We start from the raw sequence: 56,330 nt of genomic DNA, 5'->3' as shown, positions 1-56,330 counted from the left end.
TGACCTTGACCACCGGAGCCAGGCAGTTGGTAGTGCAGGAGGCCGCCGTCACGATGTGATGCTCGGCCGGGTCATAGGTGTCTTCGTTCACACCCATAACGATATTTGCGGTAGGGCCGTCCTTGACCGGGGCCGAGACAACAACCTTTTTAACACCCGCTGCGAAATAGGGGGCCAGATTGGCCTCGGTCTTGAAAACACCAGTACAGTCGATCACCACGTCCACCCCGTCCAGAGGCAGGTCGTCTACGTTCCTGGTGCCGATAAAGGGCAGGCGGGTGCCGTTGATGGTAACGCTGTCGGCATTGTGCGAAAACTTGGCATCCCAACGACCGTGCACCGTGTCGAACTCCAGCAGATGCGCGTGCATCCCGGGGTCACCGACCCCGTCATTGATCCAGGCGATCTTTGCGCCTTTTTCCAACAACGGCTTCAGGGCCAGCTTTCCCATCCGGCCCAGGCCGTTTACAGCGTAAGTCGTCATTTTGTGTCCTCAAGTGACGTTCTGCCAATGTCATCGACAGCAGTTTGCAATGCGATCCGGTCCAGGCTTTCGATCGGCAGAGAAGTAAAGGCCTCGATCCGTCGTTTCAGCGCGCCATAGGCGCTCTGGAAGGCAAGGCTTTTTTCCGCATCGGTGCCGGTGGCCTTGACCGGATCTACCATGCCCCAATGGCCACTGATCGGCTGACCTTCCCAAGCGGGGCATTCCTCGTTGGCGGCCTGGTTGCAGACGGTAAAGACAAAATCCATCTCCGCCGCGTCCGGCGCGGCAAACTCGGACATGTGTTTGGAGCGCAGCACGGATGTGTCATGCCCCTTGTCCTTCAGCACCTGCATGGCAAAAGGATTGAGCTCCGAGGTCGGCTGGGTTCCGGCGGAAAAGGCATTGAACCGGTCGCCCCCCAGTTCGCGCAGCAGGGATTCGGCAAAGATCGAGCGGGCGGAGTTGCCCACGCACAGAAACAGTACATTGAACTTGCGGTTCGTCATGGCGTCATTTCCCGGGCTGAAAGGCATACAGATATCAGGGCGGCCACGGCAGCAATCGAGGACGAGAAAATTCAGCATGTGCTGCACGTTCTTCATATCGACCGAATAGAGCAGAGAGGTTCCCGACCGCTCCTGCGTTACCAGCCCCGAGCGTTGCAGCGCGTTCAGGTAGTTCGAAAGGGTGCTGGCCTTGATATCCAGCTCTGCCGCCAGCTCTCCGGCGGGCACAGTGTCAGGAAAACGTCGCATCAACATGCGAAACACCGAGATGCGCTGCGGGTGCCCGAGGATGGCAAGTTGGTCAGTTACTTGTTCTATCATATTTCATGAATTATAGAAATAATGATTGTGCGACAATCCGGGAAATGCGCCGTCACAGAAATTTCACAGTCAGAACATGCAGGCGTCGTGGCTCGGGTCAAAAGATCTGGTTGCGTTGGGGGTGTGAAACTGAGAATCGCCGCAATCGCCGCGGGAAAAATCACAAAGATCAAGACTTGCACGCGCTACTTCGACCGTTTAAACGGTCCATCGCTTGCCTCAATAGCTCAGCTGGTAGAGCAGGTCCTTCGTAAGGACAAGGTCGGGGGTTCGAGTCCCTCTTGAGGCACCAAATATCCATAAATAGTGAAATATAATCAGATAGTTGGCCTAATTTGACCCCATTCTATCCACCAGATTAGCCAGCCAACTTAGTTTGAGTGACCAATTTTTTTTTCGCTCGCATTGAGCGATGTATGGCCGCCGGTTCGAAACCTGCACGGATCACCACTTTTTCCTTAATAATATTAGAGTACTAGACGCGCTCACATAAAGCCATCACGCGCAAGACCGGACATTCCATCGTCTTTGGAGGACAAATGGGGGACAGGCTAGCGAGTTAGATTTCAATAATGAGAGGTTTGAGAAAACCTCATATTCAGTCCATCAACAATTGCTTGAGCGCTTAGAACACCTTTCAATTCGTTGATATCGATTGACCCCCGCGTTCCTGCCTCGATAAAGCTGCCCTTCAAACAATCGATTGTATGCTGTCTACGTGACCCACGTCACTGACCTCCTTAACCGAACCGTGTAATCTGAGAGAAGTTAACGAGTTGGCGCTCATGGTGTTTTGAGAGCGCAGGTTTTCATTTTCATCCCTGAATCTGGGGTGCGCTTGTGGTGAGCGCACCCTAATTCTTGTATCCATGCGCCCTATCAAAATCGGAATTCCCCTGAGAGGGGAAACGAGTAATTGGCGTCTCTGGCTTCCTGTGTGACACCCTCAGCGCGGGATACAGCGCGATAAACAGTTGACCGATTCACACCCGTTTTTTCGGCTGTGTCGGTATCAAAGCCTTTCGGTCTGCCGGGGTTTGTGTTGCGACTTGCAACACTATCCCCCCTTGCCACCCAAAGCGCTTTCCGCTTCACCAGATGCTCGGCCATCTGCGTCGGCGTCAGTTCCGACCGCATCAGATTTTAGTCACGCGCTTTCAGAAATCCAAATTCTCCCTCAGGAATTCAAGCACGTCCTGTTGAGCTCGTTCAAATTCTAGTAATCCGTGCTCGCCAGCTAAATCCTCATCCCTGTACACAATGGATTTGCTGCCATTTTGGGAACTCAAAAACTCCGAACAGTCGCCTTCATTCCATTGATTCTGATACCAGGGGTCTCGCTCGCCAACGAGGGTTAGAACGGGTTCACTTTCCGGGGCATTAACCCCTCGGGCTTCCGGAAGAGGCGTATGACATGTCCAGCCCTCCGAAACCCTGGCCTTCACGCGCTGTTGTTCATTTTGGGCTTCAAAGCTTACAGCGGCTACGGCACCTTCGCTGAACCCCATCAGGACAATGTTGCTGCCGTCGACAATGGAAAGTTGCCGCGCCATTTCGATTGCATACCCCGCATCGTTTCGGCGTAACACCAGGGTACCTCGGAACAAGCTGCCTTCACGTGTTTCTATATTGCAGGACCGGGGATATGTTTCTCTTGCTAGACTGGCCGGTGCAATCACCAGATATCCGTTGTCGGACAAGAACTTTATTCGTCTGTGAGTGCCAGGCCAAATTCCGCTACAGCCGTGCAAGTAAATGATTGTTGGTAGCCTTCGTTGGATGCCGGTATTCTGCCCCCGCAGGTCATCAGTTGTCACCTGTTTGGATTGTCCGTCTCCGACAGGAACTCGAACGATGGCGGCGCGCCATGTTCGTTCCAACTCGTCCGGATCATCCCAATCCATCCAAGAGAGATCTGCAGGGGCTGAGAACACTTTCGAGCTATTGTGTAAGCCGTGATCCTGTGAATAAGCAGGGGCTGACAGAACCACTGTCACAAAAACCGCAATCAATCCCCCAATGATTGTGGCTCTATTGCCCTGACTTGATGGCAATTGCGCGTCCTCCGTTAGATATTCGCAGGCTTTTATAGCAAACCGGGGCCGTGCGCCCAGTTTTCCCTGCCACCTATATTATCAGGGCCGGAGAGGGGATGTAGCAGGGGTGTCCGGCTTTAAGCTGGAAAAGGGTTCATCCCCGAACTTTGCGCTTGTCCTTCTACGATTCAATGAAGGTCACATTTCCAATAGAAAAATATGGCCTCGCTTCAATCTATTTCGCTAATCGCTCGGGCTAAACAATCGTCATCGACTGGGTTACGACCACCTGCAAGCATGGCAGTTTTTGCGTCCCTCTCGGACGTTGCCAATGTCATAGGTCTCCGTCCAAAGGGAGTAAGTTTCTCAATCATGCAATCCGCCAAAACTTCGTTTTGTTGTTCCTTCAAGCCCTCAAGGGAGAGGTGTTTGACGTAGTTTTCCTTAGCGAGCTGCGTAATCTGGGCAGCTTCGTTTGCCTCGCGTTTCGCTTCATCTGACTTAAAATCACTGCGTACAATAATGGCGGTGAGTACGGCGACAACGAACAAGGCAGCGACTGTCGGGGCTTTCTTCAATGCTGAAACTTCCCAAACTATAAGGTTAGGGTTACCTATCGCGCGCGGCTCTGTAAACCATGAAGCCCACAAACCTTCTATGCACATAGAAAAACGAAATCAGCGCCCAGGGCCTGCTGCATTTGCTACACTCGGTATGCATATCAGCCGTACAAATACAGGCTGATGAGCAGTTACAACCGCCTATCAGAACCGCGTATTTTCAGGTATGCACTCAGAATTGATTTCTTCTTAGAGGCATTGCCATGACCATTGTCCGCACTCCGACCGAGTACCGCGCCGCACTTCGCGAAATTTAATACCTGTGGGGATCTGAACCGGATACGGATGAGGGTCGGAAGTTGGACGAATATCTTGCGGCTGTGGATCAATACGAGCAGCTATTCAACGTGGCACATGACAATCAGGCCGTGGCTTAAATCCGTGATAACCTTTCGCCGTGGGTATTGCCCGCCATTCAGGGAGAATGGATATGAACAGAAACTACATGATAATTGCTGCCGTGATTGTCGTTGTCTTGGCTATCTTCATGGTGAGGTCAGGTGGCGAGGATGGAGCTACCGAAGAAACCGCACCAGCTGCTGATACGGAAACCGCACCCGCCGCTACGGAATAAGCGCCCCACAGGGCAGTGATAGCGTATGGCGGCTGCAGATTCGTCCGAATGGCTTTAATGTGCCTGACAGGACTTGGCTTGGTCGCGCGCAGGCGTCTGAACAGCTAGGCTCTTAGAGCCCTCTACTTCACTCTACTTTGGACGTCGTTTCCATGCCGCCATCTTACGACAGCCTTCCTTGCAAAACTTGGCGTCTACCCATTTCCATTCGGGCATTTCTGCGCTCCCTTGCAGCGCGCTTTCTGCACCCCTCAGAGCAATACTGAGCATCAGTTCTGCGATAGTCCGACAATTCATCACCACACCACCGGCACACCCATGTTCCAAGCTTTACACGGCGCAGCATCGCGTGCGCCCGCTTAATCCGGTTCCCTAGGTTGCCGGTCCAGAAATAGCACTCTGCCATTGCAACAAAGCCGCCATGCCAGCCCCCTGTCGATCCCCAGTCGTTGCGTAGCCAGCGCCACCGCCAACACCGGACCCCAACGGGCAACTTGTGCGTCAGAGATACGCTTGCGGCCTTCTGCCGTCTTTGGGCCGGTGGATGCGCCACCGTGAAGGCGGCAGCGGCCAGTACCGTTGATTGGCAACCGCTGACACGGGCCATCGGCCGTGTTTGCACCGCAGCACTGGACCTTCGCGTTGCTTTCCATACTCTTGCCTGCCCTCGCTGTTCCTGCCTCCATCATTCTCAATGAAAAAGGTGTCATATTACCCCATACAAAGCAAAAACAGACACGGTACAATTGCAAAAAAAGGGGGGGTGAGGTGTTCTCTGAATTGGCAACTTCGCCTGTGGGATTCTTGGCGGCGACGATTATTTCGGTTAGGCTTTCTGCATTCGCTTCATGCCAATTTGTAATTGGAGCCACCCCAATGAAATTCGATTCAGTATTTGCTTTTTTGCTTGGGTCTGTTTTCAGTCTGTCCGCCTGCAGCGATGTTTTCCATGCAAATTTCGAGAATGGAACGCCCGGCCAGTCGCCGCTGTCAAACCCGCCCGGGCCCCCTCCAGGCGACAGCATCAGCGTAGGGTCAGATGAGTTCTTCTTTGTCGGGACAGCCGACGCAATTGAAGGCGACCTCTCCCTCAATTTTCGCGAGCGACCCCCTGCTACAGACATTTCCGGGGACCACATCATTTTCAGAACGTCGCCCATAAACGACGACACTGCGCCAATCTACATCAGGTGGCAGGGGCAGTTCCTCGATGCCGGGGGAATGATAATAGATAGCGGCGTAGTGGGGGGATACTTTGGCAGAGTAGTGTTCGACAACGGCCAAGTGTTGATGTTCGACACTCCAGTCGGCAGCTACAGCATTGGTGACAGTCACACTGTCTTAATTTCCCTGTTTCCAGAAAACATGGTGTACCGCCTCGCAATGTTTGGCGACACATCGTTGGATTCAGGATTTGCAGAAGCAGACCTGAGAGAACTCGACGGGACACTGCAAAACGAGGGTTTCGTAGATATCTCTGTGACCGCCTCTTCGGACCCAAACCGTTTCTACGTTATGGACGAACTGACGGTTTCGCGACGTGACCTTGGAGGGTAATCCCAGATTTGCCGTCCGTTAACCAACATGGCGTCATTTGTTGCTGACACAGTCTTGAGACGGGAACCCCGGAGTTCAGGTAATGGGCTTAGGGAACACACCGATAACCCTAAATGGTGCGGTTCTAACCCTCTACAGGACGCGCTTTCTGCGAGCGACAAACCCAATCCCGGCCAGCCCGACCAACATGAGGGGCAGGGACGCTGGGAGTGGAACCGGTGACGGATTCAATGTCACATCCAGGTTGTCCATTTGGTATTCCGCGCACCAGAAGAAGCACCACGCTGTGTTCGGTTGAAGGATATCACTCGGTTCTATGCCAATTACAAAGGTTTGGGGAACACTAAGACTGACCAGCAGGCGGTCAATGTTAGAGAACGCGCTGGAAAATGCCATGTTGCTCGTCCCCAATATATCCCAAACTTGGCTTGCAACCTCGTGACCGTCTCTTAAGCCGGTAAAAGTCAGATACGGGATTGGCGGGACTCCTGACTTCGCCCACTGATTGACTTCTGGCGATCCGTCAAATTCTCTGGCCGCGCCATCTCCGGTCATTTCAATGCGCGAGTATCCCGTTAAGTCAATATCGTGCGGAGTGAAATGCGCCCCATTCTGGGCGTAAATGGCAGTCTCCAAAATCCCGCTATCATCGTGCAGGGCGACATGTCTCCCACTCAGGTAGTCTAAATCATAGAGATAGTGAAACCCCTGGCTTTCACCCACAATGGTGTCACCTCCGGCTGTTTCACCGGTCGGGTTGTGATCGAAAGTGACCGTTAGAGCCCCCGCATTGGTCGCGAGTAAACAGGCTATCGCCGCAAGAAAAATGCGCATCGTTACCCCCAAAAGAATCAACTAATAGACGTAGGGTAGCACTGTTCCTAAATTCGACAAAACGAGCCCAGCCTGATGTGGACGGGCGTTCGTTATTGCGTTCGAGCGCGAAGTGTTGACGTTGAGTTCCTATATTACCCACATGGTAAGATTTCTGACTGTTTTAGTAATTACCGCCACCAGCGCACATGCTGGCCCTCTACGTCAGAGACGCCGATACAGTCGTTGTCGACGGCACCCCTGTGCGGTTGAACGCGGTAGATGCCCCTGAACTCGACACAAGATTCGGGCAAGATGCTAAGCGCTGGATGGTGAGTTATCCGCGCGACAAGTCAATCTCATGCGAACTGAATGGCGAACGCACTCATGACCGCTGGGTGGGGGTTTGCTATGCCGATGAACAGAACGTGGGGGCGGCTGTAATCGCCGCAGGACACGCTTTAGACTGCCGTAGGTACTCTGGGGGTCGATACAGGTTTTTGGAGGCGTCAGTGGCTAAATCATGGCTCAAAAGGGCGAGTTATTGTAATGCATGAAGGACAGGTCGTTGGAGGTCACGCACTTCAAATCAACAGTACTAAAAGCTTTGGAGGTGTTAGCTCCATCGTACACAGTGGCCTATTTTAGCGACAAAATGGTATGAACGCGTTAGGCGTGGCCACTTCAATATACACCAAGGCCCACTAACGCCTTAAGGAGTTGGTTACTTAATCTGGGACCGGGCCGTACTTGTTTTCCTGTTCTTGCGTTGGACGGCTGAGCCACCAAATCATCAGGATTGCCAACGCCAACTGTACAAGTACCGCGACTGCCACACCACCAAGGCCAATTACGGCCACTGAGGCACCAAGTTCTTCAGGATTGCTGGTTGTTGGGTCTGTTGCCGAAAACGCCAAGATGCCCAGCACCATCCCTAGTGTAATGACTAGAGAAACAGCTATCGGGAGTAACAAATACCAGCCCGGTCGACCCGTATCGTGTAAACGCCGCCATCCAGCCGCCAGCATCGGTAAGAAAATCACTAGCGAGAAGAATGTCGACAGAGGCTGAATCGAGACCTCTGTTCCGACTTCACGTCCAAAAAAGATACTATCAAGTATCGAAAAAATGATGCTTCCTAGAACTGCAAATAGGACAAACCACCAGTACTCTGGGCGTTTTGCGCGACCACTAAAAGTCACATATTTCGAAAAGCATGTTGAGACTGAGTCAGTAAACGCACTCATTGAATATCCTTAAGTTTCAATATGTCAGTTTAAACTAAGATGCGCGGTTGGCACCGCCGGTCAAGACAAAGGTAGCGACTTCTGGAAGACTAGCCAGTCTGCACTGCGACGAGAACGACGTCCAGTTCATCTTCCAGCGCTAGTAATTTCTTCAATTGGTTTTGCGGCAACGCGACTGAATCTGCTTCAAACGTTGCAAGTGGACAGAGCATGGCAATCTCCCATTTGAAAAGCTCAAGAATAGCCGCTTTCCACGGTTTTGGGGCGTATCTATTTTTTTTAGGCCTCCCCAAAAATAGCGAGTGTACCTGAATTGGTTAACAGGTTGCATTTAGACCAAGCTGCCGCCGACAACCGGAGCTGCCTGTCATATCAGGAATGATGTGATGGGTGGAACGAGGGGCTGGACGAGGGGGTAAAGCCAGCCCCTCAAGCTCTGGGGGTCTCGGAGTTGTGTGTGGTTGCTCCGTTGACCCAAAATTAACGAACTGTGCGTGTTCGCGGTATTGGGGGATTCCCGTATGTGTTGGAATTAATCTTTCAGACACATTTCGAACAGAGCCAGCGGGTACCAAGAAAACGCGGCGCGCCTGATGGGGATTAGCGATTTCAACAAGTAAAAAAGTGCCGATTAACTACCCCACTTTTGTACCTCGTTTTGACCTATTGCCTCTTCCGGACTTAGCTGGCTTACACGTTCAAGCCTCGCTTCGAACTCAGCAATGCTCTCGGAATTCCTCGGTCGCATCCCTGCGTCCTTTCATCGCCTCTGCCGGAATGGTCCAAACATGGCCGTCAATCTGGTCCAAGTGAAGGTTTCGCAACGGGTAAGACCGAACCGCTGTGAGTATCAAAAGGCGTAAAGAAAGTTCGGTCGTCGTACCGCCATCCAAGCTTTGATAGAAGGCTGGAACCTCACTCCACGGCATCGCAGGGATGTTCTGCGGCTTGTGGCGCGGCTTTCCAAAAAGGGCTTTTGCCTTGTCTGTGGCTTGTAGATCCACATACAAGCCTAGAGCGGCAGCGTGGCGCACCACAATTGACAGCCGGTTCATGGCTTTTCGCGCCGTGTCCGCTTTGTCGTGCCAAAGGGGAGCCAGCGTGTCTCTGATGTCTTTCTGATCCAGTTCGACAACAGGCACTTTGCCAAGCTAGGGGAGAACGTGCAGTTCCAGAGGCGAATACCAGCGACCTGCCCTGCCATCGCCCTTTAACTCGGCCTTGCGGCTTTCGAATGCGTCTTCAGCTACGTCTTTCAACAGATGCAGCTAGCTCACTTCTTCGCGCTTGAGGCGTTCCCGCTCTTTGATCGGGTCAATGCCCTTGCGGGCGACAGACCGCCAGCTCTCGGCCTCCTGGCGGACCTCCTTAAGCGATACCTCAGGAAATGAGCCCAGACCCATTTCACGACTGCGACCGTGCACAGTGACACGGAGGAACCATTGCGCCCCGCCGTCCTCACGTCGATGAAACCACAGCCCACCGCCGTCAGAGTATTTCCCCGGCGACGCCGACCTTAGAGTTGCAGCGCTGAGCTTGTGTAAAGGGAGTGACACTTATCCACCTCTCTATCCACCCTCTACATATAGTATATGGTGGGGCACAGTGGAACACAGTGACATAGAAAAATCACTGAAAATCAATTATTTCGTGAATTTTTGGGATACGGTGAAACACCCTGAAACAAGGATTAGATGCCCTCTTGAAGCACCACGTTTATCCCGATTGGTGAAATTGCCAACGCTCAGGCGCGTTTTTCACCGATGGTTGTCACGCCCAGAACCGACAGCACCTTGGCTTCGATCTGTTCGGCGTTCATACCCGCGACAGCGTACATATCCGCCGGGCTGGCTTGGTCGATGAAGATATCCGGCAACACCATCGAACGGTATTTCAGCCCGTGATCAAACACGCCCTCATCCGCCAGCAGTTGCGCCACATGGCTAGCGAAACCGCCAATCGCGCCTTCTTCGATGGTAATCAGGGCCTCGTGGTTCGTCGCCAGATCAAGGATCAATTCGCGGTCCAGCGGTTTGGCAAAGCGGGCATCTGCGATGGTCGGGGTTATCCCGCGGGCTGACAGCGCCTCGGCTGCCTTTTGCACTTCGGCCAGACGGGTGCCAAAGGACAGCAACGCTACCCGCGCGCCTTTCTGGATCATGCGGCCTTTGCCGATTTCAAGCACCTCACCGCGTTCGGGCAAGTCGACGCCCACGCCCTCACCGCGTGGATAGCGGAAAGCTATGGGGCCTTCATTATGGGCAGCGGCAGTGGCCACCATGTGCACCAGCTCCGCCTCATCCGCTGCAGCCATCACGACCATGCCGGGCAGGTTGGCCAGATAGGCGATGTCGAAAGACCCCGCATGGGTCGCCCCATCGGCACCCACAAGCCCTGCGCGGTCGATGGCAAAACGCACCGGCAGGCGCTGGATCGCCACGTCATGAACCACCTGATCGTAACCGCGCTGCAGGAAAGTGGAATACATCGCGCAGAACGGCTTCATCCCCCCGGCCGCCAGCGCCGCGGCGAAGGTTACGCCGTGCTGTTCGGCAATCGCCACGTCAAAACAGCGCGAGGGGTACCGCTCTGCGAACAGGTTGAGCCCGGTGCCGTCGGGCATCGCAGCGGTCACGGCCAAGATCTTGTCATCGCGCCCGGCTTCTTCGACAAGCGTATTGCCGAAGACAGAGGTATAAGATGGTGCGTTGGAAGGGGCTTTTTGCTGCTTGCCCGTCACCACGTCGAACTTGGCTGTCGCATGGCCTTTGTCCCGGGCCTGCTCGGCAGGGGCGTAGCCTTTTCCTTTCTTGGTCAGCACATGGATCAGGATCGGACCGGTCGCTCGCGCCTTGACCGTACGCAGTACCGGTAGCAACTGGTCCATGTCGTGGCCGTCGAGGGGGCCGATATAAGAAAAGCCGAGCTCTTCGAACAGCGTGCCGCCCACGGCCATGCCTTTCAGCATTTCCTTGGCACGTTTCGCCCCTTCGCGGAAAGGTTCGGGCAGCAGCGACACGGCCCCCTTGGCGGCGGCTTTCAGGTCGTGAAACGGGGCCTCGGTGTAAATCCGCGACAGATAGCTGGACAGCGCGCCGACCGGGGGGGCGATGCTCATCTCATTGTCGTTCAGGATGACGATAAGGCGTTTCCTCAGATGGCCCGCGTTGTTCATCGCCTCAAAGGCCATGCCGGCTGACATCGAACCATCGCCGATCACCGCAATCGCATCGCCCAGACCTTCGGGCGTGACGCCGCCCAAATCGCGAGCGACTGCAAAGCCCAAAGCGGCGCTGATCGAGGTCGAGCTGTGCGCCGCGCCAAACGGGTCATATGGGCTCTCGCTGCGTTTAGTGAAGCCGCTCAGGCCGTCTTTCATACGCAGGGTGCGAATACGATCACGCCGCTCGGTCAGGATTTTATGCGGATAGCACTGGTGGCCGACGTCCCAGATGATCTTGTCGCGTGGTGTGTCAAACACGGCATGCAGCGCAGTGGTCAGTTCGACCACGCCCAGACCTGCCCCCAAATGCCCGCCGGTGACCGACACGGCCGAAATCGTCTCGGCCCGCAATTCCTGCGCCACCTGATGCAGCTGTGCGTCCGAGAACTGCTTGAGATCCGCAGGGCGGTTCACAAGATCCAGCAGGGGCGTGTTCGGGCGGTCAGACATGTGGCGCGTTCCTGGCTTAGCTGTCCCGGGCAATAACGAAGCGGGCAGCGTCCTTCAAGGTTTCAGCCGAGGGTCCGTACCCATCCAGTGCGGTGCAGGCCTGATCAATCAGCTCTACGGCACGGACCTTTGCCGCGTCCAGCCCCAGCAAAGAAACAAACGTGGCCTTACCGGCCTCGGCGTCCTTTTGCAGGCGTTTCCCGGCCTTTTCGGCATCACCTTCCACATCAAGGATGTCATCCGCGATCTGAAAAGCAAGACCTAGAGCTTGGGCATATTGGCGCAACGGGGCCGGATCAGCCTGCGCCAGCCGAGCCCCCGCACAGGCGGACCATTCGATCAGGGCACCGGTTTTACCGGCCTGAAGGCGGGTGATTTCTGCCAGCGTCAGCGGAGTGGCAGCCGATTCCGCCGCAATATCCAACGCCTGCCCCAGCACCATGCCTTGCGCCCCGCTGGCCTTGGCCAGTGTCAGGGCCAGGTCCGCGCGGACCTCGGCATTGCCGACCTCGGGGCGGGTACACAGTTCAAAGGCCAGAGTCTGCAGCGCATCCCCGGCCAGAACGGCGGTGCCTTCGTCCCATTTCACATGCACGGTCGGGCGTCCGCGACGCAGCTCATCGTCATCCATACAGGGCAGATCGTCATGCACCAGCGAGTAGGCGTGCAGTGCCTCAATCGCCACGGCGGGCCAGATCGCACGGTCTGCGTCGACACCATGCAGGCGCGCGCTTTCCAGCACCAAGAACCCGCGCAACCGCTTGCCGCCTTCGGTGGCGTAGGCCATAGCCTGGGTCACATCCGCATCAACCAGCGCGCCCAGAACCAGATTGAACTTATCCTGAATCCGCGCTGCATCCTGCGCTAGCATTTCGCGAAACATTTACTGACCTTCGACAGGCGTCGTCCCGGTCGGCTGACCATTGGCGTCCAGAGTAATGGCGGCCACCTTTTCCTCGGCCCGCTTCAGCTCATCTTCACAGCGCTTTTTCAACGCCGCCCCGCGTTCATATAGCGCAATGGATTGGTCCAGCGCCACGTCACCGCGTTCCAGCTGGCCGACCACGGCCTCCAGCTCTTTCATCGCCTGTTCGAATGTCATCTGATCAACGGGGGTATCGGTCATCGGGCTGCCTTCATCAATTCTTCCACATGGGCGCGTGTGGCCTCGGCCAGTGCGTTCAGATCATACCCGCCTTCCAGAGTCGAGACGATACGTCCCTCACAAACTTCATCGGCAATCTTGCACAGTTCGGCCGTGACCCAGGCGAAATCACTGGTGGACCAGTTCAGGTTGGCCAGCGGATCGTCCTGATGGGCGTCAAACCCGGCCGAGAGGATGATCAGTTCCGGCTTGAATGCGCGCAGGCGCGGGAAAGCCAGCGTTTCATAGGCCGCGCGCATCTCGGCCCCGCCCGTACCTGGGGCCAGGGGGATGTTCAGAATAGTCTCATACGCGCCGGTCTCGTCCGGACGCCCCGATCCGGGCCACAACGGCATCTGTTGGCTGGTTATCACCAGCGCGCGTTTCTCCTCCCACAGCAAGTCTTGCGTGCCATTGCCGTGATGCACGTCGAAATCCACCACGGCGACCCGATTCAACCCGTGATGATCCAGCGCATGTTTCGCCGCCAGTGCCGCATTGCCGAACAGGCAGAACCCCATAGCGGTGTCGGTTTCGGCATGATGCCCCGGAGGCCGGATCGCACAAAACGCATTCGGAGCCTCTCCGCCCAGCACCATATCCACCGCCCGCACCACAGCCCCGGCGGCGCGATAGGCCGCATCCACCGAGCCCGGAGACATGAACGTATCCCCATCAATCTGGGCGAACCCATCGACTGGACGCGCGCTACAAATGTCCCGGATGTAGCTTTCCGGATGTACCCGCAACAGATCATCATCTGCTGCCAGAGGCGCCGTCACCCGGTTCAGGTCCAGCCCCTCAAGCGAATGCAGGATATGCTCCAGCCGTGCCACTCGCTCTGGATGGCCATTGGGCGTAACGTGACCCAAACAATCTGCATGAGTCATAAGGGCAGTTTTCATCACGATCCCCTGTTCATCTGGCTAAGATCAATCCGGCGCCAGCATATATCCGGCGCCGCGCACTGTCTGCAGATACCGTGGCTGCTTGGGGTCCTGTTCGATCTTTCGGCGCAGGCGGGTGATTTGCACATCCACCGCGCGCTCCTGTGCCTGTCCCTTGTCGCGGCCCAAATCCTCAACCAGCTTGGCGCGGCTGATCGGCTCGCCCGGCTGGGCCGAGAAGATCTTCATCAGCTGGCTCTCGGTGGCGGTCAGCCGCACGGGTTCTTCGCCCTGCCACATCTCGCCGCGTTCCACGTCATAGCGGATCGGGCCGAGGTTCAATATCTTGGTCGCGGTGTCCTGCGCCGGTGTTTCCGGCATCCGCCGCAGGATCGCGTTAATCCGCAGCAGCAGCTCTTTCGGTTCGAACGGCTTGGCCAGATAGTCGTCCGCCCCGGCCTCAAGCCCGGCAATGCGGTGTTCGGTCTCGCCCCGTGCGGTCAGCAGCAGGATCGGTGTGGTATGGGTTTCGCGCAGCGTCCGCGTCAGGCTTACGCCATCTTCGCCAGGCATCATCACGTCCAGAACGATCATGTCAAAGTCCAGCCCCGACAATACCCGGCGCGCATGGGCCGCATCGCGGGCGGCGGTCACCAGAAAGCCGCTCCGCATCAGGAATTTCTTGAGCAGATCACGAATACGCTCATCGTCGTCAACGATCAGCAGATGGGCGTCCATATCGCTCATGAGGTGGTATCCCGCAGTTTTGTGTAAGCATGACGCATATCAGCATCCATCATCGCTTCAAGCACTTTACGAAATCCTGACACGGCCTCGGGACCTGCATCTTTATACGCCGCGCGCATTCGCACGCGCTGGGCTTCGGACAGTTTGGCCTCAAGCGTCTTGCCTTTTTCGGTCAGAAACAGATGGCGTTCGCGCTTGTCCACCGTGCCTACGCGACTTTCAACCAGGCCATCCTCGATCAAGGTCCGCAGCACCCGGTTCAGCGATTGCTTCGTCACTCCCAGTATAGCCAGCAGGTTGTTTACCGTAGTCCCCGGCGCGCGGTTGATGAAATGTACGGCCCGGTGATGCGCGCGGCCATAAGCCATCTGCGCCAGAATGCGATCGGGGTCTGCGGTGAATCCGCGATAGGCAAAAAACATCGCCTCGATGCCTTGCCGCAGTTGTTCGTCGGTCAGAAACAAAAGGCTTTCACCGCCAAAGACTTGTGCGGGGCGCGTATCCGACATGGTTTGCCTCGTTCGTTACTCGGGACCGACTTTATGTCAGCGTTGTTGACATTCCAAGAGTGGACAGGTATCGAATCGCAGTTTCTGCGCAACTTTATGTCCGCATCGGACTTAATTGGCGCAATAATCGGAAAATTCAACCCGAGGCTGGAGGTTTCGCATGGCGGGGTATGATGATCGTGATGGCACCATCTGGTTGGATGGAAAACTGGTCCCTTGGCGCGACGCCAATGTGCACATCCTGACGCATGCGATGCACTACGCCTCATCCGTGTTCGAGGGTGAGCGCGCCTATAACGGCAAGATCTTCAAAAGCCGCGAGCATTCCGAACGTCTGATTGCCTCGGCCGAGGCGCTGGACATGCCGATGCCCTATTCTGTCGATGAGATCGAAGCGGCCAAGGAAGAGGCGTTGAAAGCCAGCGGTCTGCAAGATGCCTATGTTCGCGCGCTGGTATGGCGCGGCTCGGGCGAGGATATGGGTGTGGCTTCGGCCCGGAACCCGGTGCGGATGGCTGTCGCAGTCTGGCCCTGGGGTGCCTATTACGGCGACGCCAAGATGCAGGGCGCTAAGCTGGACATCGCAGAATGGAAGCGCCCCAGCCCGGAAACCATCCCGGTCCACGCCAAGGCGGCGGGTCTTTACATGATCTGCACTATCTCGAAGCACAAGGCCGAGGCCAAAGGCTGCTCGGACGCGTTGTTCATGGACTGGCGTGGTTACGTGGCCGAGGCGACCGGAGCCAACGTGTTTTTCGTCAAGGATGGTGAGGTGCACACGCCGCTGGCCGATTGCTTCCTGAACGGCATCACCCGCCAGACCGTGATCCAGATGCTGAAAGACAAGGGCATCACCGTGCACGAACGCCGCATCAAGCCCGAGGAGATGGCTGATTTTGAACAGTGTTGGCTGACCGGTACAGCCGCCGAGGTTACCCCGGTTGGGCAGATCGGCGACTATACCTTCGAAGTCGGAGACCTGACCCGCGAGATCGCCGCCGAGTACGAGGCGCTCGTGCGCGCCTGATCCGCGCAGCCACAGCTTCTTAAACCTCCGCCAAAAGCGGGGGTTTTTCTTTGCCTGTCGTTCAAACTTTTGTGCAGATCGTTCAGCTGGCTGGACGAACGCACAACTGAGGATAGGTTAATCCCATGTTGGACCTACTCAGCGATATCCTCACCCGCCTGTCCTTGCGGGGCACGTTCTATTTCCGCACCTCTTTCACGCCACCATTTGGGATCCAGGTCCCTGCCTTTGAAAATGTGGCCCGGTTTCACTTCGTTCAGCGCGGAGAATTGAAGATTTTCGTCTCTAACACTGGGGAAACAATGCGTTTAAGGCAGGGCGACCTGATCCTGATCCCGCATGGTTCGGCCCATGCGCTGCTGTGCAATGAGGTCAAACCGCTGGACGCCTTGCCGTTGGAGCAGGTGTTGGATGACGCCGGGTATCAGGGTGATGGCGTGCTGATCTATGGTGGAGAGGACAAGAGCCGAGATACGCAGCTCATCTGCGGTCATTTCTCCTTCACTGGCCCGCCCGGGCGGCAGGGCACGGGGCATATGCTTATTGACCGTCTGCCGCCCTACATTCTAATCGAGAACTACGGTGAAGAGGCCGGAGCCTGGATCGAGGCTACACTGCGCATGATCGGGTCCGAGATCAGCGGTGCCCGGATCGGTGGCGACCTGATCGCCCTGAAACTGTCCGAGGTGCTGTTCGCACAGGCCATCCGCGCCCATCTTGAACATCAAAGCCCCAGCGAAACCGCCCTGGCCGGGTTCGCTGATCCGCGGATATCCCGCGCGCTGACCGCGTTCCATCAGGCCCCGGCTCAGGAATGGAGTGTTGAATTGCTGGCCCGGGAAGCCGGTATGTCGCGCACCGCCTTTGCTCAGCTTTTTGCCGAGAAGATGGCCACCACCCCCATGCAATATCTGACCGACTGGCGGATGCAGATCGCCTGCCACGGCTTGACCGAAAGCCGCTGGAATGTGGCCGACGCTGCGGCCGAGGTCGGCTATGCGTCAGAGGCTGCTTTTTCCCGCGTGTTCAAGAAACAAATCGGCCTGTCCCCTGCGGCGTATCGGGCCATGCACTGATCCGACCCAATTCTGAACGATCTGCATAATTTCACGAACGATCCGGGATTAAGCGTTCGAATGCTCTTTCCTAGTTTGGGGTCATGCCAAGCAAGGAAAGGAAATTTCAATGTCCGTTCGTTTCGTTAACCGCACCATACACGCCTATCTGGATTACCCGGTCGCCCTTGCCCTGATGGGGCTGCCCTTTGTTCTGGGGTTGGGTCAATCCAATCCCATGGCCTTGTGGCTTTCCGTAGTCACCGGCGTCGCGGCCCTTGTGCTGACCGTGCTGACCGATCACCATCTCGGCGTCTGGCGGGTGCTGCCCTACAAGTTCCATCTTGCCGTTGATCTGCTGGTCGGTGTCGTGTTTCTGGCCGCGCCGAGCCTGTTTGGGTTCTCGGGCCTGGATGCGATATACTACTGGTTGAACGGCGCGGCGGTGGTCGCTGTCATATCGCTCAGCACGCCGGAACAGGGTGTGGTTGCCTGAGCATATTGTCCACAGGTGTCACAAAATCATCGTGATACTTTCAAGAATCTGAGCCGCTTGTTTTACAAACAGGCGGCTCACTGCCGCTCACCAATCGCGTGGCCCACAATGGTCACCAGACAGGAGAGCCCCCAATGACCCCAATCCTTCGCCCCAACCGCCGCGCCTTTCTGGCAGGCAGCACCGCCTTTGCCGCATCACTGTCGATGCCTGCGATCAGCCGTGCCTCATCCCGCCCCGCGTTTACACACGGCGTGCAGTCGGGCGATGTCGACATGAGTTCGGGCATGATCTGGACCCGCACGGACCGTCCGGCCCGGGTGATGATGGAGGTGTCGACTACCGAGGGCTTTGCGGACGCTCGCAAGCTGCCTCCGATGGACGCCATCCCGAACAACGATTTCGCAGTGAAGCGGTTGATCGAAGGACTGCCCTCGGATCAGGATATCTTCTACCGTTTCGTGGCCGCCGATCTGAGCGACATCAACGTCGTATCAGAGCCTATTATTGGCCAATTCCGAACCGCACCATCCGAGCGTCGCAATATCCGTTTTGCCTGGTCGGGTGATACGGCGGGGCAGGGCTGGGGCATCGATGACGAAGGGATGCGCACCTATGCGACCATGTCACATCATCGACCAGATTTCTTTATCCACTCGGGCGACACGGTCTATGCCGACGGCCCGATGCAGGACGAGGTCGAGAAAGACGGTCAACTGATCTGGAAGAACTCCACCCTGATTGACGAGAAACGCAAGGTGGCCGAAACTCTGAACGAGTTCCGTGCCCAGTGGAAGTACAACATGATGGACGAGCATGTGCGTGCGATGAATGCCGTCTGTCCGACCTTCTTCCAGTGGGACGACCACGAGGTCGTCAACAACTGGTCGGACGCCAAGGACCTGATCTCGGACGACCGCTATACCGAGAAATCGGTGCATGTCCTGCAATCGCGCGCGGGTCGTGCGTTCCACGAGATGACGCCGCTGCGGATCACGCCAGCCGAGCCGGGGCGCGTGTATCGCAAGATTTCCTACGGGCCGATGCTGGACGTGTTCTTTCTGGACTTGCGCAGCTATCGCGGGCCAAACGGGCCGTCGATGGAGGGTGAAATCACCGATCAGTCCCGCATTCTGGGGGCCGAGCAGCTGGCTTGGCTCAAGCGCGAGCTAGCTGCGTCTCCGGCCACGTGGAAGGTGATCGCTTCCGACATGCCGGTTGGTCTGATCGTTTGGGACCGGTGGAAGGAACAGAAGGGGGCCGAGGCAATCTCGAACGGGGATAATGGCCCGGCAAAGGGCCGCGAGTTGGAGATTGCTGATCTGCTGCGCTTCATCAAGACTGAAGACATCACCAACACAGTCTGGTTCACGGCAGACGTGCACTATACTGCGGCGCACTATTATGACCCCAACAAGGCTCAATTCCAGGAATTTAACCCGTTCTGGGAGTTCGTCTCCGGCCCGCTGCACGCAGGAACATTCGGCCCGAATGCGTTGGACGGCACTTTCGGGCCGCAGGTGAAATTCGTCAAAGCACCAACCAAAGAGCAAGGCGCCAACCTGCCGCCCAGTGCGGGCCTGCAATTCTTTGGTCTGGCTGATATTGATGGGGCGACCCAGCAGATGACCGTGCGCCTGATGGATCGCGCAGATACCGAGTTGTGGTCGGTAACACTGGACCCGCAACCGCAAGGAATCTGATCTCCTGGCACGCTGTGCCCCAGAGAGTGCTTTTGGGGCATTTTATCCTTGAAATTCCCGACTAAAATAGTCAGATAATGCATAAAGCCGGATGCGCTAGTATCCGGCACAGGGTTTCGAGGCGGTTTGCGGGCTTAGCGCATGAAATGGTGAGAGCCCGCCGCCGCCTCGAAAACGAATGATCGAGGTAAGACATGGGTGATCCGCTGGACGAAATCATGGCACGGCACGAGGCAGCCACCGCTTGTGGTTGCTGCTGCGACGATGATTTTTGTGCCTATGTCGACAAGACCCCCAAATCAGAGAACCAGCTACCGGAAATTCTGCCAGCCAGCGCCGCAAGCCGTCGCGGATCGGTTCGGTATCTCAATGAAACTCCGGCGGGGTAACAGCCCCGAAATGGGGCTGTTCAGACTCAAAACTTCAGAAATCCACACCGCGCTGGGCTTTGATGCCGGCTTGAAACGGGTGTTTTTCTTCGGTCATTTCGGTGACCAGATCGGCATAGTCCCGCAGCGCCTGCGGGGCATCCCGTCCCGTCAGGAACACGCTGGTCTTGTTGGATCGTTCATTCAGTCCGTCGATCACCTGATCCACCGACAGGTATTCATAGCGCAGGGCGATGTTGATCTCGTCCAGAACCACCAGATCATACTCGCCACTGGCCATCAGGGCGCGGGCCTTGTCAAAGGCGGCATTGGCTGCGGCGATATCACGTTCTTTGTCCTGCGTGTCCCAGGTGAAGCCTTCTCCCATCGTGTGCCAGGTCACCAAATCGCGTTCTTCGAAAAAGCGCCGCTCGCCGGTTTTCCATTTGCCCTTGATGAACTGCACCACGGCAACTTTCTGGCCCCAGCCCAGCGCCCGGATCACCACGCCAAACGCGGCCGAGGACTTGCCTTTGCCCTTGCCGGTGTTGATCAGAACCAGCCCGCGGTCCGGATCGACAGCATCGGAGACCCTTTTGCGGTGCTGGGCCTGCACCTTCTGCATCTTTTCCTTGTGATCTTGTGCGTCGCTCATGCGCGGAACCTTTCCTGATTTGCGCCCAACCTAAGCGAAGTTTGCCAAAGGTAAAGATCAGGTTTTCGGGTCCGGGGCCGACTTGTCCTTGCCCCGATCCACGCCTAACTGCCGTTCGCGCAGAATGACCAGCACGTTGCCTGCAATGACCAGCGCCGCACCGCCCAACATTACAAGGGTCGGCAATTCATCGAACCACATATAGCCAATGACAATGGCGAACAGCATGGTCGTGTAATCGTAAGGCGCCAGCATTGACGCCTGCCCAAAACGATAGGATGAGGTCACCAGGATTTGCGCCACGCCGCCGATCAGCCCTATACAAGCCAGTATCAGAGCCTGTTCCAACGTCGGCATTGTCCATCCCCAAAAGGCCGACAGCGATGATAACAGCGTGGCGGTCAGCGAGAAATAAAAGACGACAGCAGCGGGATGGTCGACCTGCACCAATTGCCGGATGTGGATTTGCACGAAAGCCCGCGCGATGGTGGCTGCCAGCACGCAGAGCGCGCCGATGGTGGCCGCAGTGCCCATGTTGTTGCCGCCCAGCCGTGGCCAAATCATGATCAGCACCCCCAGCAGACCGATGGCGACCGCGCCGATGCGGATCATGCGGATACGTTCGCCCAGCATGACCGCGGCCAGAACCAGGGTAAAAATCGGCGTGGCATAGCCAATCGCTGTGACCTCGGGCAGGGGCAGCAAGCTGAGACCGGTAAAGGTCAGGCCCATGGCACTGGTGCCCAGAACGCCGCGCCAGAAATGCCCCATGGGTTTCTTGACCACCAGTCCCTGCGCCAATTCACCCCGGTACACCAGCCAGCCGATGATCACCGGAACCGCAAAGAGTGAGCGGAAGAAAACCATCTCTCCGGGTGGGAAGTCGACCGACAACGCTTTGACCAGCGCCTGCATCGCCGTGAACAGCACCAGCGCGCTGAGTTTCAGCGATACGGCCAGAACCGGTCGATGCGATGTTAAGGGTTTTGCCATCGGCGCGACCCTGCGCTTTTACCTAAGAAAGATCAACGGTCCGAACGGTGGGTCACCCAGGATTGAGGCAGCGGGCTGCCGATCTCTTCTGCAAACTCCTCAAGGAAACGGATCATACGCTGAACGCGCTTCTTGGCGATCCGCTTTCCCGCGCCTGTCAGCATGTCATCCGGAAGGTTCAACAGCTTCACCTTCCAGTGGTCGATCGAATAGTGGAGATCCTCCAGAGGACGGTTTGCGGCGAAAGGGTCAGCCGCATCATAAAGCGTGCGCCCCAGCGCGCCCGAGACGGAAAAGTTTCGTGCCACCCCGATGGCACCAAGTGCATCCAGCCGATCGGCATCGCGCAGAATGCAGGCCTCGGGCGTTTCGGGGGTGATATTTGCCGAGAAGCTATGCGCTTCGATGGCGTGTTGAATCGCGTTGATCTGGGTCTCGTTGTAGCCCAGTTCCCTCAGGATAGGCTCTGAATCCTGCGCCGACTTGCGCGAGGCCAGATGGCGTTCGGGGTCGTCTTTCGGCAAATTGACCAGATCATGCAGATAACTGGCGGCCAGCAACACGGATCGGTCCGTTGCCTCATCGGCAATGTTCTGAGCATTCACCCAGACACGGTCCAGATGGGCCAGGTCATGCGCAGGATCGGTCTCCATCCGCTGCGCGACCACCGCGCGCAGGCGCGAGCGCAGATCAGCCGATCCGTCCACGGTTCTCTCCGATCTGGCCACGGTGCAGCAGCAGGTGGTCGAGGATCACACAGGCCATCATCGCCTCACCCACCGGCACCGCGCGAATACCAACACAGGGGTCGTGGCGGCCTTTGGTGATGATTTCGGTCTCCTCACCTGATTTGGTGATGGTTTTGCGGGTGGTCAGGATCGACGAGGTCGGCTTCACTGCAAACCGCACCACAACGTCCTGTCCGGTCGAGATGCCGCCCAGAATGCCACCTGCGTGGTTGGAACTGTATTGCGGGCCGTCCTGACCCATGAAGATCTCGTCAGCATTGGCTTCGCCTGTCAGTTCGGCGGCGGCCATGCCCTCGCCGATCTCGACACCCTTTACGGCGTTGATCGACATCATCGCGGCGGCCAGATCGGTGTCTAACTTGGCGTAAACCGGTGCTCCAAGTCCGGCTGGAACACCGCGGGCCACGACTTCGACCACCGCGCCGACCGAGTTGCCGGACTTGCGCAGATCGTCCAGATACGCGGCCCAGCCCCCGGCGGCTTGGGCGTCCGGGGTCCAGAATGGGTTCTGCTCGATCTGGGACCAGTCGAAATTGGCGCGGTCGATCTTGTGCGGGCCGATCTGGGTCATGTAGCCGGTGATCTGAACATTCGGCGCGATCTGCTTGATCGCCTCTCGGGCCAACCCACCTGCGGCAACCCGTGCGGCGGTCTCGCGGGCCGAACTACGCCCGCCGCCGCGATAGTCGCGGATGCCGTATTTCTGCCAATAGGTGATATCGGCGTGGCCCGGGCGGAACTTGTCCATGATATCGCCGTAGTCTTTCGAGCGTTGATCGGTGTTCTCGATCATCAGCTGCACGGGGGTCCCTGTTGTTTGGCCCTCGAACACACCGGACAGGATTTTCACCGCATCGGCTTCACGCCGCTGGGTGGTGAACTTGTTCTGCCCCGGTTTGCGCTTGTCCAGCCAGTGTTGGATCATCGCTTCGTCAATCGCGACGCCCGGCGGGCAGCCGTCAATGGTGGCACCCAAGGCGGGCCCGTGGCTTTCGCCCCAGGTGGTGACGCGGAAGAGGTGTCCAAAGCTGTTCATCGACATGGGGCGTGCTCCTTTGCGCGACGTGATTAGCGGGCAAGGCCGGCAGCCTCAAGCGGATTTGCGGTTGGGGCAGGGGTGCCCCAACCAGGTGTGCCTATGCCGCACGGGTCAGAGCGGCGCGGGTTTCGGTGATTTTCAGTGCTGCTTGTGCAGCCTCGCGCCCCTTTTCTACGAAATGCGCGCGGTAGATGGCGTTGTGGTGATCGGTTTCCTGATACTGGTGCGGGGTCAGCGAGACCGAGAGGACGGGAACGCCCGTGTCCATTCCGGCACGCATCAGGCCATCGACCACGGCTTGGGCAACGAAATCGTGCCGGTAGATGCCGCCATCCACCACAAAAGCGGCACAGGCGACGGCTGCGTATTGGCCGGTTTGGGCCAGATCGCGTGCGATCAGCGGCATTTCGAACGCGCCGGGGACGTCGAAAACATCGACTTGCCCGGTGGGAATGCGCTCCAAGAAACCGTCCAGCGCGCGGTCGACGATATCGGAATGCCAGTTGGCTTTGACAAAGGCATAGCGGGTGTGTGTCATCATGATCTCCTTTCGTAACAGACACGTCACCCAAGGCGATCACGAGCAGACGCGCCGCATAACCGGCACGCTGCACGTTCTCTTTCATCCGGACTGTAACCGTCGGCTCTGGCCTCTCACCAGATCTGCTTGTCACCCCGATCAACGGGGCCGCTCGCGGGCTTACGGGTCGTGGCCCGCATACCGCCGGTGGGGAATTTCGCCCCGCCCTGAGAACAGGGTGGAATTTGCCAAGGCGCGTTCACTTCTGCAAGAGGATTCGCGCCCGGCAATTGACGGGTTTTGTTTCCACGGCCGTCCTGTAAGGTCGCTGCAACCAAGGAGAGCGCGAATGAAACTCTATCACAGCCCAACCTCGCCCTATGTGCGCAAGGTGATGGTTTTGCTGCAAGAAACCGGCCAGCTTAAGGATGTCGAGGTGATGACCATTGCCACCACCCCGTTGGCTCCTGCGGACGAGTTGCAAGGCAAGGTGCCGCTGCGGCGCATTCCCGCGCTGGAGCGCCCAGATGGCCCGACCCTGTTCGACAGCCGCGTGATCTGCGCCTTTCTGGACGCGCGCGCCAAGACGGGGATGTATCCTGACGGGCCCGGGCGCTGGGATGTGCTGACGCTGGAGGCGATGGCTGACGGCATTCTGGATTCGGCGGTGGGGATGGCCTACGAGGCGCGCCTGCGCCCCGAGGACAAGCAGTGGGATACGTGGTTGGATGCGCAATGGGGTAAGATCGAACGGGCCTGTGCCGCGCTGAACCAGCGCTGGATGGCGCATCTGTCGGGCCCGCTGGATATGGGGCAGGTGGCAGTGGCCTGTGCGCTGGCCTATCTGGACCTGCGCCACGATGCGCGGGGCTGGCGCAAGGACAATGATGCGCTGAGTGAGTGGTTTGCCGCGTTCAACGCACGGCCCAGCATGGTAGCGACCCGCCCGGAGGGTTGACCCGGTTTCCGGTGCGCTGGCCGTGACAGCCAGGGCCAGCGCATGGTCGATCAGGGCGCGTTGAACGTGGCGAGATAGGCAGCGATGTCGTCAGCGCCTTTTTTCAGTTTCACACTCATGTTCGGGCGCGCGGTTTCGTCACCCAGGTACTCCTGAATAAACCCGATCGGGTCCTGCGAATAGGCGGAGATATTTTCTTCAGTCCAGACCAGACCTTCGTCGCCGGCGCGGATCATGTCATCGGTAAACATGCCGACGGGAAGGCGCTCGCTGCCATAGCGATAGTCATTTTCGGCTCCGGCGACGCGGCCCACGACGCCATAGAGATTCGGCCCGGTGATGCCGCCTTTGACCAAAACCTCACCATCTTTGATGATCGCGTGGCAAGAAGAGCAGCGGTTATAAAGTTTTTCGCCTTTGGCTGGATCACCAGCCGCCACAGCTTGTGACGTAAGGGCAATCATAAGGGTCAACACTGTTGGAATAAGTTTTTGCATCGAAGGCGTCCTGCTGAGGTTGGGAATTAATCGGGCCTTCCTTGATTCCCGTTAAAAGTGCAATCGAAATCAAACCAGCGTAAGGCTCTATAAAATATCTATTTTCAACTCAGTTTTTTCCCGGTCACGGATTTTCCGAAAGTGGAAAATTGCATGGCGAAAATAGGTCAGAATTTTGCAAATCACACGACCTGTGACGGGTTGATTGCCGATCCTGATGGTCTGTTCCCGTCGGGATGTACCTGACCCGAATCATGTAGACGACAAATTCTCCTGATTGGCGGATTTCCCCGCTTAAGCCTGCCCAAAACTTGAAAAATCACCCCTTCGTTGTGACATGAATGCCCAGATGCGGCGTAGTGCGCGCCTATGACCGCTGGACGAACCGATTTCTCCCGGCTAGATAGCCGCGATGAGACGCCGCTTTGATGCGGTGCTGATGCATGTTTGCCCGCAACTGCGGGCGCCGGAATCGGAGAAAACCTCGTGTCCCACGCAGAAGACAACGAAGGCACCCGCAGAGATTTCCTCTACTACGTCGCTGGCGGCGCAGGTGTCGTTGCGACGGGTGCAGCCGTATGGCCCCTGATCAACCAAATGAACCCATCGGCAGACGTTCAGGCGCTGTCCTCGATCCGCCAGGACGTCAGTGGTGTCGAGCCGGGCACGCAGCTGACCGTGAAATGGCTGGGTAAGCCTGTATTCATCCGTCACCGTACCGGTGCTGAGATTCAAGAGGCTCAGGAGCAGGACGCAGAAGGCGTAGATGCACTGCCTGATCCGCTGGCGCGCAACTTCAACCTGCCCGCCGATGCGCCTGCGACCGACGCCAACCGTGTGATGCCGTCACCCGAAGGCGAAGCGCCTGGCGCGTGGATCGTCCAGATGGGTGTCTGTACCCACCTGGGTTGCGTACCTCTGGGCGATGCCGGTGATTTCGGTGGCTGGTTCTGCCCCTGCCACGGGTCGCACTATGACCTTGCCGGTCGTATCCGCAAAGGCCCCGCGCCTGAAAACCTGCCCGTTCCGCCCGTTGAATGGGTGGATGCGACAACCATCAAGCTCGGCTAAGGGAGACCCAGATGTCCGGAATTCCCCACGATCATTACGAGCCGAAGACAAATGGCGAAAAGTGGCTGAACAGCCGACTGCCTATCGTCGGCCTGATCTACGACACCATCATGATCCCCACACCGAAGAACCTGAACTGGTGGTGGATCTGGGGCATTGTCCTCGCGTTCTGCCTGGTGTTGCAAATCGTCACCGGAATCGTTCTGGTGATGCACTATACCCCGCATGTTGATCTGGCCTTTGCCAGCATCGAACACATCATGCGCAACGTGAATGGCGGCTATATGCTGCGTTATATTCACATGAACGGCGCATCGCTGTTCTTTGTCGCGGTGTATATCCACATTTTCCGCGGCCTGTTCTACGGCTCGTACAAAGCCCCGCGTGAAATCACGTGGATCATCGGGATGCTGATCTATCTGATGATGATGGGCACCGCCTTCATGGGTTACGTTCTGCCCTGGGGTCAGATGTCCTTCTGGGGTGCGACTGTTATCACCGGCCTGTTTGGTGCTATTCCGTTTGTGGGTGATGCGATCCAGACCTGGCTACTGGGCGGACCCGCGGTGGACAACGCTACGCTGAACCGCTTCTTCTCGCTGCACTACCTGCTGCCGTTTGTTATCGCGGCGCTGGTGATCGTGCACATCTGGGCTTTCCACACCACCGGCAACAACAACCCCACGGGTGTTGAAGTTCGCCGTGGTTCAAAAGCCGAGGCTGAGAAAGACACGCTGCCGTTCTGGCCCTACTTCGTGATCAAGGACCTGTTCGCGCTGGCCGTGATCCTGGTCGTGTTCTGGGCGATTGTCGGCTTTATGCCAAACTATCTGGGGCACCCTGACAACTACATCGAAGCCAACCCGCTGGTCACGCCTGCACACATCGTGCCCGAATGGTACTTCCTGCCGTTCTACGCGATCCTGCGTGCCTTCACCGGTGAGGTTTGGGTTGTTCAGTTCGCCAGCTTCATCACCGGCGGTATCGTTGACGCCAAGTTCTTTGGTGTGATCGCGATGTTCGGTGCGATCCTGGCCATGGCCCTGGCGCCCTGGCTGGACACGTCGAGCGTGCGTTCGGGCAAATACCGTCCGATGTTCAAGTGGTGGTTCTACCTGCTGATCATCGACTTCTTTGCCCTGATGTGGCTGGGTGCGATGCCCGCGGAAGAGCCCTATGCGACTTTCTCGCTGATCGCGTCCGCTTACTGGTTCGCCTATTTCTTCGTGATCCTGCCGATCCTCGGTGTGATCGAGAAGCCTCTGGCACAGCCCGAGACCATCGAAGAAGACTTCAACGCGCATTATGGCAAGGCTGACGCTGACGCCACGCCGGCCGAGTAAGAAGAGGGACCGGAAACATGTTCAAGAAACTTGCAATCGGTGCCGCGTTTGCTCTGGCCCTTGCTCCTGCTGCGTCCTTCGCAGCAGGTGGGGGCGAGCAGCACATCGAAGACTTCCACTTCTCGTTCGAAGGGCCGTTTGGCACCTGGGACAAAAACCAGCTGCAGCGCGGCCTTCAGATCTATACCGAGGTCTGCGCAGCCTGCCACGGCCTGAGATACGTGCCCCTGCGCGACCTTGAGGCGCTGGGTTACTCGGAAGAAGAAGTCATCGCCTATTCGGCGGCCAACTTCGAAGTGTTTGATCCTGAGCTGGACGATTTCCGCCCGGCCATCCCGACCGACCACTTCCCAGTCAATGACGGTGTTGGTGCACCGGACCTGAGCCTGATGGCCAAGGCCCGCGCTGGATTCCACGGCCCCTATGGTCTGGGTATCAACCAGTTCTTCAAAGGCATGGGCGGCGCGGAATACATCGCCTCGCTGCTGGATGGCTATACCGGCCATGAAAAAGAAGAGGCCGGTACGGTCCTGTATGAAAACACCGCCTTCCCCGGCGGCTGGATTTCGATGGCACCGCCGCTGTCCGACGATCAGGTCGAGTTTGCCGATGGTCACCCGGCCACGGTTGAAGCCTTGTCCGAGGATGTTGCCGCCTTCCTGATGTGGACCGCCGAACCGAAGATGATGGAGCGCAAATACTCTGGCTTCGTCGGCGTCATCTTCCTGTCGCTGTTGTCTGTGCTTCTGTACCTGGTCAACAAGCGTCTGTGGGCAGGCGTCAAGGGCAAGAAGAAGCATTAAGTCTGACGACCCGCTTCAAAGTTTCGAAAGGCCCGGTGTTTATCACCGGGCCTTTTTTTGTTTGGCTGGGTCCCGGTGCTATAATCGCCCTGCCCTTTGGTGTTTCAGGGGCAGCATGTTTTCAGCGCATTAAATTTAGGAGAACGGATTATGGACACGCAGAGCAATGTCGAAAAGATGCGGAAAGCCTTTGCGGAATGGAACGATTGCAAGGCTTCAGATATCGGGATGTGGAAAAAATACACGACCGAGGATCTTTGCATGCGTTCGCTGGGCCGTGGGCAGTACGGGCTGGATTTTAGCTGCGGGCGCGATGGCCGGGCTGAGATGCAGGAATACCTGGAGGACCTGACTGCTGCCTTTGAGATGCAGCATTGGACTTTGAAAGACACTATTGCACAGGATGACCGTGTCGTCGGCATCGGTGCCTGTGCCTGGACGCATAAAGGCACTGGCAAAACGGTAGAGACGCCGATTGTGATCATTTGCCGGTTTCGCGACGGTCTGGTTTGTGAATACGAGGAATTTTATGACACCGCAGCGGTGTCTGCGGTCACCACCTAGGCAGCTTTGCCTCAGGCGGTCAGCTGTGTGTCTGTGCGCCCCAGCACCTTGGCCGTCACGATCTTCCCCTCGGCTTGCGGGGCGTTGAAAGTGACCTCAGTGAATTGCTCGGTCCGGCCCATATGCGGGTTTTCCATCAGGATGTGATGGGTTTTGCCGACCTGGGTAGTCAGGTGTTTTGCGACCTGAGCCTCACCCGCCGCGCGCAGACGGGCGGCGCGGTCCTTGATAACGTTCCCGTTGATCTGCTGCGGTATGCGGGCCGCTGGGGTGCCGTCGCGCTTGGAATAGGGGAAAACGTGCAACCAGGTCAGATCGCAGTCGGTGACCAGCTTTAGCGAGTTCTCGAAATGCACATCCGTCTCGGTGGGGAAGCCTGCGATGATATCCGCGCCAAAGGTCATTTCCGGGCGCAGCTTGCGGGCCTCTTCAGTAAAGCGAATGGCGTCGTCGCGCAAATGGCGGCGTTTCATCCGTTTCAGGATCAGATCGTCCCCATGTTGCAGTGACAGGTGCAGATGCGGCATCAGGCGCGGCTCAGAGGCGATGGCCTGCATCAGGTTCTCATCCACTTCGATCGAGTCGATCGAGCTGATCCGCAAGCGCGGCAGGTCCGGCACCAGTTTCAGGACGCGCATGACCAAATCGCCCAGCTTGGGCTGCGCGGGTAGGTCAGCCCCCCATGAGGTCAGGTCTACGCCGGTCAGAACCACTTCGTTATAGCCGCGATCCACCAGCCGCTTGATCTGGTCCACCACCACGCCCGCAGGGACACTTCGAGAGTTGCCGCGACCATAGGGAATGATGCAGAAGGTGCAGCGGTGATCACAGCCGTTCTGGACTTGCACATACGCCCGAGACCGTGTTCCAAACCCATCAATCAAGTGACCAGCGGTTTCGGTGACCGACATGATGTCGTCAACCTGCACTGCCTCGGTTTGGCCGATGAAGTCTGCGGCCATGCCTTTCCAGGTGTCGGGCTGCATTTTCTCGGTGTTGCCTATGACGGCGTCGACCTCCTCCATTCCAGCAAAGGTCTCGGGTTCGGTCTGTGCCGCGCATCCCGTCACGATTAGCCGCGCATTCGGGTTTTCACGGCGCAGCTTGCGAATTTCCTGCCGTGCCTTACGCACCGCTTCGGCAGTCACGGCGCAGGTATTCACAACAACGGCATCGGTCAGGCCTGCCTGTTGCGACAATTCCTTCATTGCCTCTGTCTCATAGGCATTCAGGCGGCAACCCAGAGTGGTGAACTTGGGGGCGCTCATCCCAGCGTCCTCAGAAACTGGGGCGTCAGGGTGCCCGAGAACACGTGGCAGGTGGGTCCGGTCATCCAGACGCCATCCTCACGCCAGTCGATCCAGATGGTGCCACCGTCCAGATCGATCTGCACCTTGCGCCCGGTGAGGCCGCGTCGTGCGGCGGCAACGGCAGTTGCACAGGAGGAGGATCCCGAGGCCAGCGTGATGCCCACCCCACGTTCCCACACGCGCATGCGGATATGATCTGGGCCGATGACCTGCGCCACCTGCACGTTCGTGCGCTCGGGGTAGAGGGGGTGGTATTCGTACCGCGCCCCGAATTCGGTCAGAGGGATGGCCTCGGCGTCCTCAACAAAGAAGGTACAGTGGGGATTGCCCATTCCGGTGGCGGTTGGCCCGCCCTCGATCGGCAGCTCCAGCGTTTCGACCTCTTCGGCCAGAGGAATCTCATGCCAGTTCAGCTGCGGCTGACCCATATTCACCGAGGTCAGCCCATCGCCTGCATCGCGCGCATACAACGTGCCGCGTTCCGTTGTCAGTGTCAGTTCGGGTTTGCCGGTTTCCTCCATCAGGAAACGCGCAATACAGCGCGTGGCATTCCCACAGGCGGCTGAGGTCGACCCGTCTGCGTTGTAGAACACCAGGTGCGCATCCGATTCGCAGTTTTCGATCACCGCCAGCTGGTCGAATCCGACACCAAACTGCCGATGTCCGATTCCCCGCGCCAGAGCGGGCGTAATCTCAACGCTTTGCGCGCGCGCATCGACAATGGCAAAGTCATTGCCCAGCCCGTGCATCTTCATGAAGGGCAAACCGGAGGCCAGTATTCGTTGCATGGCGCGCATATAACCCTGTGCTGGAAAGGAATCCACCCTGCGGTGAAGATTCCTGAAAAAAGGGGTTGACCCCCCAGCGCCACCTGCCTAATTAGGCCGCCTATCGGGTCGCCGGAAACAAGTTAAGTGAAGGCGAAACGAGGCGCAAAATAAGGACTTGAACCCGATCGGGAAAATGCCTTAGAGAGCGCCACGGATCGACAAGATCCAGACAAAAGAGTGGGCCGTTAGCTCAGTTGGTAGAGCAACTGACTTTTAATCAGTGGGTCGCAGGTTCGAATCCTGCACGGCTCACCACTTTTTCCAATAATAATGAAAGATGACACGAAGTTTGTCTCTTTTGACAGAGGTTTATCCCTTTTGCGGGATAAATTCTGGGCTCTGCATCATGTGTCTCGTATGTGCATTAGGAAGCTCAATGTCCGTAGGTCTGGTTGAATAACTCCCCCTACTCAACGAGTCTGGTATAGATGGGATTAGTTATTGTTCTGCAGTCGAACCAAATCCCAAATAGATTGCTGGCACTTTGGCCGTGAGCCAGACACCGTTGTCAGCGCGGAAAAACTCAAAACCGTCGTTGAACATTCGTTGTGCCTCGACGCGTAGCACAACAGGTTTGCCGTGTCGTTGGCCAACGCGCTTGGCTGTGTCTGGATCCAAAGAGAGATGAACCTGGTGGCGACGTCCAGAAATTAAGCCCTCTGAGAATATTGAATCAAGATTTGCGCTGGCTGTACCGTGGTATAGTTCGTCAGGTGGACATTGAGGCTCTAGGCCCAGATCCACATCAATTGAGTGACCTTGAGCTGCCCTGATCCGTAGGCCATCCTCAGACAAAGTGAAGCGTTTCTTATCGTTGTCTTCGACAAGCCGGGTGAGTTCGTCTCGGCTTAGCTTTCGGTTGGCTTTCTTCAGCTTTCGCAACAGGTCATCAACGCGAACCCACCCGTGCCTATCGAGCTGAAGACCGATCTCCTCAGGCTTGTGCCGAAGCACCAGGCTCAAAAACTTGCTTTCTCTGCTCATTGATGAATTGCTTCAGATACTGGATTGATTGGCTTTTACCACGAAGCCTGACGGTTAGGAATTGAATAGGTAGTTTCACACATTAGCGCGAATTTGGCTTTTCGCTGTGATTGGATTGCGACCGGTCTTCAGTGAAATGAACAAGCTCAGCATTACCGATGGCTGGAACGCATCTACGCCATCAGAACGGCTCATCAATCATGCCTTTCAGATCACTAGGCCTGTCTGTCGGTGCCAAAAAAAGCTCGGGTCTAGTACGGCACTGCAACGCGAAGGGTTGAGGGCGGTCTTTCAATCATTGCCCCGACGGGGCTCAAAAGCCGGGCTTTCAGGGCAAACTTCCAACGTTCTCAGCATAAGAGTTTCTTCTTGGTTCAGCTTAGAAACAACCAAGAGGCACAACTTTTGTGAAGCATACTTGCTTGCTGGTTGAGTCAATACTCGAGTAGTTTCAGATCCATGGAAGCGAAAGAAATTACACAGGCTTTGAATCATCTGACGATTGAATGTGTCGGATCTTTCCTGGGTTTGGAGCTTCCGACGAAAGGGATGGCAAGATGCCCTCTCCCCGATCATGACGACAAAACGCCCTCTTTCGAAGTACGACACCACGGTCGGCGGTGGGTCTGTTACGCGTGCAACAAATCTGGCGGGGCAATTGACCTTGTCATGGCGTGTCAACACATGGAGTTCTTAGAGGCGAAGCAGTGGCTGGCAGACAAAAGCGGATTGCTCCGGAGCAAAGGCCGCACGCCTCCAGAACGTCGAATATCCAATTATCGAAGCCAGACATCCCACCTTGGAAATGGTGCCGTTTCCAAAGAAACAACCCCAGATTCGGAGGTCTACAGGGCGCTACTGGCGCGTGCGCCAATGCGCGCTTCTGGGCTAGATTATTTGAAAAATCGTAAAATATCGGAAGAATTGATTGACCAATTCTCGGTTGGCCAAATGCCAGCAACTAGTTTGGTTCAAGAACTGGTTGAGGAGTATGGATTCGAACGAATTAGAGATAGCGGGCTCTTGACTAAGAAATCCACACGGGAGAGGTTTTGGCCAATCTTGCCACCAACCGCTATTTTGTTTCCTTTTATTGAGAGTGAAAAAATTACCTATTTTCAATCCCGGAGCGTCGACGATGCTGACCAAAGTAATCGTTGGCGCAACCTGAATCACCGCCGTAGGCGTCTCTATAATTCCGATGCGTTGAGAAACAAAAAGGTCAAACGATTAGCAATCTGCGAAGGCGTTCTTGACACCCTTTCTTCTGTTCAAATGGGTTGCGAGGCGATCGGTTTTATAGGTGTATCGGCATCCCTTTCCAAGGACGACATGATATCCTTGCGTGGAAAGCAAGTAGAGCTGTTCCTAGACTGGGACGAGGCTGGAGACGCAAGAGCGTCAAAACTCAGAAAAGAGCTTGCAAGATTTGGCGTGGCAGCGACACGAAGAACCGCTCCTAGAAGTGGTGCGACAGATGTGAATGCACTTCTGCGTGAAGGAAAGAAAAAAATATGAGTGTCCTAGAACGGCTGCTGCAACCAGAAAACCTGAACTATGCATGGACCAAAACAAAAGCACTAATTCGGGCGGCTGATGGCTTTGTTGACAGCGCAGAAGTAGCCGCATTCGAAATCGACTTGGAGCAGAGTTTACTAAAGATACACCGCCAGTTTGAACGCGGATCGTACAAGTTAAAAAAGTTACGTCCGTTACCTCGCCCAAAAAAGATCTCTGAAGAAAGGCCGGATGACCGTCAGTATTATCACATTGCGATTGAAGACCAAGTCGCATGGATTGCCGTTGTAAACGCATTAGGACCGGAACTAGACCGGATGATGCAGCCTTGGAGTTATGGCAACAGGCTGTATCGACCGGCTTGGTACGAGCCAGACGAAGCTGGGCAGTCAAAGCTTGAAATCGGACCGTATAGACACGCAAGCGGTCACCTTTACCGGAGGTTTCAACATAGTTGGCCGCTGTTTCGTCGACACGTCACGCTGACCGCGAGGATGATGGCTCGAAAATCAAAGCTCAATCGGGATGAAATGGACGTAGCGGACCAATTGGCGGAGGCGACGGCAGAACGCGAAGATTTAGTCTACTTTAGGAAAGACTGGTGGAATAAAGACCCCGCCTCAAGTGAAAAGAGTGAGCTCTTTCATGCGTCAATTGACCTTGAGAAATTCTACCCGAACTTGAAAGTGGATGCCGTTCTAAAGGGGCTGAACTTGGCTGGGGCGCTCAATGATCCGAAGATGAGCAACCTACTCAATTCGATGCTGAACTTTAAGCTCGACATGTCTGGAATGACGAGCCAATCACTTAAAAATGTAAAACCGGAATTCAACGCACGGCGTTTTCAGGGTCTCCCTACTGGACTGTTTGTATCGGGATTTCTTGCAAATGCCGCCATGTTGCCAATTGACAAGACCGTCGCCGTCAGACTCCGTCAGTGCAAAGACGTTGCTCACTTTCGTTTTGTGGATGATCACACAATCATCGCGTTTGATTTCAATACGCTATGCGATTGGATTGATTGGTACGAAGAACTACTCAGCAGCGCTGGCATCGGAGCCACAGTTAATGTGGAAAAGTATGATCCACCTGAGCTAGCCGCGTGGATGGGGAAGCGAAGAGAGGACAAAACCGCAGAGCAATCGGCCGAAGAATACAAAAAGGCAGTACAGGAAACTCGCTTGGATGGAAAGAATCCGACGAAATTGATGACCAAGACACTGGCGCAAGTCTCCGCTATTGCCACGACTGACATTCACATTCTGGACGACGATGATCTAGATGAGCGCCTTACAATGCTTGAGTGGCTCCTGCTCGCCGATATACCAGAGCGTGAGATTCGCCCTGATACAAGAGCTTCGTTTGCAGCAGGGCAGATTGCATCTTTAGTGCCCGTACTTGTTCAGGAGGTTGACGGCGTTGTTGACGTGGCTAGGCGGCTTGCCGAGCATCAAAGCCGCAAGCCGGACCCGGAAAGATCAACAGAAGAGGACCTTGAACAATACAATTCGAAATTGGGCAAGTTGAAGGACCAATTCGCAAGCTTGACGGCAGGACAGGAGGTCTGGGAAAATAAGCTGCTTAAGCGGTGTTTCGTGCTGCTGCTCCAGTCGCTGCGAGAGCATCCCGGAAAAGCTCGTCTTTTTTTTCGTATCCATCAATATTGCCAATCCACGGGCTACAGGGGCATCAACGAGATTTCAGACTGGCTCAAGGAAACGCGTGCTGAGCAACGAGAGACTTGGGCAGATTATTACACGGCATTGTCTTTACAGATAATGGCCAAAGCAATGTTAGCGTCTGCTGCCCGGCTCATAGCCTGCGATTGTTTAAGATCTGAAACAAAGGCAGCCGAAAGTTACCTCAAAGACATTGCGAGCCTCGACATTGGTGTGTTTGTTCTGCCTGTAGACCGCGAGACATGGTTCCAAGCTGTTGGTCGGCGCGAGTTCGGAGTCGCTCTCTTACAGGTTGCTGAACTGCTAACACAGAATGGGTATCAGGGCCTTGCTAGGGATTTAAGATCTCTTTCGCAGAAGTTTGTGCCGGTACGTCCCGCTAGTCCTGCCAAGGCTTGGCTCGAATCAACGGGTTGGTCCGCAGGCGTGTGGGCTCACCTTGCTGAAAGCATTGTCGGCAACCATTCACATCCTTCGTCTGCGTGGTTCGCTGTTTCTAGAAGCTTTGACTTTAGTGAGAAACTAGATCTCATTTCTGCCCGCCGCTTTCCTGAAGCATTTCCTGAGGATGCTTGGAAAGAACTGCTTTTTTCTTCTGAGGCGTTGCCACAGGACGACTCAGGCTGGTTGCGTCAGGTCATTGAAGGAAATGCAGCGAGATATCTAGAGGCAAGGCAAAGCTCAAAGAACGCGTTTTCTCGTACAATACGATCCATGGATGCGGCTAAAACGCAGTATATCTCTCTCATAGAATGGACAGAAAAACTCAAGGAATTAAGTCCCTTCGACCCGAGACGAAGTGAATGGACCGCCCTCGAGATTGTCAGACGGTTGCTTGATGATGCCAAAGAAGCTGGTCACGACCTCAGTAAACTCGATCGCTTGCACCCCGCCAACGTTTTGCTACCGCACCAATGGTTCGATGTGCTGAACGAGAAGATTGGGAGTTCGAAGTTAGGTTGGGAAGAATGGCGGAATTTCATAAGTAATGAAAAGAACGGTAAGATCGTAGTGCAGCCACTCAAAGCCAGCCTACTGGATTACCGGTTCGCCAACGATTTTCGATCGGGCATTCCGTCTACGCAGCTCGAACGCTGGTTCACGGCTGTTGGGCGTATTCTTCTCGGTCTTTTGCGAGAAGATCACACCGCACCACGAATATGGAATCTCCGAGGCAACGAGCGAGTTTACCCACTTCCAAGATCTCGGATTTACAGTGAACTCGCAGTTTCTTCAGCGACCACACAGTTGCTAGATGCCTGCCTTGCTGCGCGGCCCGCAGAGACCAGAAACATCGCACTGCGACCCGATTTGTTCGCCTTGGATGATGGCGAACCCGTTAGAGATGTAGCCTTTGATCCGGACCAAATAAATGATTTGGATGACCTGATAGAAAGTGTGAACTTCGCTCAAGGTGTTCTCCAAGAAAACCAGCTTTCGGTGTCCTCAAACCGGCCGAGACAACTTATCCCTTTCAAACTGCAAGACTTCGCCGCGGGAACCGAAAATACCGAGGCTAATGACCCTATGGGAGGCGAGAATGTTGAGTGAGCATCTTCATGTCGGTGTAATCCAGACGTCGCTAAAGGCCGAAGCTGCTTGGGTCGATAACTCTGACGGAAACTGGCAGAACTGTCTAAAAATGGCGCACTATGAGGAGCTGCGTGCCAAGAGGGAAATCAGACATTTTCTCGCCTCTTTGAGAGCTCAAGGGGCACTTCGGGAAAGGGTTAAAGATGGCTCATCTCAAGAAATCCAAAACTGCGATCCTTCTCCTGATATCATACTCTTGCCTGAATTAGCTGTACCGCTCGGCTTCGAGAAGCAACTTAGGAGGGCGGCAGAACAGCTTGAGGCGATCATTATTGCTGGAATGGACTATAGGATTGTTGACGGTGCACCCGAACCGATGGTGCTGAACGAAGCCTTGGTGATTGTCCCTCGTCGTTTGAATGGGAAGCAAGTTTCCCGACAAACCAGCGTTCGCAGAGTTGGCAAAACGTATCCCGCACCCGCTGAAGACAAAAAACTAAAGAGGATTGTGGGTGGGCCAGTTTCCTTCAAATCTCACCCAACTGTTTGGATATTTGAGAGTAACGCCCTTGGCAAATTTGGGGTCGCAATTTGCTACGATTTCATGGATTTGGACAGAGTAGTTATGTACCGCAACAAAATCCAAACGCTATTCATCTTGGCTTACAATCGTGACACCACCTCATTTGATCATATGGCCGAAGCGCTTTCCAGAACTCTGTTTTGCAATGTTGTTGTCTGCAATTGTGGGCAATTTGGTGGATCACTTGCGGTAAGCCCATTTCGAGAACCATTTCGACGACTAATATACCGTCATAGTGGTCAAGAGCTGTCAAATGCGCAGATAGTGAAACTGCCATTGTGGGCCCTAAGCGACGGCCAGAAGGGTAACGCCCAGCCAGAACTTAAGAGCCTTCCACCTGGTTTCGAAGAAAACAAAGAGCTTGCGCCAAAAAGTGTGACCATATGACGTGATGTTACTTGTGCTGTCTTCGTCCGAATTCCACGAATTTAAGGGCGCTGTTGTCCTGGTACAGTCTAACATATTTCTGACCGCGTAAGCTGGCATCAATCACACGGATTTACATCCCCAAGGTAAGACTAATGGTTTTAATTGAGAATATCATAGAGAACCCAATTTTTACTCACATGCTGTCGTTTTTCCTCGGCGCTCTAGGTTCATACGTAGTTTGGTGGATCTTGAACCATAAGTGGCTTCCAAGCGTGAGGTTCGGTGAAGAGATTTGTCGTTATACTGTTGGAAACGACAAAGTGTTGTACGTCTGCGCTTTCGAAAATTCCGGGCGGCGCGACATGATTGATGTTGAAGTCGTCACAAGACTTGGAGTTAAGAAGTTCAATGATTCAGAAAGTTGGATCTATTTTAGCCTCAAGTCTAATGCCTCTCAGATTCCAGTCATTGAGCCTGGTCGCCGTGCCTTGGTTAGAATTTTTGATCAACGTCAGCCTCTAGTGTACATAGATGAACCCCCTCCATCTCTTCGCGACAAAATCGAAAATTGCGAAAACCTGGAGGATCTACTTTTGCTCAGCCCAATTTCAGAAGTCCGCCTACACGTTTTCGGGTATGACAGTTTTAGTGGGGTACGCCACCACTTTGCATCACCAGCCTATTCTAGGAACGATTTGCGTTCAGGCCGTTTTAAAGAGCTCGTTGTCGTCAAATCATGATGTAATTCGGTGAGAATCGTATCAAGCAAGCGGGGCAGACTTAGGTACTTCCAACTGCATCTGAGATATTCTACCGGCTATGAACGTTTCAATCGAGTTGAGCAATTCATGATCTGCGTCAGATCGGGATCGCAGATCATGAATTGCTCGCGAGGCTGATTCAGCGGTCGTCCATTCGACAGATTGCGAAGCGGGACTGTTCCAGCGTTCTAAAACAAAGGTTCTAAATTGTTGGGTCTCCGATTCGGTCAATAGATTCTTCTGGTAGAAAGCAATTAGTCTACGGCCAAGCTGCCGAAGACGTGGATCGGCGAGTTTTCCAACTATTTCTTGCCTTCTAGCCCAATCCGCGCGTTGAAACTCAGTCAAGAGGTCTTGATCACTCTTGGAATAGAACCCTCCATAGATCTGCTTCTCAACAGGTTTTTGACCTGCTGAAGCATCTACAAGTTTCTCTTCGTCCAGAAGGCGTGCTACACGAGCTCTAAAGTCGGGATTTGCTGCAACAATGTTCGCCTTGTTCAAGTATTTGGGTATTGGGTGTTCAATAGAGAAGACTGCAGGGTTTTTGTTGATACTTAACCTGCGGATTACCTTCGGTGAACCGTTGATTGCTCGAAGGATCGTCCTATCGTTGGCCTCAATAAGTTCAGATGGATCAGCCTTCTCGAGGTCTAAAAAAGCTGCCACCGAAGGATTGCTTGGGGAAACTCCGCAAAAGCAGCCGATGTAGGGCTCAGGAGGTCCTCCGCCAAACCGCGAAACAAGCTCAAATGGTTGGAAGTTGCTAAGCTTATCTAAGACACGCTTTTTGTCGCGGTTTTCAAGTAGGCTCGACCAAAGTTCCGGATCACCAAAAGCGATTTTGCGCGCTAGGTGCAGCGTGGCTTCAACGTCACCGAGCGCGTCATGCGCATCATGACTGTCGAACCCGTTCTCAGGGGCCAAACGGTCCAACTTAAAAACCGGTCGGCTTTTGTCGTCAGTCGGCCAGTTTAACAAGCTTCGGTTGCGACACCATACTGCATAGACCGCCGTGAGAATGTCCAATCTCTTGTTGCCGTTCATTTGTGTGGCATAGATCTTCGGTAGGAGATTTTGGTAGAATGCTTGGCGTAGGACTTCTTCATCAAATCTGATGGAATTATAGCCAACCCACGTAGCGGGCGACCATCGCGTCAAACAATCCATAATGGCCTGAGTAAACTCAAAGAGCTCCGGTAGATCCGGGTTAACAAGCTGTTCGGGACTAATACCAGTTACGATCAATGCGTACGGAGAAGGAATAATATGCGGTGCCAATCGGCACCGCAGTTCGACCCGTTCGACTTCATTAAGTCTTTCGTCTGTGAGAACCGCAGCGAACTGAAGCGGTTGATCGAATGCGACTGAAACCCCTGTCGTTTCGAAATCATAGAATACAAAACCCATGTTCTGAACCTGTTCACCCAGAGTACGGAGACGCTAAAAGGATCTTGTTTCCTGCGTTTCGACGATAACCCATGTACCTGCCAGTCGTTATGGCCCACGTATTCCTGACAACACTTGAAAGAACTGCGGCTTACAAGGCACAAAATTACGCAGCCATCCACTTGAGCTTTGAAGTATCCGTGTCTTTGCTGAAACGTCTGGTGTCCACTTCTGCGGACTGCATAGCATCAAGCGCGCGGGTTGGCCAACGACAGCTTTGCATCGTCTGAGAAAATATTGCTATCGCGCCTTTGAACTCAAGAACAAGCTCTTCAGAGGCGTCGGATTTGCCTGGCATCATAGTCAATCCGACCAGAGGCGGATTCTCAAGAGAATCTCCTGACCACACAACATGTTGTGCCAACAATAGATGCTCGCGGTAACTAGCAAGCAGTAACATTGATTTTGCTGAACTTTTCTTGAAAACGCTAACAGCCCACCTAACACCGGTGCTAACAGCGCGATGTTAGCAACTAACCAACTGTTTCTGCTAAAATATTTTTATTGACTCGATGATTCGGAGAGGCTTATCAAGACGGTAACTGATTGCGTTTTTCTGACCCAAACTCGATACTATTCAGGTGCCGCATGATACTAGATTTAGATTTGCATGATGACATCCGATATCAGCTGAAAAAGAAGCGGGTAACCTTGTCTCAAATTGCTCGCGAGCTTGGCAGATCACCCAGTACCGTCACAGCCGTTTGCCAGGGACGCGTGAAATCTCACTTCATACAGCAGGCCATCTGCCGGCATCTTGGGAAGAGCCATCCATCAGAAATTTGGCCGGATCGCTACCCGGAGCTCACCGCCCAAACGGAGGATGATGAAATGTAGCCACTTTAATGAAAAAGAGCTGAGAGTTCCCGCTCCCAGCCCTTTCTAACTTTGGGCATCATAGACACCCTAGATCTAAGTCTTTGATCCCCCTTTTCGCAGAAAAAGTCAAGCGCCTGGCGTGAGTGATCTCTTGCCAGACCGAGAGTTCTGACAATCGAATGGGGTCGCCATGACCTATATGAAACACGCTCAGCGCGTGAACCGCTGCGCATACCTATGTCACTCGCAAATCATCCGAATTGGAGGGTTGCATCATGAGTGAGCTACCTTCTCAAGGCTTTGCCCTGCCAAATCCATCCCGAAACACGCGCAAGATTAACTGGCGATCTCGTGCCAGTTGCAGAGGTACCTTGGTCCTACGACTGTTCGGGCGAAGCCAGGTTGTTGTCTACGAGAGTTTGCTCGAGTTGATGTGCATACTTTTGATCTGTGCGCGTGGAGATGTGGTCGATGTTTGGGATCAGCCTAGGCCGGTTCCGTTCCGTCTTCCGGATGGCAGCAGACACGAACACACGTTCGACTATTGGGTCCAACTGGCCAACGGCCTCCGCTACTGCGTGGCAGTCAAACCCATTGATCATGTCGAAAAATATGATTTTGATCTAAGGCTGGGCTACGTGTGCGCCGAACTACCGAGTGATTTCGCTGACGAAGTCATTCTAATGAGCGAGGCGGATTTTACGCGGGCTCAAGCTCTCAATGCCCAGAGATATCATGAATTCAGCAAGAAACCGGACATTGAAGCTGATTCATTGATCGTTCGGGCTGCACGCGAGCACCTCGCTCCGATCACATTGGCAAATCTTATTGAAGAAAGTGGGTTAGGCCGTCGTGGCTTCCGAGCCGGTTTCCGTTCGATCATTGAGGGCAAGCTGAGATCGCTTTCACCAGGTAAAATTGGATTGCAAACGTTGGTATCGTCAGAGGTACCGGCATGATCTTCAACTATGATCCCACTGACACCTTCATCATATTTGGAGAGCCCTACTGGTGTTCATACCAGACCGATACTCTTTGCATCTTTGATCCCAAAGACAAAGGTTCCGGGCCACCAAAAACACTAAGTCGAACAGAAATAGGTTTTCTCAGGGGCACAAACAATTGGCGCTATATTCCAGGCGCAAGAACTCATGAACGCCTGAAGAAAGCGGCCACGGCGGGAAGCAAGGCTCTGCAGAATGCGCACCCCGAAGATCAAGAAGCAGCGATCTTCGCCTACATGGAATGCATGAACCTTGAGGCATTTCGGAGGGCCGGCGCGATCGTGCTGACGCCAACCAGCCTCAAGGCAAAGTGGCAGGAGATCGTTGGCACATTTCTCGAACAAGAGGCGGTTCGAAACATTGATACTGGTGCCCGTCGTGGCGGGAGTAAGCTACCACAACAGAGGAAACCACATGCTCCCGAAACACTGCTTAAACTCTATCGCAAACTCCGAAAAAATCACTACGATCCAGCAGCTCTGATCCCTCGCTATCGAACCGGCAAAGAGAAAAGCCTCGGCTTTTGTGCGGATACCGAAGACTTTATCAGGTGTTTTGTAAAAGCGGCGATCAATCGAGAAGACCCCAAAAATAACGCCATCGCGAAAGACGCGCGTGATGCATTGGTTGAGGAAAACGAGCGCCGCGCAAGAAATGGAGAAAAGCTCCTTGGCGTTCCCTGCGAACGCACAATAGTGCGCCGTATCGAGTGGCTGGACCCTTTCGAAGTCGCTGTCTTACGTGATGGTATCGATAAAGCGCGTTCGGACAACTCGGTAACCACGGGCGGTCTCGATCTCCTCTATCCCTTGGAACGAGTTGAAATCGATGAATGGGAAGGTGATGTTCGAACAAAATTCCAGCAGCTGAATATTTGGAATGAACTTCCAAAAGATATCCGCGACGACATTCCGGACGGGCGCCGCTGGATTTATGTCGCGATAGATTGCTCAACGCGATGCATTCTCGCCCTGTCTGTTTGCTCAAACCCAAATTCTGACGCTGCGAGGAGGATACTTGGTCAGATTCTGAAAGATAAGACCGATCTCGCACGCGCTGCAGGAGCGGAGGGCACGTGGGATTTCTTTGGCACTCCTCATTTGATCTGCACGGATACCGGCTCTGCTTTCCGCTCGAACATGTTCATTGTCGCCATCAACACGTTGGGCTCGATGATACTGTTTCCACCGGTGAAAATTCCGGAATTGCGCAGCAGAATTGAACGCATGTTCGGCACGATGGCACGAAAAATCATGCCACTTTTGCCGGGTCGCACGTTTAGCAATCCTATGTCTCGTGGAGACTACCCTTCGGAAGAGCGAACGGTTCTAACCGATGATGACCTGACACGAATTCTGACGATCTGGGTAGTTGATCATTACCATCACCATCCACATCGAGGTCTTCCTGGGCGCCAATCTCCTGCAAGCAGGTGGAGGCAACTAGTCGCTACATATGATGTGAGCGAACCCCCAGATCTGAATACGCGCAGAGCAGCTCTGGGATATGAATTCACTCGAACCCCATCCAAGCAAGGCGTGGTCCTGTTCTCCAATCATTACGATTGCAAAGAACTGATCAAGTTTCGGCGCGACAACAAAGGCAAGCCTGTTCGGGTGCGTATTGACCCTGACAACATTGGTGCAGTTTCCGTCGAAATTGATCGAACTTGGTATGAAGCACGTGCACTGAATGGTGAGGAATTAGAGGGGCTTTCCATGGCCCATTGGACGCGCGTCATGCGTGAATTGCGACAACGGCACGAAGCCGAAGCTGAACTCACTCTGCCTCAACGCAATCGTGCCATCCAAAAAATTCGCAAGATTGTGGATGATGCGCGCGAGCTCGGCGGGCTCGTTGATCCGGAATATACGGAAGATCGTCTTGCGTATCTCGAAAACAACCTCTGTGCCGGGATGATTTTCAACCATCCGGAAACCCCGCCACAGAGCGACACCAACGTTCCGTTCGGGCGAAAGATCGATCCGATCCATCCAACAGAACCGGACGTTCAATATTCTCAGATCACGAAGCCCGAAACTGAATCCGACGATCAACCGGAATGGAAACTGGAGTAGTAATCATGACCAACTCAAATCGATTGTCCCACGAAATTCACATGGAACTGGCCCGGTTGCGCAGCCGCTTCATGCCACGTCAATGCTTCAATGACTTGTCTGACGCGCTTTGCAACCTTGAAGATCATAGGCGCGCAGAAATTGCGCAGGGCCTTCACCCCGAAGCTCGCGGCATTGCCGTCATTGGGAACTCCGGCAGCGGAAAATCAACGGCTGTCGAACATCTATTTCGGAAGCATCCGTCATTGTCACTGTTAGCTGACGATGAAGAGACGGCAGACATTGCCAGTTTTCTCGTACCATCGCCTGCGACACTGAAAGGCGTAGGCATCTCTTGCTTGAGCGGGCTTGGATACCCACTCATGCGTGACAGAACTGCGGGCATCATCTGGGAATTGGTGCAAACCCATCTGCGAGAGCTTCAGGTAATGTTCCTTCATCTGGACGAGGCTCAAGATCTGATGGGATCTCAAAGCGAACGAGAAATGCTCGCTGTCGTCAACACTCTGAAGTCAGTGATGCAAAACAAGCATTGGCCAGTGAGCATAGTCTTGAGCGGCTTGCCTGATCTGCTGCCGCTGTTGAATTTGGATCCTCAGCTTGGTCGGCGATTCATACCGATTAGTTTTGGCCAGCTCGATGAAATCGACGACGGTCGAAACGTACGCTCCTTGGTTCAGCAATATTGTTCGGCCATAAGCATTGATGCCGATCCTGAGCTGACGTCCGATGACTTTACTGCTCGCTTGATACACGCTGCTGCGAATGAGTTCGGCATCCTTATTGAGGTCGTAATCGGTGCCATTGAAATATGCCTTCGTCGCCAAGAGGCCACGCTGGGCAAGCAACACTTCATCGCTGAATTTCTTCGCCGCACCGGATGTACCAACGACCTTAACCCCTTCGTTCGCAAAAATTGCTCAGCGATCAACCCTCGACGGTTACTCCCGAGCATTAAGGATTCTTCCGACGAAACCAACAATCCTGCGAAAAAGCGGAGGAAGAAATGAGGCGCTTAAGATTGTCCGTGCGCCCTTTCCCGGGCGAACCAGCAAATTCAATTGTGGGCAGGGTTGCAGCGCGCAACGGTGCCAGTTTTGCTCAGGACTTTTGTGCTGATATGAATGCTTCGTGGCGAGCAGTATCTGTTGGTGAACACTCTGAGCTTTCCGGCATGTCGGAGTTGACTGGTATTTCACTCGAAGAACTACAGCGTGATACAGTCCGCGTTCGAGGGCATCGCGCTTACAAAGTAAACGGGCAACATCTTACTAGAAAAACGCTTGATAGGGGAACGCTTAAAGTATGTCCCTTGTGCCTCGTCGAAGATCTAAAGGTAGCTGGGGAGCTAGGACGGCACTGCCGCGTGGAATGGTTGCTCAGATGTTACCAAGTTTGTCATGTGCATCGCACCCTCATGCTGAGTCTTCCGGATGCCGAATATCCAAGATGCCCTTATGATTTCTATCAGCGTATCCGAGATCACTGGGCATGCATCCGGCGTTCCGCTGAAACTGTCGAGTTGGTCAACGGCGACCTAGCTTGGGAAACATACCTTGCAAGCCGTATCAGAGGTATCGAAACAGACGCATGGTGCGACAACCTCGACTTGGATTTGATCTGTTGCCTGGCATTGAATTTGGGAACGGTCATCCGTTTTGGTGCGTCTCGAAATCCTTCCGACTTGAAACCAGGGGAGATATCTCGCGCTGCGAATAACGCCTTCAAAGCGATGAAGAATGGGCGCAAATCACTGTCCGCTGCGCTTCGTGAAGTTCGAGAGGCGTCAGGCAGTCCCAAACCAGGGTTTCATACGGATTTCGGGGCATTTGCGAGGTGGCTATATCGCGTCGATCACAGCAGTGTCAGATGTGCTGAACTCTTAGATATTGTCACTGAATTTGCGTTTGAGAATTACCCGTTTGGTGCGGGAGATGTACTTTTCGGCCGAACCTGCCGTAAGCGGCAAATTCACAATATCGCCTCTGCGGCCAAGCAGCACAGTTTGAAATATCCACGTATGACAAGCTTAGTCCTGGGTTTGGGGTTAGGCAAGGATGGTTGCCACGAGCGCATCGAATTTTCAGCGAAAAAATACGATCCAATATTGAACGAATTTGCGCAGTGTCTTCGTCCAAAACCCGCTGCTAGGAGAATTGGTGTTCACCTGACCATGTTGCAACGCTTAGCTAGCGCTCAAATTTTGAGGCCAAGGTTCGACTTTCCGACTATGCTGCCGGTCTACCACCCTGACGACCTTGATGAATTTACGGCTTCGGTATTCGAGCACACGAGGGTGGTCTCCAATATTCCAACTGGTCATATTCTGCTGATCAAGCTGTGCACACACGCCAAGTGCTATTTCGAGGAAGTCGTTCAAGCCGCCCAATCCGGTTCATTAAGTTCCCTTTGCAGGTTACCAACGGCAGTCGGAGTCCAAGATTGTTTTGCGGACCTGGAGGATTTGCGAGATCAGATTCAAGCTCCGGCGCATCAAGGATACACGAAGCAAGATGCGAAGCGCTTACTTAGAGTTAACGGTCCAACAGTCGCACTTCTAATTGAGAAGTTGATGCTTCATGCAAAAACGGTGCGACATCACCGTTCGCGTCGTCCGATGGTATTGATAACCAAAGATGACTTGCTGGAGTTTTTGCAGCAACATGTGACGTTAGGAATGATGGCATACGCCGCAAGAACGCAGGCGGTGCACGTTGCTACCAAGCTCGAAAAAGCAGGGATCTACCCGCTTCCCTTAGGTGCCAAGTTCAGCAAGATCTACGAACGCACCCCCAAAATAGAAAATCTCTTTTGTCCCGGATGCATCTCCTGAAAGCGAACCCCGGCCCGAACCTCAAGTAGGATTTCAACTATGACGCTTGTCGAGCAACCCGATTGGGAAAGACAATGACACGAAACCCGCAACGCCCGCCAACACATCCCGGTGAATTGCTACGAGAAGAGTTGCTGCCAGCGACCAAGAAACCGAAAGCGGAAATCGCTCGTTTGCTCGGTATCTCCCGCCAGCATTTGTATGATGTTTTGGGGGAGCGCAAACCTGTAACCCCTGAAACAGCTATCCGTCTGGGCAAGCTGTTTGGAAACGGTGCCGACATCTGGATTCAAATGCAGAGCGCCTATGATGTGTGGCATGCTTCTCGCGATGTGGATGTGTCCGGAATTCCGACATTAAAGACAGCCACATGAATGCGGCCGGGCGTGTTCGCAAGGACATACCGAACGGTGAATTGATGAAAAGTAGCTCCGGGCACCCATGCTCGGTGGAAAACCGCTCGGAAGGGCCTGTCACCTATCAGAAAATCAGGCTATGCCTTGGGTTGTATTGAATAATTAGCTCGCACCAACTCCTTGTACGTTGCGGGCACTGAATTTGGCAGATTGCGATGAATAGTGGGTTCCATGAAACTTTGGGTTACTGGCGCGCGTCTCTGGCGGATGGGGCACTGGGGCGAGGCCGTTTTAGGCAGAGCGATAGGAAGAATTTCATCGAACTGTCAAAAGACACCCTGCGCGAAGGTTTGCTGCCTAAAAACCAGGTTCGCAAAGTCTTTGAGGGACAGAAGCCGGATACCAAGGTGGTAGCCGTACAAATCTGGCCGATGGTCATGGCCCGGAGAACTTCCCACGGTGCGACTATATCCAATGGTTTTCCAGAAATCGTCGCACCTGTAGTTACAGAGGCGATTGTCGATAGAGACGGCAACATTCGACCTTCTCGAAACGTCATCGCGAGAGACGTTCTGAAGCCACTCCCCAACGATGTTTTTTCGCTCGGCAAGGTTGAAGATTTCGACACCTTTCTTTCTGCATCGCCCTTCTCGCCTGACGAAAACTCCCCTGTTTGGGACCAATATCTAAAACACTGTCGTGCTATGCTCGATGCCGTCTCGCCAGGGTGGCCATCTGATGATGACAATTATGTCTCTGCCGGCGTGGGATTTATGGAGGTTTCCGGTGAGGCTGCCGCAGCTATTGCGCAAGTTATCAGCCTCTATGACACGCTGCTTGGTGAAAAACACAAAGCGCCGCTGTTAGAAAATCTTGCGGGATCGCCATCAACCAAAAAGGAGCTTTCTCCTCAGACGGAAGCGAACTTCATAAATCGACTGGGACACGCCAGCGATGAATTTCCGCTCGCAGATCATCAACGTCAGGTTCTTTCATATCTCTCAACGGGAAAACCCAGCGATGTGCTTGCCGTCAACGGGCCTCCTGGAACAGGCAAGACGACAATGCTCTTGTCAGCCATTGCAGACGCGTGGGTTCGCGCAGCGCTGGAAGAAAGTGCTCCACCGGTCATCGTCGCAGCGTCCACCAATAACCAGGCAGTAACAAACATTATCGACGCGTTCGGCAAGGATTTCTCTGAAGGCGAAGGCCCATTCGCGGGTCGTTGGCTGCCAGACCTAAAAAGCTACGGGTTGTTTCTTCCAGCAAAATCAAAAGAGGCCGAGGCTGCTCGCCGGTATCAAACTGAGCGGTTCTTCAGTGAACTAGAAAGCCATGACTATGTTCCCCGCGCCAGAGACGCTTTTCTGGAGGCAGGGAAATCGGCATTTCCTGACCTTGAAAATCCAGACGTGAAAGAGATCGTTTCTTCCTTGCACAAGCGGATTACTGAAGAGGTTGCAAAGCTGTCTGATGCGGACAAGGCCCGGAAATGGGTTGAGGAGGCAACATCAAAAGTTGCTAATCTGTTGGGCGATGATGCCGAGACAGCTTTGCTGCAGCTGGAAAAAGCTATGCAGGACGGCGCTGCAGAGCTTGAGCGCCACAAAGCTTGGGAATCTGGCTGGGCCAAACATGAGGCTGATGAATCTGTCTTTCTCGCAATGTTCAACTTTCTTCCATCTGTGGCTCGAAAAAGAGTGATGAAAGGGCGTGTTGCGCTGGAAGCCATCGGCTGCACGCTGGATTTCTCCGGTAGTCGTTCGGTTGAAAACATTGGGAATAACCTTCGAGATGCGGTTCGTGTTGCACAGGAGGCAGCTCAATCCTCCGGCACCAGATATGAGGCAGCCCGATCTGCGCTAGACAATCTAGATCAGGCACAGAGAGCATGGGCGCGTGCAATAGAAAATCTGAAAGCACCGGTCGTTCCAGTGACTGATGCAGTGGACGTCGATAGGTTTGCCGATTGCCACACCCGTTTTCATCTTTTCCGACTGGCTTGCCACTATTGGGAGGGACGGTGGCTTCTGGAAATGGACGATAGCCTGGACGAAATCGTGGCCTCGCAACGAAAGACCGGGCGGAAAACAATCGAACCACGCTGGCACCGCCGTATGATGCTGACGCCCTGTGCTGTCTCCACGTTTGCGAGCTTGCCAGGCAAAATGAGTTTTGGTCTCAAGTCCGGCGGTGAATGGGGCACAGGCTATTTGTTCGACTTCATCGATTTGCTGATTGTTGATGAAGCCGGACAGGTCTTGCCGGAGGTTGCGGCGCCGTCGTTTGCTTTAGCGAAGTGCGCCTTGGTCATTGGGGATACTCAACAGATTGAACCAATCTCATCGGTGTCCAAAGCTGTCGATATCGGCAATCTGCAAAGTGCGGGTTTTCTGAAAGAGACCTATGCTGAGACCGATTTGGCGACACTGTCAGCTACTGGCATGCGTAGTGTTGACGGCAGTGTTATGCGCCTAGCCCAGCAAGCGTGCGCCTATGAGCCCTACCCAGATCTAGAGCGAGGGCTTTACCTGTTCGAGCATCGGCGCTGCTATGACGAAATCATCAATTTCAGCAACAAGCTCTGCTACAAAGGATCGCTCAAACCGATGCGAGGCAGTGCTCCCGAGGGTCGCGCAGTACCGTCGATGGGGTACCTGCATATCGATGGTATGGCTCTGAGTTATGGCGGCAGCCGCGCAAACGCGACTGAGGCTGCAACAATTGCAGACTGGCTCGCGGAAAATCGGCACGATCTTGAGAGTCAGTATAAGAAAAAGCTCGAAGAAATAGTCGGTGTCGTCACGCCCTTCGGGCGGCAGGTACAAGAAATCAAACGCGCTTGTGCTGATCGAGGCATTGACGCGAAAATGACCGTTGGCACGGTTCACTCGCTTCAAGGGGCTGAGCGACCGGTCATCCTATTCTCACCAGTCTATTCCAAACACGCCGACGGGCATTTCATCGACATGTCGCCAAGTATGCTGAACGTGACCGTATCGCGTGCAAAAGACAGCTTCCTCGTCTTCGGTGACATGGACGTATTTTCGTCGGCTGCGAAGGGTACGCCCAGATCGGTCTTGGCTGAGTGCCTGTTCTCTCGGAGCGATGGGGTGCTTGAGTTTACTGCGCAGCCGCGCTCCGATCTTCAGGATTCAAGTCACCCGCTTTCGACACTAAGAGACGCAGAAGAACACGATCGGTTCCTGAAAGATGCCCTGTCCACAGCCCGCGAAATGACCATCGTCAGCCCATGGGTCATTGCCTCAACAATGAAACGTACTGGGTTGCTCGATGCCTTCCAAAGTGCGGTGGCGCGCGGGGCAGAAATCGATGTCTTCACGGATCCTCTGTTGAACCAGTTGAAGTACGATGATGGCGTAACACAGCTGGAAGCAGCAGAATCGGCGCTGCAGGAAGTGGGTGTTCGTGTTCACGAGGTGCGACAACTGCATAGTAAAATTGTCATCGTGGACGCCAATAGTCTTTGCATTGGATCTTACAACTGGCTGAGCGCTGATCGAAAAGGCCGATATGCACGCCATGAAACGTCAATCGTCTACAATGGCTCGCATCTTCAAAGCGAGATTGATGTCATCAAGCAAAGCCTAGGTGCCCGCGAGAAACGCTAACTCCTCCGCGAAGTCACTCTTTTTTACCCAGTCTGCCGTGCGCTGGCGGGGTGGTTTCGCGCTTTCTGAAATCTGCGCTTTTTGATCTGGTGAAGCGACATACTTTCTGTCGAAAAGCGCCAATCTTTTGTCGATGCAATGAGGCTAACTTGCTATAATCTAATGGTATTATGAAAATTTAGACGCCAAACTTCGTGTCATCTTACAAATAACAAATATTTACACGGATTCGTGTAGATCGCGTTTCGTGACGTGCGGCTTGCCGGAAGCAATACGGAAGCACTGTGACATAGATTGAAGTGTGCCTATTGGATCACAATGGTATAGCGTCGCGATAGCTTTCGGACACGGGTGTGCAATCTCCCGGACAAACTCAAGCGGGACTTGAGCAGGTCAGGCCACCAAACGGACCTTCGCTGCGTTTGCAGCACTGGGCCTGAGTGACGGCGGCAATGCACAGGAAGCAGACCTTTGATCAACGATGCAGTGTTTTCGAGCCTTGGACAGTCGCTATGCGGACTTAGCTACCGTTCACCGTCCCCCGAACTGCCCACGCCCGAGCCGCAAGCAAGATCAACCCGTCAGGGTCAGTCGGCAATGTTTCAATCAAGCGATTTTTCAACTTCTGGCGCGCTGCATCATCCAGAGACGCACAATAGCCCGGCGCTGGCGCAATTCCGGAAAGGAAGGGAGTCCAATAGTCATCAAAATCCGCGAACGGTGTCAGAATGTCGATAGGTGTAGTCTTAACATCTCGCAATCCGGCACTTGAAAATAATTCGGTCAGTGCAGCGGGACGGCAAATCGGGAATCGGACACCTTCATCTTTGTCACGCGCGGTTGGGTCGAGCGCGATTGCTGCGTCCCAAAAATAGCGCATAAACTGAACATGGCCCGAGTAATCCCAAACATACGCGGCAACGGTTCCACCTTTATCGACAGACCTGACAAGCTCCGCTAACGCCTTTTCCTTATCCGGGATAAAGTTGAGAACGAGGCCCAACACGGCCACATCAACTGTACAGTCATTTACCGGGATGTTCTCGCCAGACCCTTGCTTGAAGGTTGCGCGTTTGTCGTCAATTTTTTTTCCTGCGAGGGTAAGGAAACCATCTGAAGGTTCGACACCGATAACTGACGCAGGGTCATGACCTTCCAGAATTTGCGATGTAAGCGCACCAGTCCCGCAGCCAAGGTCAAGCCATCGCAATCCGCCTGGAATGTCGAGCCAGGATAAGAACTTTTTGCCCGTTTTCCTGCTCCATCGGCCGACGTACATTTCGTAGGCGTCGCCATCGCTCCATTTGTCCCGCATAGTCTCGCCCTATGAGTGATTTGAATGAATTAAAGGGTAACACATGCAGGCTTTGGAGTCCGCTTTGGGCTCGAAGCCGACATCCGATCATTTCACTCAAACAATGACGGCATCTAGGCGACCAAGGTCGACAATGCGCGGAGAGCAGACAAATGCACCCGCAGCACGCAGTTCTCATAGCAATGGCGGCTCAGGGCTCAAACTGCACAAATGGACAAGGCACAAATGAAGGCGGGTGCTCGTCACGGTTTACGCTATGAACCGATATCTGTTCTTGGCTTCATGCAGCTTGTTTGCCGCGCGCTCAGGGTCAGCATTTATGCTTTCTGCGAGCCTGCCTCCAACACTTTCCATGAAATCACTCAACACTCTTTCCTGAGTGTCCTCCAACGCGGCCAGCGTGATGCCAAGGCCCGCCATTTGCGCTGATATCAACCGGATTTGCTCGGCACGATGTACGTGCTTTATGTTGGTTGCGTCGATGTGGCTGCGCATTTCCTGCAAGTCATCCTCTGACGATCCAGCAACCAAGTCCCAGATTTCATGGTTCGACCACCGGGCACGATTGCTATCATCGGGATCAGGTTCACAGTAGCGTATCTTTTGAAGTGCCTCCGTGATGACATCCCCGAACATGGCATCGAATTGGGGCCACGTCCTGATCTGCCAACGATCCTTAAGTAAATCCTTCCCAGTTCGTATCTCTACGCGCCAAACGCGGCTAGTGGACGGGTCAGATGGGTTCAATAGGGGTAAACTATCCCGCTCAAGGTTGGCGTTCCAGATGTCCCACCAGATCGGCTTTTTCTTATCAACCACTTCGCGACGCTTGTCGTAAATGATGACTCGCCGTCCCGGCATTTTACCGACCGTGGCGGATGTAAACTGACCAGATTTACCGTTGCTACGCATGTCATCTTGAGCGGTAAGATAGTCAGCGCGGTTGGTGTGGCTGTGAGTAACGAATTGCTCGGGAACAAGTTTAAATTTCGGTGCCAGTACATCAACGCAGAAATCGGCACGGCTGATACTGACTTGATGCGCTTCAAAGCGGATACCGAGCCTCGTTAGGGTCTTATCTATATAGGATCGTGCGTACCCGAGACCTTGTGTTGCAAGAAGCGTTGAGCCAACGGAGACCCGAATACCCCAAGGGTCGCGCGCATTAGGTTTTTTGAAGAACCAAGTAACTTCCAGCGGCCCGCCTTTGAGGATAAAGCGATATCCGTTGCCGCCGTGTGGCAAAAGATCAAAATCCGCGCTGCCGTAGCTAAATGGAACAGGATGTCGCTCTTCTTCGGCCTTCTCTCGTTCGGTACTCAACAGGTCGAATAGTTCTTGAGAGATGTTTGCCTGAATGGAAAGTGCGATTGTGTCGAATCCACGAAGTACAATTTGCATTTCATAGTCTCCTTGGGTTCCGGTATTTCCAGAGGGGGGCGCTACAATCACCCCCCTCTTTCGGCGGACGCCGCGCGATTTGGTTTAGGTTTGGAAAAGTGCGGGCGCTGATACGCCCTTCGATAGTGCCTCCGGCGGGGCAGCTATTGTTTTGGGGCCGGGCTGCGAGCCCGGCGGATGTTATTGGCTAGATGCGGCCTGCTTCCGCGAAATCCAGTTTTCTGCACGCTCTGCACATTTAGCGACGTTGAGTAGTTCATTGTGAGAGAACGCGCTGGTGGTGCGCCAATCGCCCTCCCCGTTCTTGTAGGACCGCGAGAGGTCGACGGAAAAGAACCCGTCATTGTCCCAGATCGTTGCAGTAATGAGCCCGATTTTGAATTTGAAAGCGGGTTGCTGTGTCATGGTGAACTCCTATTTTGAACTGCTTGGCAGACACAGAAAGGGCGCGAGGTGGCGACACCCCGCGCCCCTGAGAGCCATCCGGCCCCAAAATCCCGCTCAGCGCTGCCAACTCTGAGCGGGCAAAACTCGAATGTTAGGAAGGTGCGGCGCTGGTATTGGCGACCCGCTTTTCAGCAATCCATTTTTGTAGATCGCGGCGTGTGTAGCGGACAGAACGACCGGATACTTTGACGAACATTGGACCGCCTCCCCGGACCCGCCAGTTTTGCAAGGCGCGTACGGAGTAACAGAGGTAGTTTGCGGCTTCTTTTTCGTCGATGAGCCGGTCGAAGTAGTCAGGATCAGGCTGTGCTTGCATGGTTGCCTTGCTGCATATTGTTTCGTTGCAACCAATATGCAGCGTAGGCAGGTCTCAATCTAATGTCATATATGGCTCAGAATCTGTCCATTTATGACATCCCCTATTTTTTAAGGCCGAATAGACGCAATGTGGCATTGCCGATGGTGTTAGATGTCGGAAATTTGTGGCTCTCTTCAATCCAGAAAAACGCGTAAAGGAAACTAAAGAAGTCGCTTTTATACGGCCTTTCCTCGTCCATCTCATCATAGCGATAGGTCTCCATCGGCTCTCGCCCGGTGTAATGCTGAAAGACCTTTGCGAGTTGGCCGATTGTCAGTTCCAAACTTTCGTTTTGCTTTGGTCGTGCACGGGGACGTTTGTGCTGTTCCAAAGCTTCCCCGATGAGAAATTGAAGATCGGGTAAACCGTCTTTCGAGCGATCCATGACAAACTCGCCGTAGGTGAGACCTTCATGGTCGCTGCCCATGGAGGTTTCAAAATAGTCCTCCGGTTCGTTGCCCATGCCTACTTCTTCCAATTCCCATAGAATGGATGGTGGTAGATGGGACAATTGTTCCTGGAGAGATAGCACCAATTTTTCGAGCTTGTTGTAAATTGCCCTCCGCTCTTTTGCTGGGAGTTTCGCAATCTTTCGGTCCTTGGGTTGGTAGAAACCAGAGACCCAGCTTATGTCGGAAGCAAATCCTTCGGCGACTGGCAGCGATAGGCCCATTTGCTTCCACATATACTCAACGTCGAACTCTTGTTCGGTGTTCTTATTGTCCAGCAATTGATCTGCCCTCGTATATGTTATGTAGGCGTTTTGAAATCACTTCGCCTACATAGGCATACCTATATGTAGGGCGACGCGGTTCCTAAGATCGTGCCTATGTAATGCAGAAAGTTGAACAACCCTTAGTGGTGTCGCGGGTGTACTTAGTTCAATGGGTGCATATCATCTCGACGCCCCGGGCGCCTCGCCCCATAGGAACCGCAGATTCAATTGGCACTGAAACCAACAAGCCGAACCAAGTTCACATCCGATATTGTGCTAGGGAATTTCACCGATGAATCACGCAGGTCCGAAACCCTGAATCATGGAATCACTTGCTTTGCATGGCTGTTGGATTCGATCAACAGGAAAGGCATCCAAGACTTCTGTGGATAAGTGCGCGGATAATTTGGTGTTGAGTACGCGTTTCATCTTAAAAACTAAAGGTTTCGCTCTGTTTGCCTAAAATTTAAGCAGCAAATTTCATGTTTGTTTTACAAAGACTTTTTGTGTCTTTTTTTCTCGCGTCAAAAAGAAACTCGGCTGTTGCGCGTTGTTTTTTGGCAACGCGATTGGGTGCAGAGATTTGGTGTACAACCTTACCTAGCGGCACCCGATCCAAATACGCTTCCACAAAATCTCGCCTTGAGACTCTACTCTACTGTGCGCCAGCAAAGTGACTTGGGGTTATTGAACGACCCACAAAGGGGTTGTCCGCTCATCCTTGCACAAGCACGTGCCAGACGAACCGCCACCGATCCTGCTTCCCGCTGCACCGCATCATCTGCCAGATGTGCATAGCGCAGGGTCGTGGTCAGATTTTTGTGGCCCTAAATCTCCTTAAGGGTGAACAGGTCGATCCCGTTTTACATAGCAGCTGGGGTAAAGGTGTTTTGCAGGTCATCAATACTTACGTCTTCCAGCCCAATCGGCTACCCACACCTCAACGACCGTCTTTGCCATTCCTAAGCCCGAGACGATTCAATTCGCGAGTCCGTCGATTACCGTTCTCTTGAAGCGACTTCCACGTGTTTGGCTTACGTGCTTCGCGGTGCCATCGCCCAAGGGGTTCCTGTCCTTCGTTTTCAAGAACAGCTCTGAGATTTGGCCGATGGTCTTTTTGGTTACGGCGATTATGAGGTACGCGGCCTTTGTGCGAGGTTTCTGGTGCGACCAATCTTCCAAAGTAGCTCCGCATTGAGCCGACTAGAGACGCGAACAGAATCGCTTCCGTCAATAACGCGGCCCAGAGTATTGCGGTCATGTTTCCCTCGTACTGCTATATCAATGTTACGGCGCTGCATCCCAACTCTTAACGATATTACCAGCTATCGCCATTTAGAGTTGTGACTCAACGCCAGTCTTTTGTTCGAAATTGCCAATAGTAATCAACCGCA

At 54.4% G+C, this 56,330-nt stretch carries 55 protein-coding genes, 2 tRNA genes and 1 riboswitch (1 of these 58 running past the window's edge); of the genes, 26 read left to right on the top strand and 31 right to left on the bottom strand.

Annotated features, from left to right (window positions below; translation table 11 throughout):
• Positions 1 to 484, bottom strand: partial view of an ArsJ-associated glyceraldehyde-3-phosphate dehydrogenase gene (locus tag AC2FEE_RS10000; RefSeq protein WP_496864827.1) — the start only. Its footprint begins 515 nt before the window's first position; the window shows 484 of its 999 coding nt (coding positions 1-484); its start codon is at positions 482 to 484; its stop codon lies beyond the left edge, outside the window.
• Complete coding sequence (locus tag AC2FEE_RS09995; RefSeq protein WP_496864826.1) at positions 481 to 1,314, bottom strand: arsenate reductase/protein-tyrosine-phosphatase family protein; 834 nt, start codon at positions 1,312 to 1,314, stop codon at positions 481 to 483. Before AC2FEE_RS09995 ends, AC2FEE_RS10000 begins: the two co-directional genes overlap by 4 nt.
• A gap of 216 nt (positions 1,315 to 1,530) precedes the next feature.
• Here AC2FEE_RS09995 and AC2FEE_RS09990 point away from each other — a divergent pair.
• A tRNA-Thr gene (locus AC2FEE_RS09990) sits at positions 1,531 to 1,606 on the top strand.
• Positions 1,607 to 2,471: 865 nt separating this feature from the next.
• Here AC2FEE_RS09990 and AC2FEE_RS09985 read toward each other — a convergent pair.
• Together AC2FEE_RS09985 and AC2FEE_RS09980 are read right to left on the bottom strand one after the other, a co-directional pair.
• A complete protein-coding gene (locus tag AC2FEE_RS09985; RefSeq protein WP_496864824.1) occupies positions 2,472 to 3,218 on the bottom strand; it encodes a dienelactone hydrolase family protein in 747 nt (248 codons plus the stop codon).
• 362 nt (positions 3,219 to 3,580) lie between these two features.
• Positions 3,581 to 3,928, bottom strand: a complete 348-nt coding sequence (locus AC2FEE_RS09980) for a hypothetical protein (RefSeq protein WP_496864823.1) — start codon at positions 3,926 to 3,928, stop codon at positions 3,581 to 3,583.
• 472 nt (positions 3,929 to 4,400) lie between these two features.
• Between AC2FEE_RS09980 and AC2FEE_RS09975 the strand changes: the two genes are divergently transcribed.
• Positions 4,401 to 4,544 (top strand): hypothetical protein, encoded by a 144-nt coding sequence (locus tag AC2FEE_RS09975; RefSeq protein WP_496864821.1) that lies wholly within the window; start codon positions 4,401 to 4,403, stop codon positions 4,542 to 4,544.
• 359 nt (positions 4,545 to 4,903) lie between these two features.
• On the opposite strand, the gene AC2FEE_RS09970 is transcribed toward AC2FEE_RS09975, so the two are convergent.
• On the bottom strand, positions 4,904 to 5,197 hold the full coding sequence (locus AC2FEE_RS09970; RefSeq protein ID WP_496864820.1) for an HGGxSTG domain-containing protein: 294 nt from the start codon (positions 5,195 to 5,197) through the stop codon (positions 4,904 to 4,906).
• Positions 5,198 to 5,420: 223 nt separating this feature from the next.
• Between AC2FEE_RS09970 and AC2FEE_RS09965 the strand changes: the two genes are divergently transcribed.
• Complete coding sequence (locus AC2FEE_RS09965) at positions 5,421 to 6,101, top strand: hypothetical protein (protein ID WP_496864818.1); 681 nt, start codon at positions 5,421 to 5,423, stop codon at positions 6,099 to 6,101.
• 132 nt (positions 6,102 to 6,233) lie between these two features.
• On the opposite strand, the gene AC2FEE_RS09960 is transcribed toward AC2FEE_RS09965, so the two are convergent.
• Entirely contained in the window at positions 6,234 to 6,935 is a 702-nt protein-coding gene (locus AC2FEE_RS09960; protein WP_496864816.1) for a VPLPA-CTERM sorting domain-containing protein, read from the bottom strand.
• A 188-nt stretch (positions 6,936 to 7,123) separates the two neighbouring features.
• Here AC2FEE_RS09960 and AC2FEE_RS09955 point away from each other — a divergent pair, with 188 nt between their 5' ends.
• Positions 7,124 to 7,471, top strand: coding sequence for a thermonuclease family protein (locus tag AC2FEE_RS09955; RefSeq protein ID WP_496864815.1), 348 nt, complete (start codon positions 7,124 to 7,126; stop codon positions 7,469 to 7,471).
• Between the two features lie 171 nt (positions 7,472 to 7,642).
• Here the strand turns inward: AC2FEE_RS09955 and AC2FEE_RS09950 are convergent, their stop codons facing one another.
• The 9 genes from AC2FEE_RS09950 to AC2FEE_RS09910 all read right to left on the bottom strand — a co-directional run bounded on the left by AC2FEE_RS09950 (position 7,643) and on the right by AC2FEE_RS09910 (position 15,121).
• Positions 7,643 to 8,161: a DUF805 domain-containing protein gene (locus AC2FEE_RS09950; RefSeq protein WP_496864813.1), complete on the bottom strand. Its 519-nt coding sequence runs from the start codon at positions 8,159 to 8,161 to the stop codon at positions 7,643 to 7,645.
• A 716-nt stretch (positions 8,162 to 8,877) separates the two neighbouring features.
• On the bottom strand, positions 8,878 to 9,216 hold the full coding sequence (locus AC2FEE_RS09945; RefSeq protein WP_496864812.1) for a hypothetical protein: 339 nt from the start codon (positions 9,214 to 9,216) through the stop codon (positions 8,878 to 8,880).
• 213 nt (positions 9,217 to 9,429) lie between these two features.
• The gene (locus tag AC2FEE_RS09940; protein WP_496864811.1) at positions 9,430 to 9,717 is read right to left on the bottom strand and encodes an Arm DNA-binding domain-containing protein; all 288 of its coding nucleotides are present in this window, start codon (positions 9,715 to 9,717) and stop codon (positions 9,430 to 9,432) included.
• Positions 9,718 to 9,905: 188 nt separating this feature from the next.
• On the bottom strand, positions 9,906 to 11,834 hold the full coding sequence (gene dxs, locus AC2FEE_RS09935) for a 1-deoxy-D-xylulose-5-phosphate synthase (RefSeq protein WP_496864810.1): 1,929 nt from the start codon (positions 11,832 to 11,834) through the stop codon (positions 9,906 to 9,908).
• A gap of 16 nt (positions 11,835 to 11,850) precedes the next feature.
• The gene (locus tag AC2FEE_RS09930; protein WP_496864808.1) at positions 11,851 to 12,717 is read right to left on the bottom strand and encodes a polyprenyl synthetase family protein; all 867 of its coding nucleotides are present in this window, start codon (positions 12,715 to 12,717) and stop codon (positions 11,851 to 11,853) included.
• Positions 12,718 to 12,960: an exodeoxyribonuclease VII small subunit gene (locus tag AC2FEE_RS09925; RefSeq protein ID WP_058272726.1), complete on the bottom strand. Its 243-nt coding sequence runs from the start codon at positions 12,958 to 12,960 to the stop codon at positions 12,718 to 12,720.
• Positions 12,957 to 13,883, bottom strand: coding sequence for a histone deacetylase family protein (locus AC2FEE_RS09920; RefSeq protein WP_496864806.1), 927 nt, complete (start codon positions 13,881 to 13,883; stop codon positions 12,957 to 12,959). Before AC2FEE_RS09920 ends, AC2FEE_RS09925 begins: the two co-directional genes overlap by 4 nt.
• A gap of 27 nt (positions 13,884 to 13,910) precedes the next feature.
• A complete protein-coding gene (locus AC2FEE_RS09915) occupies positions 13,911 to 14,612 on the bottom strand; it encodes a response regulator (RefSeq protein ID WP_496864804.1) in 702 nt (233 codons plus the stop codon).
• On the bottom strand, positions 14,609 to 15,121 hold the full coding sequence (locus AC2FEE_RS09910) for a MarR family winged helix-turn-helix transcriptional regulator (RefSeq protein ID WP_420585637.1): 513 nt from the start codon (positions 15,119 to 15,121) through the stop codon (positions 14,609 to 14,611). The genes AC2FEE_RS09915 and AC2FEE_RS09910 overlap by 4 nt, the downstream gene beginning before the upstream one ends.
• Positions 15,122 to 15,281: 160 nt before the next feature.
• Here AC2FEE_RS09910 and AC2FEE_RS09905 point away from each other — a divergent pair, with 160 nt between their 5' ends.
• The 5 genes from AC2FEE_RS09905 (at position 15,282) to AC2FEE_RS09885 (ending at position 19,791) form a co-directional block, all read left to right on the top strand.
• Positions 15,282 to 16,148, top strand: coding sequence for a branched-chain amino acid aminotransferase (locus AC2FEE_RS09905; protein WP_496864802.1), 867 nt, complete (start codon positions 15,282 to 15,284; stop codon positions 16,146 to 16,148).
• 125 nt (positions 16,149 to 16,273) lie between these two features.
• The gene (locus AC2FEE_RS09900; RefSeq protein WP_496864800.1) at positions 16,274 to 17,224 is read left to right on the top strand and encodes an AraC family transcriptional regulator; all 951 of its coding nucleotides are present in this window, start codon (positions 16,274 to 16,276) and stop codon (positions 17,222 to 17,224) included.
• Between the two features lie 109 nt (positions 17,225 to 17,333).
• Positions 17,334 to 17,699 carry an SPW repeat domain-containing protein gene (locus AC2FEE_RS09895; protein WP_496864798.1) on the top strand — a complete coding sequence of 122 codons (366 nt, stop codon included), beginning with the start codon at positions 17,334 to 17,336 and terminating at the stop codon, positions 17,697 to 17,699.
• 134 nt (positions 17,700 to 17,833) lie between these two features.
• Entirely contained in the window at positions 17,834 to 19,402 is a 1,569-nt protein-coding gene (locus AC2FEE_RS09890; protein ID WP_496864797.1) for an alkaline phosphatase D family protein, read from the top strand.
• 194 nt (positions 19,403 to 19,596) lie between these two features.
• Positions 19,597 to 19,791 (top strand): hypothetical protein, encoded by a 195-nt coding sequence (locus AC2FEE_RS09885; RefSeq protein ID WP_496864795.1) that lies wholly within the window; start codon positions 19,597 to 19,599, stop codon positions 19,789 to 19,791.
• A 34-nt stretch (positions 19,792 to 19,825) separates the two neighbouring features.
• On the opposite strand, the gene cobO is transcribed toward AC2FEE_RS09885, so the two are convergent.
• From cobO to AC2FEE_RS09860, 5 genes are all read right to left on the bottom strand, one after another.
• Positions 19,826 to 20,425: a cob(I)yrinic acid a,c-diamide adenosyltransferase gene (cobO, locus tag AC2FEE_RS09880; protein ID WP_496864793.1), complete on the bottom strand. Its 600-nt coding sequence runs from the start codon at positions 20,423 to 20,425 to the stop codon at positions 19,826 to 19,828.
• Between the two features lie 57 nt (positions 20,426 to 20,482).
• Positions 20,483 to 21,418 carry a DMT family transporter gene (locus AC2FEE_RS09875; RefSeq protein WP_496864791.1) on the bottom strand — a complete coding sequence of 312 codons (936 nt, stop codon included), beginning with the start codon at positions 21,416 to 21,418 and terminating at the stop codon, positions 20,483 to 20,485.
• Between the two features lie 32 nt (positions 21,419 to 21,450).
• Positions 21,451 to 22,125, bottom strand: coding sequence for an HD domain-containing protein (locus AC2FEE_RS09870; RefSeq protein ID WP_496864789.1), 675 nt, complete (start codon positions 22,123 to 22,125; stop codon positions 21,451 to 21,453).
• The gene (gene aroC, locus AC2FEE_RS09865; protein WP_496864788.1) at positions 22,109 to 23,209 is read right to left on the bottom strand and encodes a chorismate synthase; all 1,101 of its coding nucleotides are present in this window, start codon (positions 23,207 to 23,209) and stop codon (positions 22,109 to 22,111) included. The genes AC2FEE_RS09870 and aroC overlap by 17 nt, the downstream gene beginning before the upstream one ends.
• A 94-nt stretch (positions 23,210 to 23,303) precedes the next feature.
• Positions 23,304 to 23,744, bottom strand: coding sequence for a 6,7-dimethyl-8-ribityllumazine synthase (locus tag AC2FEE_RS09860; protein ID WP_496864787.1), 441 nt, complete (start codon positions 23,742 to 23,744; stop codon positions 23,304 to 23,306).
• A 72-nt stretch (positions 23,745 to 23,816) separates the two neighbouring features.
• Positions 23,817 to 23,965: riboswitch (FMN riboswitch) on the bottom strand.
• A gap of 110 nt (positions 23,966 to 24,075) precedes the next feature.
• Here AC2FEE_RS09860 and AC2FEE_RS09855 point away from each other — a divergent pair.
• On the top strand, positions 24,076 to 24,684 hold the full coding sequence (locus AC2FEE_RS09855; protein ID WP_496864785.1) for a glutathione S-transferase: 609 nt from the start codon (positions 24,076 to 24,078) through the stop codon (positions 24,682 to 24,684).
• Positions 24,685 to 24,734: 50 nt separating this feature from the next.
• Here AC2FEE_RS09855 and AC2FEE_RS09850 read toward each other — a convergent pair whose 3' ends face one another.
• Positions 24,735 to 25,181: a c-type cytochrome gene (locus tag AC2FEE_RS09850; protein WP_496864784.1), complete on the bottom strand. Its 447-nt coding sequence runs from the start codon at positions 25,179 to 25,181 to the stop codon at positions 24,735 to 24,737.
• Positions 25,182 to 25,667: 486 nt separating this feature from the next.
• Between AC2FEE_RS09850 and petA the strand changes: the two genes are divergently transcribed.
• From petA to AC2FEE_RS09830, 4 genes are all read left to right on the top strand, one after another.
• The gene (petA, locus tag AC2FEE_RS09845) at positions 25,668 to 26,252 is read left to right on the top strand and encodes a ubiquinol-cytochrome c reductase iron-sulfur subunit (RefSeq protein ID WP_170405069.1); all 585 of its coding nucleotides are present in this window, start codon (positions 25,668 to 25,670) and stop codon (positions 26,250 to 26,252) included.
• An 11-nt stretch (positions 26,253 to 26,263) separates the two neighbouring features.
• Positions 26,264 to 27,595, top strand: coding sequence for a cytochrome b (petB, locus tag AC2FEE_RS09840; RefSeq protein WP_496864783.1), 1,332 nt, complete (start codon positions 26,264 to 26,266; stop codon positions 27,593 to 27,595).
• A 17-nt stretch (positions 27,596 to 27,612) separates the two neighbouring features.
• Positions 27,613 to 28,398: a cytochrome c1 gene (locus AC2FEE_RS09835; protein WP_496864781.1), complete on the top strand. Its 786-nt coding sequence runs from the start codon at positions 27,613 to 27,615 to the stop codon at positions 28,396 to 28,398.
• Between the two features lie 150 nt (positions 28,399 to 28,548).
• On the top strand, positions 28,549 to 28,962 hold the full coding sequence (locus AC2FEE_RS09830) for a nuclear transport factor 2 family protein (RefSeq protein ID WP_496864780.1): 414 nt from the start codon (positions 28,549 to 28,551) through the stop codon (positions 28,960 to 28,962).
• Between the two features lie 11 nt (positions 28,963 to 28,973).
• Here the strand turns inward: AC2FEE_RS09830 and mtaB are convergent, their stop codons facing one another.
• Positions 28,974 to 30,230, bottom strand: a complete 1,257-nt coding sequence (gene mtaB, locus AC2FEE_RS09825; protein ID WP_496864779.1) for a tRNA (N(6)-L-threonylcarbamoyladenosine(37)-C(2))-methylthiotransferase MtaB — start codon at positions 30,228 to 30,230, stop codon at positions 28,974 to 28,976.
• Complete coding sequence (gene dapF, locus AC2FEE_RS09820) at positions 30,227 to 31,069, bottom strand: diaminopimelate epimerase (protein ID WP_496864777.1); 843 nt, start codon at positions 31,067 to 31,069, stop codon at positions 30,227 to 30,229. The genes mtaB and dapF overlap by 4 nt, the downstream gene beginning before the upstream one ends.
• 212 nt (positions 31,070 to 31,281) lie before the next feature.
• On the opposite strand from dapF, the gene AC2FEE_RS09815 reads away from it, so the two are divergent.
• A tRNA-Lys gene (locus tag AC2FEE_RS09815) sits at positions 31,282 to 31,357 on the top strand.
• Positions 31,358 to 31,540: 183 nt separating this feature from the next.
• On the opposite strand, the gene AC2FEE_RS09810 is transcribed toward AC2FEE_RS09815, so the two are convergent.
• A complete protein-coding gene (locus AC2FEE_RS09810) occupies positions 31,541 to 32,086 on the bottom strand; it encodes an RNA 2'-phosphotransferase (protein ID WP_496864776.1) in 546 nt (181 codons plus the stop codon).
• A gap of 459 nt (positions 32,087 to 32,545) precedes the next feature.
• Between AC2FEE_RS09810 and AC2FEE_RS09805 the strand changes: the two genes are divergently transcribed.
• From AC2FEE_RS09805 to AC2FEE_RS09790, 4 genes are all read left to right on the top strand, one after another.
• Entirely contained in the window at positions 32,546 to 33,604 is a 1,059-nt protein-coding gene (locus AC2FEE_RS09805) for a toprim domain-containing protein (protein ID WP_496864775.1), read from the top strand.
• Entirely contained in the window at positions 33,601 to 36,834 is a 3,234-nt protein-coding gene (locus AC2FEE_RS09800) for an RNA-directed DNA polymerase (protein ID WP_496864774.1), read from the top strand. The genes AC2FEE_RS09805 and AC2FEE_RS09800 overlap by 4 nt, the downstream gene beginning before the upstream one ends.
• The gene (locus tag AC2FEE_RS09795) at positions 36,824 to 37,786 is read left to right on the top strand and encodes a hypothetical protein (protein ID WP_496864772.1); all 963 of its coding nucleotides are present in this window, start codon (positions 36,824 to 36,826) and stop codon (positions 37,784 to 37,786) included. The genes AC2FEE_RS09800 and AC2FEE_RS09795 overlap by 11 nt, the downstream gene beginning before the upstream one ends.
• Positions 37,787 to 37,965: 179 nt before the next feature.
• Positions 37,966 to 38,508: a hypothetical protein gene (locus AC2FEE_RS09790; protein WP_496864771.1), complete on the top strand. Its 543-nt coding sequence runs from the start codon at positions 37,966 to 37,968 to the stop codon at positions 38,506 to 38,508.
• 21 nt (positions 38,509 to 38,529) lie between these two features.
• On the opposite strand, the gene AC2FEE_RS09785 is transcribed toward AC2FEE_RS09790, so the two are convergent.
• Together AC2FEE_RS09785 and AC2FEE_RS09780 are read right to left on the bottom strand one after the other, a co-directional pair.
• Positions 38,530 to 39,939 (bottom strand): exonuclease domain-containing protein, encoded by a 1,410-nt coding sequence (locus AC2FEE_RS09785; protein ID WP_496864770.1) that lies wholly within the window; start codon positions 39,937 to 39,939, stop codon positions 38,530 to 38,532.
• A 145-nt stretch (positions 39,940 to 40,084) separates the two neighbouring features.
• Positions 40,085 to 40,378, bottom strand: coding sequence for a hypothetical protein (locus AC2FEE_RS09780; RefSeq protein WP_496864769.1), 294 nt, complete (start codon positions 40,376 to 40,378; stop codon positions 40,085 to 40,087).
• 188 nt (positions 40,379 to 40,566) lie between these two features.
• Between AC2FEE_RS09780 and AC2FEE_RS09775 the strand changes: the two genes are divergently transcribed.
• The 7 genes from AC2FEE_RS09775 to AC2FEE_RS09745 all read left to right on the top strand — a co-directional run bounded on the left by AC2FEE_RS09775 (position 40,567) and on the right by AC2FEE_RS09745 (position 50,700).
• Positions 40,567 to 40,815: a helix-turn-helix domain-containing protein gene (locus AC2FEE_RS09775; protein ID WP_496864767.1), complete on the top strand. Its 249-nt coding sequence runs from the start codon at positions 40,567 to 40,569 to the stop codon at positions 40,813 to 40,815.
• A gap of 257 nt (positions 40,816 to 41,072) precedes the next feature.
• A complete protein-coding gene (locus AC2FEE_RS09770; protein ID WP_496864765.1) occupies positions 41,073 to 41,756 on the top strand; it encodes a hypothetical protein in 684 nt (227 codons plus the stop codon).
• Positions 41,753 to 43,879, top strand: a complete 2,127-nt coding sequence (locus AC2FEE_RS09765) for a TnsB C-terminal domain-containing protein (protein ID WP_496864763.1) — start codon at positions 41,753 to 41,755, stop codon at positions 43,877 to 43,879. Before AC2FEE_RS09770 ends, AC2FEE_RS09765 begins: the two co-directional genes overlap by 4 nt.
• Positions 43,880 to 43,884: 5 nt before the next feature.
• Positions 43,885 to 44,889, top strand: coding sequence for a TniB family NTP-binding protein (locus tag AC2FEE_RS09760; RefSeq protein ID WP_496864761.1), 1,005 nt, complete (start codon positions 43,885 to 43,887; stop codon positions 44,887 to 44,889).
• Entirely contained in the window at positions 44,886 to 46,712 is a 1,827-nt protein-coding gene (locus tag AC2FEE_RS09755; protein ID WP_496864759.1) for a TniQ family protein, read from the top strand. Before AC2FEE_RS09760 ends, AC2FEE_RS09755 begins: the two co-directional genes overlap by 4 nt.
• A 74-nt stretch (positions 46,713 to 46,786) precedes the next feature.
• Positions 46,787 to 47,086, top strand: a complete 300-nt coding sequence (locus AC2FEE_RS09750; protein WP_496864757.1) for a HigA family addiction module antitoxin — start codon at positions 46,787 to 46,789, stop codon at positions 47,084 to 47,086.
• 197 nt (positions 47,087 to 47,283) lie between these two features.
• Positions 47,284 to 50,700: an AAA domain-containing protein gene (locus AC2FEE_RS09745; RefSeq protein WP_496864756.1), complete on the top strand. Its 3,417-nt coding sequence runs from the start codon at positions 47,284 to 47,286 to the stop codon at positions 50,698 to 50,700.
• A 520-nt stretch (positions 50,701 to 51,220) separates the two neighbouring features.
• Here the strand turns inward: AC2FEE_RS09745 and AC2FEE_RS09740 are convergent.
• The 5 genes from AC2FEE_RS09740 to AC2FEE_RS09720 all read right to left on the bottom strand — a co-directional run bounded on the left by AC2FEE_RS09740 (position 51,221) and on the right by AC2FEE_RS09720 (position 54,951).
• Positions 51,221 to 52,015 carry a class I SAM-dependent methyltransferase gene (locus AC2FEE_RS09740; RefSeq protein ID WP_496864754.1) on the bottom strand — a complete coding sequence of 265 codons (795 nt, stop codon included), beginning with the start codon at positions 52,013 to 52,015 and terminating at the stop codon, positions 51,221 to 51,223.
• Between the two features lie 249 nt (positions 52,016 to 52,264).
• Entirely contained in the window at positions 52,265 to 53,416 is a 1,152-nt protein-coding gene (locus AC2FEE_RS09735) for a hypothetical protein (protein ID WP_496864752.1), read from the bottom strand.
• Between the two features lie 180 nt (positions 53,417 to 53,596).
• Complete coding sequence (locus tag AC2FEE_RS09730) at positions 53,597 to 53,821, bottom strand: hypothetical protein (RefSeq protein WP_496864750.1); 225 nt, start codon at positions 53,819 to 53,821, stop codon at positions 53,597 to 53,599.
• 133 nt (positions 53,822 to 53,954) lie between these two features.
• Positions 53,955 to 54,179: a helix-turn-helix transcriptional regulator gene (locus AC2FEE_RS09725; protein WP_496864749.1), complete on the bottom strand. Its 225-nt coding sequence runs from the start codon at positions 54,177 to 54,179 to the stop codon at positions 53,955 to 53,957.
• A gap of 103 nt (positions 54,180 to 54,282) precedes the next feature.
• Complete coding sequence (locus AC2FEE_RS09720; RefSeq protein WP_496864748.1) at positions 54,283 to 54,951, bottom strand: hypothetical protein; 669 nt, start codon at positions 54,949 to 54,951, stop codon at positions 54,283 to 54,285.
• Positions 54,952 to 56,330 lie beyond the last annotated feature (1,379 nt).

This window comes from Ruegeria sp. YTSC199, from assembly GCF_059609725.1.
The sequence above is the reverse complement of the archived record's forward strand: the minus strand, read 5'-3'. Positions and strand labels throughout refer to the sequence as shown.

Bases quoted from the DNA above. Each gene is read 5' to 3' on its own strand.
- AC2FEE_RS09745 (WP_496864756.1), top strand. From the start codon at position 47,284: ATGAATAGTGGGTTCCATGAAACTTTGGGTTACTGGCGCGCGTCTCTG.
- AC2FEE_RS09910 (WP_420585637.1), bottom strand. From the start codon at position 15,121: ATGTCGGATACGCGCCCCGCACAAGTCTTTGGCGGTGAAAGCCTTTTG.
- AC2FEE_RS09755 (WP_496864759.1), top strand. From the start codon at position 44,886: ATGAGGCGCTTAAGATTGTCCGTGCGCCCTTTCCCGGGCGAACCAGCA.
- AC2FEE_RS09885 (WP_496864795.1), top strand. From the start codon at position 19,597: ATGGGTGATCCGCTGGACGAAATCATGGCACGGCACGAGGCAGCCACC.
- AC2FEE_RS09810 (WP_496864776.1), bottom strand. From the start codon at position 32,086: ATGAGCAGAGAAAGCAAGTTTTTGAGCCTGGTGCTTCGGCACAAGCCT.
- AC2FEE_RS09785 (WP_496864770.1), bottom strand. From the start codon at position 39,939: ATGGGTTTTGTATTCTATGATTTCGAAACGACAGGGGTTTCAGTCGCA.
- AC2FEE_RS09925 (WP_058272726.1), bottom strand. From the start codon at position 12,960: ATGACCGATACCCCCGTTGATCAGATGACATTCGAACAGGCGATGAAA.
- mtaB (WP_496864779.1), bottom strand. From the start codon at position 30,230: ATGAGCGCCCCCAAGTTCACCACTCTGGGTTGCCGCCTGAATGCCTAT.
- AC2FEE_RS09995 (WP_496864826.1), bottom strand. From the start codon at position 1,314: ATGATAGAACAAGTAACTGACCAACTTGCCATCCTCGGGCACCCGCAG.
- AC2FEE_RS09770 (WP_496864765.1), top strand. From the start codon at position 41,073: ATGAGTGAGCTACCTTCTCAAGGCTTTGCCCTGCCAAATCCATCCCGA.
- AC2FEE_RS09740 (WP_496864754.1), bottom strand. From the start codon at position 52,015: ATGCGGGACAAATGGAGCGATGGCGACGCCTACGAAATGTACGTCGGC.
- AC2FEE_RS09975 (WP_496864821.1), top strand. From the start codon at position 4,401: ATGAACAGAAACTACATGATAATTGCTGCCGTGATTGTCGTTGTCTTG.
- AC2FEE_RS09915 (WP_496864804.1), bottom strand. From the start codon at position 14,612: ATGAGCGATATGGACGCCCATCTGCTGATCGTTGACGACGATGAGCGT.
- AC2FEE_RS09970 (WP_496864820.1), bottom strand. From the start codon at position 5,197: ATGGAAAGCAACGCGAAGGTCCAGTGCTGCGGTGCAAACACGGCCGAT.
- AC2FEE_RS09855 (WP_496864785.1), top strand. From the start codon at position 24,076: ATGAAACTCTATCACAGCCCAACCTCGCCCTATGTGCGCAAGGTGATG.
- AC2FEE_RS09945 (WP_496864812.1), bottom strand. From the start codon at position 9,216: ATGAACCGGCTGTCAATTGTGGTGCGCCACGCTGCCGCTCTAGGCTTG.
- AC2FEE_RS09790 (WP_496864771.1), top strand. From the start codon at position 37,966: ATGCTGTCGTTTTTCCTCGGCGCTCTAGGTTCATACGTAGTTTGGTGG.
- AC2FEE_RS09830 (WP_496864780.1), top strand. From the start codon at position 28,549: ATGGACACGCAGAGCAATGTCGAAAAGATGCGGAAAGCCTTTGCGGAA.
- AC2FEE_RS09895 (WP_496864798.1), top strand. From the start codon at position 17,334: ATGTCCGTTCGTTTCGTTAACCGCACCATACACGCCTATCTGGATTAC.
- AC2FEE_RS09890 (WP_496864797.1), top strand. From the start codon at position 17,834: ATGACCCCAATCCTTCGCCCCAACCGCCGCGCCTTTCTGGCAGGCAGC.
- AC2FEE_RS09805 (WP_496864775.1), top strand. From the start codon at position 32,546: ATGGAAGCGAAAGAAATTACACAGGCTTTGAATCATCTGACGATTGAA.
- AC2FEE_RS09960 (WP_496864816.1), bottom strand. From the start codon at position 6,935: ATGCGCATTTTTCTTGCGGCGATAGCCTGTTTACTCGCGACCAATGCG.
- AC2FEE_RS09900 (WP_496864800.1), top strand. From the start codon at position 16,274: ATGTTGGACCTACTCAGCGATATCCTCACCCGCCTGTCCTTGCGGGGC.
- AC2FEE_RS09985 (WP_496864824.1), bottom strand. From the start codon at position 3,218: ATGGATTGGGATGATCCGGACGAGTTGGAACGAACATGGCGCGCCGCC.
- AC2FEE_RS09780 (WP_496864769.1), bottom strand. From the start codon at position 40,378: ATGTTACTGCTTGCTAGTTACCGCGAGCATCTATTGTTGGCACAACAT.
- dxs (WP_496864810.1), bottom strand. From the start codon at position 11,834: ATGTCTGACCGCCCGAACACGCCCCTGCTGGATCTTGTGAACCGCCCT.
- AC2FEE_RS09875 (WP_496864791.1), bottom strand. From the start codon at position 21,418: ATGGCAAAACCCTTAACATCGCATCGACCGGTTCTGGCCGTATCGCTG.
- AC2FEE_RS09735 (WP_496864752.1), bottom strand. From the start codon at position 53,416: ATGCAAATTGTACTTCGTGGATTCGACACAATCGCACTTTCCATTCAG.
- AC2FEE_RS09775 (WP_496864767.1), top strand. From the start codon at position 40,567: ATGATACTAGATTTAGATTTGCATGATGACATCCGATATCAGCTGAAA.
- AC2FEE_RS09950 (WP_496864813.1), bottom strand. From the start codon at position 8,161: ATGAGTGCGTTTACTGACTCAGTCTCAACATGCTTTTCGAAATATGTG.
- AC2FEE_RS09930 (WP_496864808.1), bottom strand. From the start codon at position 12,717: ATGTTTCGCGAAATGCTAGCGCAGGATGCAGCGCGGATTCAGGATAAG.
- AC2FEE_RS09750 (WP_496864757.1), top strand. From the start codon at position 46,787: ATGACACGAAACCCGCAACGCCCGCCAACACATCCCGGTGAATTGCTA.
- AC2FEE_RS09955 (WP_496864815.1), top strand. From the start codon at position 7,124: ATGCTGGCCCTCTACGTCAGAGACGCCGATACAGTCGTTGTCGACGGC.
- dapF (WP_496864777.1), bottom strand. From the start codon at position 31,069: ATGCGCGCCATGCAACGAATACTGGCCTCCGGTTTGCCCTTCATGAAG.
- AC2FEE_RS09905 (WP_496864802.1), top strand. From the start codon at position 15,282: ATGGCGGGGTATGATGATCGTGATGGCACCATCTGGTTGGATGGAAAA.
- aroC (WP_496864788.1), bottom strand. From the start codon at position 23,209: ATGTCGATGAACAGCTTTGGACACCTCTTCCGCGTCACCACCTGGGGC.
- AC2FEE_RS09835 (WP_496864781.1), top strand. From the start codon at position 27,613: ATGTTCAAGAAACTTGCAATCGGTGCCGCGTTTGCTCTGGCCCTTGCT.
- AC2FEE_RS09765 (WP_496864763.1), top strand. From the start codon at position 41,753: ATGATCTTCAACTATGATCCCACTGACACCTTCATCATATTTGGAGAG.
- AC2FEE_RS09795 (WP_496864772.1), top strand. From the start codon at position 36,824: ATGTTGAGTGAGCATCTTCATGTCGGTGTAATCCAGACGTCGCTAAAG.
- AC2FEE_RS09850 (WP_496864784.1), bottom strand. From the start codon at position 25,181: ATGCAAAAACTTATTCCAACAGTGTTGACCCTTATGATTGCCCTTACG.
- petB (WP_496864783.1), top strand. From the start codon at position 26,264: ATGTCCGGAATTCCCCACGATCATTACGAGCCGAAGACAAATGGCGAA.
- cobO (WP_496864793.1), bottom strand. From the start codon at position 20,425: ATGAGCGACGCACAAGATCACAAGGAAAAGATGCAGAAGGTGCAGGCC.
- AC2FEE_RS09800 (WP_496864774.1), top strand. From the start codon at position 33,601: ATGAGTGTCCTAGAACGGCTGCTGCAACCAGAAAACCTGAACTATGCA.
- AC2FEE_RS09965 (WP_496864818.1), top strand. From the start codon at position 5,421: ATGAAATTCGATTCAGTATTTGCTTTTTTGCTTGGGTCTGTTTTCAGT.
- AC2FEE_RS09920 (WP_496864806.1), bottom strand. From the start codon at position 13,883: ATGAAAACTGCCCTTATGACTCATGCAGATTGTTTGGGTCACGTTACG.
- AC2FEE_RS09760 (WP_496864761.1), top strand. From the start codon at position 43,885: ATGACCAACTCAAATCGATTGTCCCACGAAATTCACATGGAACTGGCC.
- AC2FEE_RS09730 (WP_496864750.1), bottom strand. From the start codon at position 53,821: ATGACACAGCAACCCGCTTTCAAATTCAAAATCGGGCTCATTACTGCA.
- AC2FEE_RS09860 (WP_496864787.1), bottom strand. From the start codon at position 23,744: ATGACACACACCCGCTATGCCTTTGTCAAAGCCAACTGGCATTCCGAT.
- AC2FEE_RS09725 (WP_496864749.1), bottom strand. From the start codon at position 54,179: ATGCAAGCACAGCCTGATCCTGACTACTTCGACCGGCTCATCGACGAA.